The sequence below is a fragment of the Pseudomonas guariconensis genome (assembly GCF_900102675.1).
Classification (GTDB): domain Bacteria; phylum Pseudomonadota; class Gammaproteobacteria; order Pseudomonadales; family Pseudomonadaceae; genus Aquipseudomonas; species Aquipseudomonas guariconensis.
Genome location: NZ_FMYX01000001.1, coordinates 550001 through 604223 on the forward strand (window position 1 = coordinate 550001; position 54223 = coordinate 604223).

The window sequence follows — 54223 nt, forward strand, 5'->3', positions numbered from 1 at the left end:
GAACAGACAGTCTTCGAGCAGTTGCTCGGCCAAAGCCTGGCCTTCGAGCGGGCTGTCGGCATCGGCCAGTCGCGTGAGGGTGGCGCTCAGCCAACTGCCGAACAGCGCGTTCTGGCCGCTGCCCAGCGGCACCATGAACAGCCCGTCGAGGCGTTTCACATCCAGGCCGTGACGGGCCATGAACGCCTGGTCGAACACAACGGCCACCTCTTGGTAGTTCTCGGGGGTGATCCAGATGTTGCGGCTGTCCTCGTTGAGCAGGTACAGGCTGTTCTCGCTGCGGTCGAAGCAGAACGCCAGCGACCCGCTCGGAGCGCGGAAGAACTGCTCCACTCGAGTATTGAGGCGTTCTTCGTAGACCTCCACGCCATCGAGCCCCAGGCAGCGCAACTGGCCGTTGAAATGCCCTGGGGACATTTGCCGGTATTGCTGCTGCCAGCCAGGGGTCGCGCGCACCTGTTCGGTCACATCGTTGGTGTGGAAAGCCTGGACCTGCAAGGCATTGGGCGTTGTCACGCGCGTGTCCCTTATGCACTCTTTTGGTGCATTTGTTGCCGAAGAAAATGGATAGATCACCCCTGGGGGCTGCGACCAAGATAGTCCTCAGCGCGTCGCCTGGGAAGATTCCAACGCGGACTCGCCCATAAAACCCAACCAAGAGGTCTGTATGAACGCCCCCTTCGATCAGCTGTCCACCTGGCTGAAAGAACACCGGATCACCGAAGTCGAATGTGTGATCAGCGACCTGACCGGCATCGCCCGCGGCAAGATCGCGCCGACTGCCAAGTTCCTCCACGAGCGCGGTATGCGCCTGCCGGAGAGCGTGCTGCTGCAGACGGTCACTGGCGACTACGTCGATGACGACATCTACTACGACCTGCTCGATGCGGCCGACATCGACATGGTTTGCCGCCCCGACCCTTCGGCGGTGTACCAGATTCCGTGGGCCATCGAGCCGACTGCTATCGTCATTCACGACACCTTCGACAAGCACGGCAACCCGATCGAGCTGTCGCCGCGCAACGTGCTCAAAAAGGTCCTGAAGCTGTACGCCGACAAGGGCTGGCAGCCGATCGTGGCACCTGAAATGGAGTTCTACCTGACTCAGCGCTGCGAAGACCCGGACCTGCCGCTGCAAGTCCCACTGGGGCGTTCGGGGCGTGCCGAAAGCGGCCGCCAGTCGTTCTCCATCGACGCGGCCAACGAATTCGATCCGCTGTTCGAAGACGTCTACGACTGGTGCGAAATCCAGGGCCTGGACCTGGACACGTTGATCCACGAAGACGGCCCGGCGCAGATGGAAATCAACTTCCGTCACGGCGACGCACTGGATCTGGCCGACCAGATCACCGTGTTCAAGCGCACCATGCGTGAGGCCGCGCTCAAGCACAACGTCACTGCCACGTTCATGGCCAAGCCGATCACCGACGAGCCGGGTAGCGCCATGCACCTGCACCAGAGCGTGGTCGACATCGCCACCGGCAAGCCGATCTTCGCCAATGAAGACGGCAGCATGAGCGAGCTGTTCTTGCACCACATCGGCGGCCTGCAGAAGTACATTCCCAAGGTGCTGCCGATGTTCGCACCGAACGTCAACTCGTTCCGCCGCTTCCTGCCGGACACCTCGGCGCCGGTGAACGTCGAGTGGGGTGAGGAAAACCGCACCGCAGGCCTGCGCGTTCCGACCTCCAGCCCCGAGGCCATGCGTGTGGAAAACCGCCTGCCGGGTGCCGATGCCAACCCGTACCTGGCAATCGCCGCGAGCCTGCTGTGCGGCTACCTGGGCATGGTCGAGAAGATCGAGCCGAGCGCGCCGGTGCAAGGCCGCGCCTACGAGCGGCGCAACCTACGCCTGCCGATCACCATCGAAGATGCCCTGCAGCACATGGAAGACTGTCAGACCCTGCACGAATACCTGGGACGTCAGTTCGTCCAGGGCTATGTGGCGGTCAAGCGCGCCGAGCACGAGAACTTCAAGCGTGTGATCAGCTCCTGGGAGCGTGAGTTCCTGCTGCTGAGCGTCTGATTCCTGTCACGTCCGTGGGCACGGGGTCACCTGCGAAGGCACCGGTGTGTGTGCCATCGCATTCACGGGTGCCCCCGCGCCCACGGGACTACGTGCTGCCCTTGGGCAGTGAAACCTTTGTTACACCGCATTCAAAGAACAAGACCAACGAGGTGTCGACATGCGTCATTTGCAAACCCTGATTCCCGCTGCATTCGCCCTGGTGTTCGGCGCCGCCGCCCAGGCCCAGCCGAGCGTCAGCGTATACAACTGGACCGACTACATCGGTGACACCACCCTGGCCGACTTCCAGGCCAGCAGTGGCATCAAAGTGGTCTATGACGTGTTCGATTCCAACGAAACCCTCGAAGGCAAGCTGCTGGCCGGACGCACCGGCTACGATGTGGTCGTGCCTTCCAACCATTTCTTGGCGCGCCAGGCCCAGGCCGGCGCCTTCATGCCGCTGGAGCGCGACAAACTGCCGAACTGGAAACACCTGGATCCCGTGCTGCTCAAGCAACTGGAGCAGAACGATCCGGGCAACCGTTACGCGGTGCCCTACCTGTGGGGTACCAACGGCATCGGCTACAACGTCGAGAAGGTCAAGGCAGTGCTGGGCATCGATAAGGTCGATTCCTGGGCGGTGCTGTTCGAGCCGGAGAACCTCAAGAAGCTCAAGCAGTGCGGCGTGGCCTTCATGGACTCGCCTGACGAACTCTTTCCAGCCGTGCTCAACTACCTGGGCATGGACCCCCGTAGCGAAAGCGCCGCCGACTATGCCAAGGCCGAAGCGCGCCTGATGCAGCTGCGCCCTTATGTCACCTATTTCCATTCCTCCAAGTACGTCTCGGACCTGGCCAACGGCGATGTCTGCGTGGCCTTCGGCTACTCGGGCGACGTGTTCCAGGCCGCCAGCCGCGCGGTGGAGGCCAACAATGGCGTGAAGATCGCCTACAGCATTCCCAAAGAAGGCAGCAACTTGTGGTTCGACCTGCTGGCCATCCCCAAGGACAGCAGCAACCCCGAGCAGGCCCTGGCCTTCATCAACTACCTGCTCGACCCGCAAGTGATCGCCAAGGTCAGCGTCACCGTCGGCTACGCCAACGCCAACCCGGACGCCAAGGCCTACATGGACGCCTCCCTGGTCCACAACCCCGAGATCTATCCGTCCCAGGACGTGCTGGACAAGCTGTATGTCTCCAGCACCCCGAGCCCCAAGATCATGCGCGTCATGACCCGCTCCTGGAGCAAGATCAAGTCCAACCGCTGAGCCGAGCACGAGCCATGCCTACTACCCAACACACCGCGTCCTACTACGCTGCCACCGCACGCAGCTCGACGCCCTACCCCACGCTCGAAGGCGAGCTGAGCGCAGATGTCTGCGTGGTCGGCGGCGGCCTGACGGGGGTCAACACTGCGCTGGAGCTCGCCGAGCGTGGCCTTTCGGTGATCCTGCTCGAAGCCCGGCGCATCGGCTGGGGCGCCAGCGGGCGCAACGGCGGGCAATTGATCCGCGGCATTGGCCATGACGTCAGCGGCTTCGCCCGCTTCGTCGGTCAGGATGGCGTGCGCTACCTCAAGCAGGCCGGCATCGATTCGGTGGAGCTGGTGGCCGATCGCATTGCCCGCTACGGCATCGAGTGCGACCTACGCTGGGGCTTCTGCGAACTGGCCAACACCGCCGCGCAGTTCGCCGCCTTCAAGGACGAGCAAGACGATCTGGCCGCGCTGGGCTACCGCCACGAAACCCGCCTGGTCGGCCCCGAGCGAATCCGCGAGGTGGTCGCCAGCGACCAGTACGCCGGCGGCCTGGTGGACATGGGCTCGGGTCACCTGCATCCGCTTGACCTGGTCCAAGGCGAAGCCCGCGCGGCCGAGCAACTGGGCGTGCGCATTTTCGAGCAGAGCCCAGTGCAGCACATCGAGCACGGCCCCACCGTGACCCTGCACTGCGCGCGCGGCAAGGTACGCGCCAACAGCCTGGTGCTCGGCTGTAATGCGCACCTGGACGAGCTGGAACCGCGCCTGAGCGGCAAGGTGCTGCCGGCCGGCAGTTACGTGGTCGCCACCGAACCCCTGCCCGAGCACGTCGCCAAGGCGCTGATCCCGCAGAACATGGCGCTGTGCGACCAGAAGGTCGGCCTGGACTACTACCGTCTTACCGCCGACCGCCGCCTGCTGTTCGGCGGCGCCTGCCACTACTCCGGCCGCGATCCCAAGGACATCGCGGCCTACATGCGGCCCAAGGTGCTCAAGGTGTTCCCGCAACTGGGCGAGGTGCGCATCGATTACCAGTGGGGCGGCATGATCGGCATCACCGCCAACCGCTTTCCTCAGGTCGGCAGGTTGAACCAGCATCCCAACGTTTACTACGCCCAGGGATATTCCGGCCATGGCCTGAACGTCACCCACTGGACCGCCAAACTGCTAGCCGAATCCATCGCCGTGGGCCACAGCCAGGGCCTTGATGTGTTCAGCGCCGTGCCCCACCTGACCTTCCCCGGCGGCAAGGCCCTGCGCTCGCCGCTGCTGGCCCTGGGGATGCTGTGGTACCGGTTGCGGGAAGTGCTGGGTTGACCGCCCTCTAGAGCCCCGCAGATCAGGTGCAGCCCTGGGCGACTTGCACCCGATTTGTGGGCTTGCCCATGACGTGGGGGGTTGGCATTGAACATTGGCATGACACCGGCCAGTTCCGGAACAAGCGAAACGGCAAAACTCGGCTTTACTGGCCGGTAACACCGTGAGAACCCAGGATGGATCCATGCCCCTGCTTGACCCCACCTCCAACGAAAGCAAATACCCCAAACTTTCCAGCGCCGCCCTGATCGGCGCCACCACACCCAGCAGTACCCGCCTGTGGGTACGCCTGTACCGGCCAGGCACTTGGTACCTGGCGGTCACCACCGAGCCGATGCGCGGCGACATGGTCCGCCTGGGCGAGTTGCCCGTCCCTCGGTATTTCAAAGACCAAGGCGTCACGCCTGTTTATCTGCAGGCCAAGACGCTGAACTTCGACACCGATGTCACCGGCGTCTTCGATGTCACTGGCCTCAAGCCCGGCACTACCTATTACTACGCGCTGATCAGCGACGAAACCGACGCCGGCAAGATCGGTCGGCGCACCGAGATCGGCGGCGATCGGCCGCGCTTCTTCGTGACCCCTCCGAAGGCGTCCGACACCCTCACCTTCGGGTTCTATAGCTGCCACGACCCGATCAGTGCCGACGGCAGTGCCGGTGCCTGGCCGCTGATGCATCAGCAACTGGCCGACCAGCGCGCCAGCTTCGTCATCGGCGGTGGCGACCAGGTGTACGTGGACACCAACAAGAAGAACGGCTTCCTGGATATCTGGGAATGGCTCAAGGACAACAAGGACGAACTGCTGCAGGCGTACAGCAAGGGCAAAGGCAAGGGTTACGACAAGGCGGGCATCGAGCGCTACCTATGCAACCTTTACCGCTGGTTCTACCGGGTCTACTGGAACGTGCCGGCCCAGCGGGAGATCTATGAACGCCTGCCCCAGTACATGATCTGGGACGATCACGAAATCATGGACGGCTGGGGCTCGCTGACCAAAGTCGAACGGCGCAAGCGCATCTCGCTGCTGTTCGAGCGCAGCAACAACACTACGACCAACCAAATGCTGGTGGATCTCATGTGGCGCGCCGCTTGTCGGGTGTACTACGAGTACGAGCACAGCCACAACCCACCCACGCCGATCGACTTGGACAATCCCGACGCCTGCCAGTGGGACTATGCCTTCGAGCAAGGCAAGTCGGCGTTCTATGTGCTGGACATGCGCGGCCATCACGACATCGAGGCCAAAGACCCCTGCAAGTTGCTTGGCAGCGAGCAGATGGCGCGCTTTGCCACCTGGCTCAAGAGCGCACCGGTGCAAAAAGCAGACGCAGTGTTCGTGGTGTCACCGGTGCCGGTCATGCACTGGCGCAACGCCGTGACTAACTACGCCGACATCGGATCGTTCAAGGACGATTGCATGGACGAATGGGACCATGAAAGCAACCAGGGCGAACGCAAACGCTTGCTGGATGCGGTGTTCGAGGCATTGGGCAACAGCGCAAAGCCGGTGGTGTTCCTTAGCGGCGATGTACATTGCGCGGCGGTGTTCCGCTTGCTGCACAAGCGCTATCCGGCTGCCAAGGTGTTCCAGGTCACCTCCAGTGCCATCTCTCGCATGCCGGCCCCTGGCGTGCTGAAGCTCGCGATCAGCGCAGGCGGCAGCATGCCCGGCGTCAAGGACATCGTCTGCGAGCGCTGGTACGCCATGGCCGGCTCGAAGAACTTCGCCATGCTTCAGGTGCGGCCCTCGTTGGACGGTAGCCAGACCGAGGTGTTGGTGGAGCTGCACTGGCCGGGCGGGGACGACGGGGAGCTGACCAAGCGCCGGGTATTGCTCAAGTAAGCCCGTATCTGGGAGAGCGAACAGTCGCAGGTAAAGCTAGGCTCACCGGGATTGCGCCGCTTTCTAGACTTGCGCAATCCCTGTGGCGGCGGGTTTACCCGCGAACAAAGCTGGATGCAGGGTCTGCCTCAGCACTCGACAAACGCCACGGCCAGCCCGCCGCGGGAGGTTTCCTTGTAGTTGGCATGCATGTCAGCGCCGGTGTCACGCAGTGTGCGGATCACCCGGTCCAGGGAGATGAAGTGCTCGCCGTCGCCACGCAGGGCCATCTGTACCGCGTTGATCGCCTTGACTGCGGCAATGGCGTTGCGCTCGATGCACGGTACCTGGACCAGGCCACCGACCGGGTCGCAGGTCAGCCCCAGGTTGTGCTCCAGTGCGATTTCGGCGGCGTTCTCCAGTTGCGCGGGCGTAGCGCCCAGCACTTCGGCCAGGCCCGCTGCCGCCATGGAGCAGGCTGATCCGACCTCGCCCTGGCAGCCGACTTCCGCGCCGGAAATCGACGCGTTCTTCTTGCACAGGATGCCCACCGCCGCGGCCGCCAGCAGGAACGCGACCACATCGTCATCGCAGGCGCCTGGGTTGAATTTCATGTAGTAGTGCAGAACCGCCGGAATGATCCCCGCCGCGCCGTTGGTGGGCGCGGTGACCATGCGCCCGCCTGCGGCGTTTTCTTCATTGACCGCCAGGGCATATAGGTTGACCCACTCCATGGCGCTCAAGGTCGAGCCGATGACATTGGGCTTGCCCAGCTCCTGCAGGCTGCGGTGCAGTTTGGCTGCCCGGCGCTTGACCTGCAGCCCGCCTGGCAGGATGCCTTCGTTGCGCAGGCCGTTGTTCACGCATTCGCCCATCGCTGCCCAGATCTTCAGCAGCCCCTCCCGGACTTCGGCCTCAGGCCGCCAGGCACACTCGTTGGCCATCATCAGCTGGCCAACGCTGAGTTGGTGGGCCTTGCACAGGGCCAGCAGCTCAGCCGCGCTGTTGAATTCATAGGGCAATTTGACCAGGTCGGTATCGCCTTGGGGCGCATCGATTTCGGCCTGTTCGACGATGAAGCCACCGCCGACGGAGTAATAGGTCTGGGAGAACAGGCTGCCCTGTTCGGTGAACGCCTCCAGACTCATGGCATTAGGGTGGTAAGGCAGGCTCTCGTCGAGCAGCAGCAGGTCCCGGGCATACTCGAACGCTACGGGATGGCTGCCATCGAGTATCAGACACTGCTCCTGCAACACCTGTGCGATGCGCGGCTCGATGCTCTGCGGATCGATGCGATCTGGCCATTGGCCCATCAGTCCGAGCAAGCAGGCGCGGTCGGTGGCATGGCCGACGCCCGTCGCCGACAGCGAGCCATACAGCCGCACCTCGACCCGCGTCACCTGCGTCAGCACACCCCGTTCGCGAAGCGCCTGGGCGAAAGTCGCCGCCGCGCGCATCGGGCCCACGGTGTGGGAACTGGACGGGCCAATGCCGATTTTGAAGAGGTCGAAAACACTGATAGCCATGCTAATACCTGGGCGTGACGGGCCGTTTAGCCGTCGACCGCCCCTCCGAGAAAATTGAACGAGACTGCGATATTGCGTGATACTGAATCGTCCGTCGGGTAATGACCAACGAAAGTTCCTAAGCAAGGCTTTAGCAAGGCTAAACGATGAAGCGACAACTCAATGGCCAGATGTTCGTCTGGCTGCATGTGTTCTCCTGCGCGGCACGGCATCTGTCGTTCACCCGCTGCGCGCAGGAGTTGCACATCACCCCCGGTGCGGTGAGCCAGCAGATGCGCCAACTGGAAGAGCGCCTGGGCTATCGGTTGTTCCTGCGTCGGGCTCGGGGCGTGGAGCTGAGCGCTGAAGGCCAGCGCCTGGCGCAGACCGTGGCCGAGGCCTATGGCAACATCGAGGCCGAACTGCTGCGCCTGGACGCCGGCGAAATCCGCGGCACCCTACGCCTGCGTTCGATCCCCTCGTTCCTGGCCAAATGGCTCACCCCTCGCCTGCCCCGCTTCCAGCAGCGCTACCCGGACATCGAATTGCGCCTGGTGGCCGAGGACAGCAACCAAGCCCTGAACCCAGAGGATTTCGACCTGGCCATCGACCTCAACGATGGCAGCTACCCCGGCATGCTCTCGACACCCCTGCTCGACGAGCAGATCTTTCCGGTCTGCTCCCCCGCCCTGCTGCGTGGCCGCCCGCCGCTGCATGGCCCGGCAGACCTTGTGCACTACCCGTTACTGCACGACATCACCGCCTGGCGTGGCAGCTCGGAATATGCCGAATGGGAGTTCTACCTCGAAGGCATCGGCGCCGGCAGCCTGGATGTGCGCCGTGGACACACCTTCAATCGCAACCACTTGACCATCGAGGCCGCCATCGCCGGCGTCGGTGTGGCCATTGCCCGGCGCACCCTGCTCAACGACGAGCTGGAGCGGGGCGCACTGATCGTGCCCTTCGGCGTGCCGATCGCCAACCACAAGCGCTACATGCTCCATTACCCGCCTGGCGGGCTGAGCCAGCCAGGCGCACGCGCCGTGCATGACTGGCTGGTCGAAGAAGCCGAAGGATTCCGCGCCCTGCACCCTTTGCTGAGCTAGCGTGCGCCACTCGTCAAACATCCTGAACCCTCGCCAGGGCTTGCCGGTCGCACATCAAGAGTGATGCGGCACACGTCGCGCAAAACCACCCTGAGCGAAGGAAGGCACCGTGAGCGATATCCGTATCGGTATTTCCGGCTGGCGCTATGGCCCATGGCGCAAGGACTTCTACCCCAAAGGCCTACGTCAGGACGACGAACTGGCGTTCGCCTCGCGTGCGGTCAACAGCATCGAGATCAATGGCTCGTTCTATGCCCTGCAAACGCCCGAGCGCTATTGCAACTGGCGCGACGAGACACCTGATGACTTCGTCTTTTCGGTCAAGGCGCCGCGCTACATCACCCATGTACGCAGGCTCAAGGAGATCGAAGAGCCGCTGGCCAACTTCTTCGCATCAGGCCCATTGTTGCTGGGCGACAAGCTCGGCCCGGTGCTTTGGCAGTTCCCTGCGAGCATGAAGTACGACGAAGCACGTTTTGCCGAATTTTTCCAACAGTTGCCCCACGATCGCGCCGCAGCCCGTGCCTGTGCCAAACACTGCGCCGAACGCCTGCGCGACAACGGCGGCACCGATATCGACGGCAATGCACCGCTGCGCCACGCGGTGGAGATCCGTCACCCGAGTTTTCTCTGCGAAGGTTTCGTCGAATTGCTGCGCGCCCACAACGTGGCGCTGGTGGTGGCCGACAGCGCCGGCAAGTGGCCCTATGCCGAGGATGTCACCGCCGATTTCGTCTACATGCGCCTGCACGGGGACGTGGAGCTCTACAGCAGCGGCTATACCGCCCGAGCCTTGCGGCGCTGGAAGACACGCATCCTGGCTTGGAGCCAGGGTGGCCAGCCCGATGACGCCGAGTTGATCGTCCAGCGCGCGCCGCACAAGCGAGCCTCGCGGGACATCTACTGCTATTTCGACAATGACCAGAAAGTCCATGCCCCCTACGACGCCCGGCGGCTGCTGGAAAAGCTCGGCCTTGCCGGCGAGCTGGTGACCGAGCCCGGGGTGGAACCGGAGGTCGAACTGTGAACAAGACCATGCCTGCTCCCCGCTGCATCATCGACAAGGTCACTGCCGTGCGCCAGCTGAACGTGCTGACGATCAACGTGCACAAAGGCTTTACCCTGTTCAACCGGCGCTTCATCCTGCCCGAACTGCGCGAGGCGGTGCGCGCCACCGGTGCCGACCTGGTGTTTCTCCAGGAAGTCCACGGCAGTCATCAGCACCACGCCGAGCGACACCCCGCCTGGCCGGTGACACCGCAATATGAATTCCTCGCCGACAGCATGTGGCCGCAGTTCGCCTATGGTCGCAACGCGGTTTACCCCCACGGCGACCACGGCAACGCGTTGTTGTCCAAATTCCCCATTACCCGCTACCACAACCTCGACGTCTCCATTGCCGGCAACGAACAACGCGGCCTGCTGCATTGCCAGCTGGAAGTGCCCGGACACGAAGAGGTGCATGCGGTGTGCGTGCACCTGGGGCTGCGCGAGGCCCATCGGCAGAACCAGGTACGCCTGCTGCTCGAGCTGCTCGACAGCCTGCCGCCTGACGCCCCGGTGATCGTTGCCGGGGATTTCAACGACTGGCGGCGCAAGGCCGATGCGCTGCTCTCGCAGCGCCTGGTGGAGGCGTTCGGTACACCCGCCCGCAGCTTCCCGGCGCGCCTGCCATTGCTGCGCCTGGACCGCATCTACTTGCGCAACGCCACCTCGAGCAAAGCCCAGGTGTTGTCCAAATACCCGTGGTCGCATCTCTCCGACCACGCCCCACTCGCCGCGCAGATCAGCCTATGAAGCGGCCTTGGGTGGATGGCAACCAGGTCGAGCTGCTGATCAACGGCGAGGCCTACTACGAACGCGTGTTCCAGGCCATGACCCAGGCCCGGGAAGAGATCCTGCTGGAGACCTTCATCATCTATGACGACAAGGTCGGCCAACGGCTTCAGCAAGTGCTGATCGATGCCGCCCGGCGCGATGTTCGCGTGGAAATCGCCGCCGATGGCTACGGCACGGCCGACCTGCCGGACGCCTTCATCTCGGCGATGACCGAAGCCGGTGTCCGCTTTCATGCCTTTGACCCGCAGCCGCGCCTGGCGGGCATGCGCACCAACCTGTTCCGCCGCCTGCACCGCAAGATCGTCGTGATCGACGGTGAGCGGGCGTTCATCGGCGGCATCAACTACAGCGCCGATCACCTGGGCGACTTCGGCCCCATGGCCAAGCAGGATTACGCCGTGGAGGTCACAGGCCCGGTGGTCGCCCAGGTGCATGCGTCGAGTCGTCGTTTGTTGTCCCCGGTGCTGGAACCACCGAGCCAGGTACGGCCTGTCACCGACCCTTGCGGTCCGGCCAGCGCCGTGCTGGTGGAACGCGACAATGGCCGCCACCGCAACGACATCGAGGCCTACTACCTCGAAGGCTTTCGTCTGGCGCGTCAGCGTATCGTGGTGGCCAATGCCTATTTCTTCCCCGGTTACCGCTTGATGCGCGAGCTGCGCAATGCCGCCCGGCGTGGCGTCGAGGTCAGGCTGATCCTGCAGGGTCAGCCTGACATGCGTTGGGTCCGGGCCTTGTCGCGCCTGCTGTACAACTACCTGCTGCGCGACGGCGTTAAGATCCACGAGTACTGCCAGCGCCCGCTGCATGGCAAGGTCGCGCTGGTCGACGACCAGTGGGCCACGGTGGGTTCGAGCAACCTCGATCCGCTGAGCCTGTCGTTCAACTTGGAAGCGAACCTGCTGATCCGCGACCGCACCTTCAACCAGCGGCTTTACCAGCACCTTGACGAACTGGCCCATCAGCACTGCAAGGCGGTGACGTTGGAGCGCATGGTGCGAGGCTATTGGTGGCGGGCACCGCTGATCTTCCTGTGCTTCCACGTGATCCGGCGTTTCCCGAAGATTGCCGGCTGGTTCCCTGCCCACCGCCAGAAACTGCAATCGGTGACACCGGGCGCGCAGGCTTCAGGCACCTATCACGAGGGCAACACCTGATGGAACGCAAAGCCTGGCACACCTGGGGCAAGCGCCTGCTGACCCTGTTGTTCGTCGTCCTGATACCCGTGCTGCTCTACAGCCTTGCGCGCAACCTGGACTGGAACGAAGTGCGTCAGTCGCTGTTGGCCTACAAACCCGGCACTTTGGCCGTGGGCCTGGTGCTGGCGTTCACCAGCTACCTGGCGTTCGCCAGCTATGACCTGCTGGGCCGCGCCTACACCGGGCACCACCTGCCGGCGCGCCAGGTGTTGCCGGTGGCGTTCGTGTGCTACGCCTTCAACCTCAATTTCACTACCTGGGTCGGCGGCGTGGCGCTGCGCTATCGGCTGTACAGCCGGCTGGGCCTGGACACACCGACCATTACCCGAATCCTCACCTTGGGCCTGCTGACCAACTGGGTCGGCTACATGCTGCTGGCCGGCAGCGTGTTCGCCCTGCGCCTAGTCAAGCTCCCGGAAAACTGGGCGGTAGGCGCCACCGGGCTACAACTGATCGGCATCGCCTTGCTGGCTCTGGCGCTGGGCTACTTGCTGGCCTGCGGCTTCGCCAAACGCCGCACTTGGAGCCTGCGTGGCCACGAGCTGACCCTGCCCTCCCTGCGCCTGGCGCTGTGCCAGGTGGCCTTGGGCATGAGCAACTGGGCGTTGATGGCGGCACTGATTTACTGGCTGCTACCCCATGACCTGTTCTACCCATCGATCCTTGGCATTCTGCTGATCAGTTGCGTGGCTGGGGTGGTCGCGCACATTCCCGCCGGGCTCGGTGTGCTGGAGGCGGTGTTCCTCGCGCTGCTGCATGGCCAGCTCGGCCAAGGCAGCCTGGTGGCCGCACTGCTGGGCTATCGCACCCTTTACTACCTGATTCCCTTGTTGGTGGCGTTGGTCATCTACCTGGTGCTGGAAAAACGCGCCAAGACCCTGCGCCAACGTGGCAAGGCCGCCTTGCGCAAGACCTGACGAAGGCCCCCGGGCCGGGAGGTGTCCGATGCGTTTTCCCTTTGTGCTGTTGATGCTCGCCAGCCTGGCGAGCACCCAGGCGCTGGCCGAGGCCTGCGACGTGCTCACCCGCTCCTCCAGCGACGCGGTAAAGCCTGTGGAGCGGCACACCTGCTACAGCTACAGCAACATGCCCGCCGAAGCTATCGCCTGGTCGTGCAGCAACGAGAGCAAGGACATGCTCAGTACCCAGAAGCGCTCCGTCGCCCGCTGCGCCGATGGCAGCGTCGGTAGTTGCATCGCGCCGCTGACTCAAGAGTCGTTGGCCAACCCCAACGCTGCCGGGCGCGACCAACCTTCGACACGCCCGGCCCTGCCCAAGGACGCCCGAGTGATCACCTACTACTACGACACACCGAGCCTGGGCCAGGCACGCGCCGACTGCGAACGCAATGACGGGATCTGGCAAACCCATTGACCGTCGGTCGAAACCGAGGAACGACGGGGCTTGGCGAGCGTTCAGCCGTAGTAGTCGACAGCGATTTCCAACACCAGGGAGATAACCGCCATGCCACGTGGAGACAAAGACAAATACACCGACAAACAGAAACGCAAGGCCGAGCACATCGAGGAAAGCTACGAAGCCAAGGGCGTGTCCAAGGACGAAGCCGAGTCCCGCGCCTGGGCCACGGTCAACAAACAGTCGGGCGGTGGGGAGCGCAAGGGCGGCTCCGGCCAGAAGAAAAGCCCTCAGGCCAAGCAAAAGTCCCGTGAATCGTCGGCCAAACGCGCTGCGGCAACGCGCCGTGGCGTGCCTCGGCCTGGGCAGCAGTTGGAAGACATGACCAAGACCGAACTGATGGACCGAGCGCGCAAGCAGCACATCCCGGGGCGCTCGACCATGCGCAAGGCTGAGCTGATCGACGCGTTGCGGCGGGCGGCCTGAGCAAGGGGGCCGCCTGGCGGCCCCCACGACGGTCAAGGCGAGATCGGATCGCTGGCCGGGAAGGTTTCGTCCAGCGCGTTATCCACGTTGGTTTCCTTGGGCTGGACCATCTCGGCACAGTTGCAATCGGCCATGCGGCATGGCTCGCCATTGCGGTGACCGGTGGCGCAGGCTTCACAGCAGTAGGCTTTGTCATCCTGCAGGATCGCATTGGCATCCACGGTGCAGGAACAATGATTACAGGCACAACGTTGCTCGGTCATGGTCAGCTCCTTTCATCGTCTTCATCGGTCGGCGAAACCTCGTCGGTCCACGGCTCGCCATCCAGGGGTGCAGAGCGGGCCAGTTCGGCCTCGTCCAGGCCAATGCCACCACCGATCTCGTGCTCTTGCACCCTGCGCAGGGTCTTGTCTGCCGGGCCGCCGGCACCGGGTTCGTGCGGGTCACGGGCGCCGGTCTGGTCGTAGAGCGTGTCCGGGCTCAGGTCGTCGAGGGTGACGTTGTCTTCATGGAGGCTGTCGCTCAGGGCTTCGCCGCCGGTCATGCCGCTTTCGGCCACGCGTTCTGGTGGGTATTCCTGGGCGACTTCTTGGGCCGGGCGCTCGTCCCCCGCGCGGCCTTCGCGCTCGTCTTGGCGGTCGCTGAAATCCAGCTCACGCACACTGCCCATCCGGTCCTCGGTATCGTCGATTTCAACCGGGGTCCTGGTTTTCGGATCGTCTGGCTGGGGCATCTGGGCTCTCCGTCAGGTGGGTTCATGCGGTCGACTGCCGGGGCTGGACAATGATTCAGACTTTCTGCCCGGCGGCGCAGCCGCGGTAAAAAATCTGAACTCTCAAGCGTAACGCTCCCTCCCACATCTAGAGACCCGCGAACCTCCCGGAGCCCGCCATGGCCAAGCCCCTGCAGGAGTACCAGCGCAAGCGCGACTTCAACGCCACGCCCGAGCCGGCCGGCACCCGACGCCGAGGCAGGCCGGCGCATGCCTTGCAGTACTGCATCCAGAAACACGACGCCAGCCATCTGCACTATGACTTTCGCCTGGAGCTGGACGGCACCCTCAAGAGCTGGGCCATTCCCAAGGGCCCCTCGCTGGACCCAAAGGTTCGGCGCCTGGCCATCCATGTGGAGGACCACCCGCTCGACTACGCCGATTTCGAAGGTCATATCCCCGAAGGGCACTACGGGGCCGGCGATGTGATCGTCTGGGACCGGGGTGTCTGGGAGCCGGAGGGTGATCCTCGCAGTGCCTATGCCAAGGGCAAGCTGCGTTTCCGCCTGCAAGGCGAGAAGCTCGCCGGGGTCTGGAACCTGTTCCGCACCCACCTGGCCGGCAAGAAGGAACAGTGGATGCTGGTCAAGTCCGACGACGACCAAGCCCGCAGCGAAAGCGACTACAGCATCGTCGAAGCCCAGCCCGACAGCGTGCTCAGCGAGCGCACATTGCTGCCGCGTCGGGCCAAGGCCCAGGCAACGCCAGCCAAGCGCGCGGCCAGCCCCCGAACACGGGTAGCCAACGCCAAGAAAGCCGAGTTGCCCGAGCATCTGCAACCGCAACTGGCGACGCTGGTGGATGCTCCGCCGTCTGGCGACTGGCGCTACGAGGTCAAGTTCGACGGCTACCGCATCCTCGCCCGTATCGAGGGGTCGGACGTGCGCCTGTTCACCCGCAATGGCCACGATTGGAGCGCGAAGATGCCGCACCAGGTGCAGGCCCTGCGCGATCTAAAGCTCAAGTCCGCCTGGCTCGATGGCGAGGTGGTGGTCGCCGGGGAAAACGGCCTGGCCGACTTCCAGGCCCTTCAGAACGCCTTCGATACCGAGCATGACGAGCGCATCACCTATTACGTGTTCGACCTGCCCTTTCTCGGCGGCCAGGACCTGCGCCAAGTGCCGTTGCAGGATCGACGCGAGACCTTGCGGCAATTGCTGGAGGGCCGTGAGTCGGAGCAGGTGAAATATTCGGCCGACTTCGACCAGCCCGTCGACTCGCTGCTCGACAGCGCCTGTCGCCTGGAGCTCGAAGGCCTGATCGGCAAGCGCGCCGACAGCCCCTATAGCGGCCGGCGCAGCAGCGACTGGATCAAGCTCAAGTGCAAGCAACGCCAGGAGTTCGTGATTGTCGGCTATACCGAGCCCAAGGGCAGTCGCAACGGCTTTGGCGCGCTGCTGCTTGCCCTGCACGACAACGACAGCGGCCAGCTGCGTTACGCCGGCAAGGTCGGCACCGGCTTTAGCACCACCACACTGGACAGCATCCACGCCCGACTCAAGCCGCTGGAGGTGGACAAGCCCGCCCTGGCCAAGCCGCTGACCGGTGCCGATGCCCGCGGGGTGCACTGGCTCAAACCCCAGCTGCTGGCCGAGGTCGCCTATGCCCAGATGACCCGTGACGGCGTGGTGCGCCACTCGGTGTTCCATGGCCTGCGCGATGACAAACCCGCCACCGCCATCGACCTGGAGCGCGCCATGCCCAAGACCCGCGTCGCCAAGCCCTCACCCGAGACCACGCTCGGTGACCTGCGCCTGACCCATCCGGACCGGGTGATCGATGCCAGCAGCGGCGTGACCAAGCGCCAGGTCGCCGAATACTACGCCCAGGTCGCGCCGTGGATCCTGCCGCAGCTCAAGGATCGCCCCGTGGCCCTGGTGCGTGCCCCTGAGGGCCTGGGCGGCGAGCTGTTCTTCCAGAAAAACGCCGGGCAACTGCACATTCCAGACGTGGTGAGCTACAGCAAGGCCCAGGCTGGCCAGGCGGCGATGATCCTCAACAGTGCCGGAAGCCTTCTGGGGGCGGTGCAGATGAACATGCTCGAACTGCACACCTGGAACGGCACCGACAAGGACTTCGACAAACCCGATCGCTTCGTCCTCGACCTGGACCCGGACCCGGCGCTGCCTTGGAAGGCCATGCTGGAAGCCACGCAACTGACCCTCACCCTGCTCGACGAACTGGGGCTGAAAGTGTTTCTCAAGACCAGCGGTGGCAAAGGCATGCACCTGGTGGTGCCGCTGACGCGCCGCGCAGGCTGGGATGAGGTGAAAGACTTCAGCCACGCCATCGTCCAATACCTGGCCCGGCTCTTCCCCGAGCGCCTGAGCGCAGTGTCCGGCCCCAAGAACCGGGTCGGGCGCATCTTCATCGACTACCTGCGCAACGGCAAAGGCGCGACCACGGTCAGCGCTTATTCCCTGCGCGCCCGCGAGGGCCTGCCGGTGTCTGTACCGATCTGGCGCGAGGAGTTACCCCAGCTCAAGGGCGCCAACCAATGGCACATCGGCAACCTGGCCGAGCGTCTGGCGGAAGTCGACGACCCTTGGGCGGATCTTGCCAAGACACGCCAGTCGATCACCGCTCGCATGCGCAAGCAGATGGGGCTGAACTGATGGCGGTACTGCTCGACCTTCTGCAATGGCCCGCCATGCTGCTGACCGTGCTGGCCGCCTGGTGCATCGGTTCCCGTCAGCCACGTCGACGCCGGGCGGGCTTCTGCTGCTTCATCAGCAGCAACGTGCTGTGGGTGATCTGGGGTTGGCAAGTACAGGCCTGGGCCTTGATCGTGCTGCAGTTCTGCCTGTGCGCCATGAACCTGCGCGGCTGGAAGAAGAACACCACGGGGGAGCCCAGTACATGAGCATCGTCCAGGATTTCGACCTGACCAACCTCGACCGCCTGCTGCGCACGTTCACCGAACGCCCCCAGGCGTTGAACCTCGATACCCAGTTGCCTGTACTGATGCAGGCCTTGCAGGCCGATCATCTCGACCTGCTGCCACTGCCCGGTCAAGGACACACGCTACAGCGCTGGCAGACACTCGCCCGCATTGCCGGCTGCGACCTGGCCCTGGCCAAGCTCTACGAAGGGCACACCGATGCCCTGGCGATCCTCGCCGAATGTGGTGCGCCGCACCTGGTCGGCGACGGCGTCTGGGGCGTGTGGGCCGCAGAGCCGCCGGATGCCCGGGCCCGCATCCTCGCCCGTCATGACGATCAGGTACGACTGGGTGGATGTAAAGCCTGGTGTTCCGGTGCGTTGCAGATCGACCGGGCACTGATCACGGCCTGGGGTGATGACGGCCAACCGCAGCTGGTAGCGATCGAACTGGCCCATCCCAACCAGCGTATCCAGGTGGAACAATGGCAAGCCGTGGGCATGGCCACCACGACCAGCGTGGAGATCAGGTTCGACGATGCACCGGGGATTGCCGTGGGCCGCCCCGGGCAATACCTCCAGCGTCCTGGGTTCTGGCACGGCGGCGCGGGGATCGCCGCCTGCTGGTACGGCGCAGCCGAGGCCTTGGCGGATTACCTGCGCGAGCATTGCCGCAAGCCGACACCGGACGCCCACGCCCAGGCACACCTGGGTGCGGTGGATGCCGCGCTATACGGTGCTCGCGCTGCGCTGCGCGAATGCGCCGGATGGATCGACCGGCAGCCGACCGCCGACGCCAGCTTCGAGGTGCGCCGCACCCGCGCCCAGGTCGAGCACGCGGTCGAGCAGGTCATCCACCATGTAGGCCGAGCATTGGGTGCCACACCCTTTTGCCGCAGCAGCCACTTCGCCCGGTTGAGCGCCGACCTGCCGGTGTACCTGCGCCAGAGCCATGCCGAACGGGACCTGGCAGCGCTCGGGCAACAACTGGCCCAGGTGCCGGCCGGAGCATGGCAGCTATGACCGACGACCCGATCAGTAACAGCAGCGGCACACCCTGGCGTCAGTGGCAACAGGCCGCGCATCTGGCCCGGGCCACGTGGATCGCGCCCGATCAACTGTGCCCACCCGGGCGACGCCTGGTACTGGTGGCCCCTCACCCGGACGACGAAATCCTAATGGCCGGTGGCCTGCTCGCAGGTTTCGCCGGGCGCGAGCACGACTTGCTGTTGATCTCCGTCACCGACGGCGAGGCCAGTCACCCCGGCTCCAGCCAGTGGACCGAGCACCGCCTGCGCCGGCATCGGCCGCTGGAAAGCCGTCAGGCTCTGCAGCTGCTGGGCCTTGATCTTGCACAGCTGGACTGGCAGCGCCTGCACCTGAAGGACGGTGCAGTGCCCCGCGACGAAGCCTTTCTGGTCAATCACCTTAGCCAGCTGCTCAAGGCCGACGACCTGCTGTTGACGACTTGGCGCGGTGACGGGCATGCCGATCACGAAGCGGTCGGTCGCGCTGCCGCCCAGGCCTGCCAAGCCCGCAAGGTACAACTGGCCGAGGTGCCTATCTGGGCGTGGCATTGGGCCCGCGCAGACGATCCTAGCCTGCCTTGGCCGCGTGCTCACCGCATCGCACTGGATGAAACCCGCCTGGCCCGCAAGCGCCAAGCGCTGTCCGCGCACCTGAGCCAACTGCAGCCTGACGGCGAACGAGCGCCAGTATTGAAGCCCACCTTGCTGGAGTGCCTGTTGCAGCCTTTTGAACTGGTTCTGCTTTGAATGGAAACGGAGTCGCCATGAGCCTCGATGCGCAGTATTTCGCCGACCTGTACGCCACCAGCGACGACCCTTGGGCCTTCCGCACCCGCTGGTACGAGCGGCGCAAGCGCGAGCTGGTGCTCGCCAGCCTGCCGCAACAGTGTTATCGGCGCATCTTCGAGCCCGCCTGCGCAAACGGCGAGCTGAGCATTCTGCTGGCTGAGCGTTGCGCCACGCTCCTGTGCCAGGACATCGACGCCACGGCCGTGAGCCTTGCACGCGAACGCCTGGCGACTGCCACCCACGTTCAGGTCGAACAAGGCCGCCTGCCGGGCGATTGGCCCGGCGGCCAGTTCGACCTGATCGTCCTGAGCGAGATCGGCTATTACCTGGACCCGACCGACTGGCTGCAGGTAATCGAACAATCGGTGGCCAGCCTCAGCCATGACGGCGGCTTGCTCGCCTGCCATTGGCGCCACCCGATCGTCGGCTGCCCGCAGGATGGTCGCGAAGTGCACGAACTGATCGCCCGTCACCTGCCGCTGTACCCAGTGTTGCGTCATGAAGAGGCGGATTTTCTGCTCGAATATTGGTCGTGCCAGCCCAGCGTGGTGGACCTGGACGAGACCTGCCCATGATCGGCGTAGTCATCCCCGCCCACAACGAGGCGCGGCGCCTGGGGCATTGCCTGCGCGCGGTGAAACGCGCCGCCCTCGAGGCCGAACGCACTGGCCGCACGGTGCAGATACTGGTGGTGCTCGACCGTTGCAACGACGCCAGTGCCGCGATTGCGTTCCGCCATGGTGTGGCAACCCTGGCGGTGGATGCGGGCAACGTCGGCATCGCCCGCCGCACGGGCGCGGCATGGATGCTCGAACGTGGCGCGCAATGGCTAGCCTTCACCGATGCCGACAGCCGGGTACCGGCGCACTGGCTACTGTCTCAACTGCAATTCTCAGCCGATGCAGTGTGCGGCACCGTGCACGTCGAGCGCTGGCAGCCATGGCAAAGCGCAGCCTTGCGTCAGCACTACCGCAGCCGCTACGAAGCCAGGGAGGACCACCGGCATGTCCATGGCGCCAACCTGGGTGTATGTGCCCAAGCATATGAGCGCGCAGGCGGGTTCGCGCCGTTGCCCGCCCATGAGGATGTACAACTGGTGCGGGCGCTGGAGGCCAGCGGCGCGCAGATCGTCTGGACGGCCCGACATAGCGTGGCCACCAGCAGCCGGCGCGATAGCAGGGCCCGAGAAGGGTTTGGGGATTACCTGGCGAGCCTGGAGGGTTCGGTCCCAGGATGACGAGGGCCACTTCGCGCACCATCTCAGGCCTCGCCACGAAGGTGCGCGAACTCAGCTGTCGCGGGCGCTGGCGTAGCCTGCGATGGACCGCGATGCGGCCCTCGTTCAGGAAGCCTTGCGCGAACGCTTGGCCGGTTTTTTCTCCGGTGCGGCTTTCTTGCCACCACCGAGGCTGCGCTTGAGCAGTTCGGTAAGGTCGACGATATCGGCCCCCTTCTGCACCGCCGCGCCTTCGCCCTTCTCCACCACGCTGATCTTGCCCTTGGCGGCTTTTTCCTCGACCAGGTCCAGGATGGTCTGGCGAAACGCATCGTGATAGTTCTCAGGCGTCCACGGCCCGCTCATGTCTTCGACCAGGCGCTTGGCCATGTCCAGCTCGCGCTTGTCGACCTTGGCATCGGTGACGCTTTTGTCCAGTTCCAAGGTCTCCAGGCCACGGACCTCTTCAGGCCAGCGCAAGGTAATCATCACCAGTGCCTCGTCCAGCGGCCGCAGCAGTGCCAGGTGCTGACGGGTATGCAGCACCACGGTGGCCAAGGCCACTTTGCCGGTGCTCTCCAGGGTCTCGCGCAACAGGGCGTAGACCTTACCGCCGCGCCGGTCGGGGCTCAGGTAGTACGGGGTGTCGAAGTGTTGCAACGGGATGTCGGAGGCATCGACGAACGAGAAGATGTCGATCGTCTGGGTCGCCTCGGGACGGGCGTTACGGATTTCCTCCTCGCTGATGATCACATAACGGCCTTTTTCGTATTCCACGCCCTTGACGATGTGTTCCTTGTCGATTTCCTTGCCGGTGACCTTGTTCACGCGCTTGTAGCCCACCGGCTCCATGCTGCGTTTGTCCAGCCAGTCGAAGTCGACGCGCTCGGTGCGCACCGCCGTGTTGAGGCTGACCGGGATGTGCACCAGACCGAAACTGATCGCGCCTTTCCAGATTGCCCGGGCCATGGCTTAGCTCCTAGGTTCCAGGTTCAAACGGTTGACCGGGCCGGCAGTAGCGCAACGCGCCACAACGCTCGCAGCATTGGCACTGCAGCCCGGGGAATTCACAGGTCAGGACGGCGCCCCACTGGCAGCCGCGCAACAGGCAGATGAAGCTCATCAGCCACCTCCTTGGCCCTGAGCACCTACAGGGCCCTTACTTTCAGGGACTGCACGGCGCCGGGAAGGTTTACTCGCGCTGGCTCATGGAAGCGGGTTGCCGCCAGTGACACCGAACACCTCACCTGTGATGTAGCTCGACTCCTGGGAAGCCAGCAGCACATACAGCGGCGCGCACTCCGCTGGCTGGCCGGGGCGCTTCATCGGGGTCTGCGAGCCGAACTCTGGGATTTTCTCCGGGGGCTGGCCACCGCTGGGTTGCAACACGGTCCAGATCGGCCCAGGGGCGACGGCATTGACCCGGATGCCACGCTCGATGACCTGCTTGGCCAAAGCCTTGGTGAAGGCCACGATGGCGGCCTTGGTGGTGGCGTAGTCCAGCAAGGTGGCCGACGGCTGGTAGGACTGGATCGAGGCGGTGTTGATGATGGTCGCGCCGGCCGGCATCAACGGCACCGCTGCCTGGCACAGCCAGAACAACGCATAGACATTAGTCTTGAGCGTGTGATCGAACTGCTCGTGGCTGATCTGGCTGATGTCCTTGCGGGCCTCCTGCTTGCCGGCGACGTTGACCAGGATGTCCAGGCCGCCCAACTGCTCGTGGGCCTGATCGACCAGTTCGCTGCAGAAACGCTGGTCTTTCAGATCGCCCGGCAGAGCGATGGCCTTGCGCCCTTCGGCCTCGATCAGCTTGATCACTTCGCGTGCGTCGGCCTGCTCGATGGGCATGTAATTGAGTGCGATATCAGCTCCCTCGCGGGCAAAGGCGATCGCCACGGCGCGGCCGATCCCAGAGTCGGCACCGGTGATCAGCGCCTTGCGTCCGGCCAGGCGGCCGAAGCCTTTGTAGGTGTCCTCGCCGTGGTCGGGCTTGGGCTGCATGTTCGCATCCAGCCCCGGTGGGGCCTGGGTCTGGTCGGGGAATGGCGGGTGCGGATACTGAGTCAGCGGGTTCTGCATGCTGAACTGGTCGCGGGGTTTGTTGGGCATGGTGCGCCTCCTCACTTGGCCAATCGATGGGTCACTAAAGCTTTCGAGGCGGCGTCAGGATCGAAGGTTTGTTCGGCCCGTCATACGCACCGACGGGTGGTAAGGCGCAACGGTCTGAACCATTTGCCCGAGGCCGGCGTCCATCGCAAAAGGCTCCAACGAGGCAACCCCGATGCGCGAAGACCCTGTGCAGCACGTATTGGATTACCTGAAACGACACGCCCTGGTGCTGACCACCGCCGAATCCTGCACCGCCGGGCGCATGGTCGCGTTGCTAGCGGAACATCCCGGCGTGGGCGAATCGCTGGAAAGCGGCTACGTGGTCTATTCACCCAAGGCCAAGCAACGGCTGCTTGGGGTGAGCCCGGTGACCATCGAACGCTACGGCCTGACCAGCGAGGCCGTGGCCTGGGAAATGGCCCTCGGCGCGCTCAAGGACAGCACTGCCAACGTGGCCATCGCCACCACCGGCGTGGCCGGCCCGGACGGCACCGACGGTATCGCACCAGGCACCTTGTGCTTTGCCTGGGCGTTTCAGGATGAATCGATTGCCGTGTTCACCCGCAGCCAGCGCTTTTTCGGCGATCGCACCGAAGTGTTGCGCCAGGGCGCGCTGTATGGCCTGACGCGGCTACTGCACTATCACGAACGCTGGTTGCGCGGCGAACGCGCCTGAGCGGAGTCTTGACCATGACCGAGGATGAACAGCGCTCACGGCACCAGCCGGTCAAGGAAAACATGGCCATGCAGCAGCGGGTCTGGCGCTTCGAGCGGGTCGGCTGGTACGTGTTGTCCTTGGTGATGCTGCTGGCCCTGGCGGGGCTGTTTGGCCGTGGCCCGTTGAGCCAGGGCCAAGCCAGCAGCGCCGACGGACGTGTGCAGGTGCAATACGCGCGCTTGAGCCGCAGCGGCGTGACGGAACACCTGAAGATCACGGTACGTGGCCCGCACAACGGGCAGGTACAGGTCCTGCTGGATGGAGAGCTGTTTCGCGAAGCGAGCCTCGAGACCCTGCAGCCCCAACCGTTGCGCTCCCGGTCCGAGGGCCAGGGGCTTGCGCTGCAGCTGGAGACCGGCACCGATGGCACCGCGACGTTGTATCTGACCCTGCGCGCCGACACGCCTGGGAGCCTGGAAGGCCGTGTGAGCCTGGGGCCGGACAGCGTGGTGCACTTTTCCAGTTTCATCTATCCCTAGGGGGCAGCCATGGACTCGATTCTGCGCGCCGCCGGCATGTACCTTGCCTTGATGCTGCTGTTTCGCATCGCCGGTCGCCGCTCCCTGAGCGACCTGACCACCTTCGATTTCGTCTTGTTGATGATCATCGGCGAAGCGACCCAGCAGGCCTTGTTGGGCGAAGACTTTTCCTTCATCAATGCCATGCTGGTGATCGCCACCTTGATCGTGCTGGACGTCGGGCTGTCACTGGCCAAGCTCAATTCCAGGCGCCTGGCCCGGGTGCTGGATGGCCATGCCACGCTGGTGGTCGAGCACGGGCGTTTTTTGCATGGGCGAATGCGCAAGGCCCGCCTGACCGAGGATGATGTCCTCGAATCGGCGCGCGACAGCCAGGGTATCGAGACGGTAGAGCAGATCCGCTACGCCATTGTCGAACGCAACGGCAAGATCTCGATCATCAAAGAGCAATAAGCCAGATCTCTGGCGTTTGCTTAGACATCCAGCGTCTTCTTCGCAGGTTTACCCGCCAACGGGGTTCGAAGCGCTCTGCTGGGCGCCTTCTGCCAACACCTGATCGACCACCGCATGCAGGGCCTGGCGCACATCGCGCCCGCCACTTCGGGCCTGCTCCAGGCAATGGAGCTGGCGGTCGGCGCTGGTGCCTTCGCGCAGGATGCGCTGGGCCTCAAGCGCTGCACGCTGGGCATCCAGCGTGTCCGCCGGGAACTGCGCCAGCAGCTGGGCCAGCCAGCCCTCGGCAGTCACCTGCGCCTGATCGTGGACGCCAATGAACTGCCCGTGCCGACCATGGCGCTTGGCCCGCCAATAGTTTTCCTGGGTGATCCAGCGCACTTCACGGTTGACCGGCGTGGCGTCGTAGTGGTCCACCGCCAGGCCTTGTACCAGGTGACGGAACAGGCCAGCGATACACAGCACATCCTCCAGCCGTGGACAGGCGTCGCAGATGCGCAACTCCACCGTGGGAAACCGCCGCGACGGGCGAATCGCCCACCAGAAGTCCCCTTCCTTTGCCAAAGCACCGGTACGCTCCAGCAAAGCCCGGTAGCGCTGGTACGCCTCCCAATCCGCCAATGGCTCCGGCAGCTCCATGTGCGGCCACTCGGCGCAGATCACCCGTCGATAGCTCATGAAGCCGGTATCCTGGCCGCCCCACAAGGGCGATGAAGTGCTCAGCACCAGAAACAGCGGCAGCCAGTACAGCAAGCGATTGATCAACTGAATCCGATCGCACCCGGGGGGCACGCCCACATGAACATGCAGCCCGGACAACAGGCTGCGCCGGGCCACGTGCTGGTAGTCATCGAACACTTGGCGATAGTGCGGTGTGGTCCGGGCGCGCTGGCGCAACCACTGGGCGCTGGGATGGCTGGCGGCGCAGTAAAGGCCAACACCTTCCTGGGCCAATGCCTTGCCAAGGCGCTGCCGGCTGTCGAGCAGAAAGCCCTGCGCCTCGTGCAGGTGGGTGAACACCGGCGAGGCGACTTCGATCTGGCTGCGAAACATCTCCTCGGCAAAATACTTGCCCATGACTTCTCGGCAGCGCCTGGCCACCGCTAGCGAAGGGGTGGCCAGCACCCGCGCGCTGCGCAGGTCCACCAGCAGGTATTCCTCCTCGATGCCAAAACTCAAAGGCTGCTGCACGCCCTCACCCATTGCGTGTCACGGTCAGGGCCACCGCGGCGATGCGCTCGACCCGTTCGTAGCCCGGTTCCAGCAATTGTTCGCCGAACACGTCCGGATCCACTTCCCGGTATACCCAGCTCCATTGCGGCCCTGCCAGGCGCAGGCGGATGGCTTCGAGCAAGGCATCGCGTCCCTCGACGATGGCCACCCCCGTATAGAGCAGCAAAGTGCCTGCTGGACTGAGGCGCTCACATGCCTGTTCGACGATGCGCAAGGACAACTGCGCGCCTAGCGCCCCGCCACCATGGCGATACACGCGTTCGCTGGCATCGAGCATATAAGGCGGGTTGGCCACGATCAGGTCGAATGTGCCGCTGATACCGTCGAGTAGGTCGCTCGGCTCCACCGAGAGATTGCCCACACCGGCCAGCGCCGCGTTGATGGCGGTGTAGCGCAAGGCCAGCGGGTTGATGTCCACCGCGCTGACCTGCGCATGCTGCGCGGCACGGGCGATGAGCAAGGCGCCGACGCCGGTGCCGCAGCCGATGTCCACGGCATGTTGCACGGGTTTCGGGGTGCGCTGCAGGTGGTCATGAATGACCTGGGCGAAGCGGTAGCTGTCCGGGCCGAAGAACACCGCATCACTGGCGTCGGTGGGAAACGCCGAATGCACCAGCAGCAAGTCGTCCAGGCTCGACCAGCGCACGGTGCTGCGCAGCAGATCACCCTCGCCCGTCAACACTTGGGCCGCCTGCAACTGCTGCAACTCATCGGCCGAGATCAACCCAGGCGCAAATGGCCGGCTCCAACCGAAGACGTCGCGCAGCGTGCGGGCCCGCTCGCTGCCTTCACGGGCGTTGTTGCGGGCATGGGTTGCAGGGGTCACGCAGGTGAAGCGATAACCGTCCGCGCGCAGGCGCCGCCCCAGTTGCAGCAGGGCTTGATCGGCCTGGACCTGTTCCGGGTTCAGTTGCATCAGTAGGGCTCCTCCTGGGCAAGGCCAGTGGCCTGGATGTAGGCGCGGGTGGCGCGCAGCCCCTCGGGCGAGGCGTGGCCATTGCCGGCCATGCGCGCGATCAGGTCTTGCACCGGCGCCTGGTCGAGCGACGCATCATCCGGAGCGAAGTCGAGCTGCCAACTGCCTGGCAGTACGCGACGCACAGCGTTGCCTTCCCAGTGCTGGGCGATCCAGTCGTGCCACAGTTGCTTCTCGTAGGCGCTGAACACGCCGAACATGGCCGCGTCAGGCCCCTCGATCAATTTCCACAAGCGGCTGTTGGCTGGATCTTCGCCGCGGCGCACCCAACCGTGCTGCTCGAACGCTTTGAGCAAGCCCGGCATGGCGCCCGGAGCGCTCAGCCACTGATTGAGGGTGCGCCCCTGCAACCGGCAATGGTCTGAATGCATGCGCTGACCGAACAGGCGCTTGCGCTCCAAGGCAGCGAGCAATTCGCCCTCCAGGTCGAAGCTGGCGATCAGGCTGGGCGTGTCGGTGTCCAGGTCGTTCAGGCGATAGCCACGCCGGACGCGTCGGTAGAACGCCTCACCCTCTTGCCACGGCCAGAGTTGGCGTAGCGCATGGATCGCCTTGCGGGCATGACCGCTGGCGGCATTGTCGATGGTCACATGCAGCTGAAAATAGTGGCCATCGATGCCCAGTTCCGCCAGTTCATGGGTGGTGATCAACAGGTGCAACGGGGGTTGCTCGTAGCCCAGGTTGTAGCCGATCACCTCAGGCAGGAAGGCATCGAAGTGCTGTCCCAAAGCCAATTGCAAAGCGCCCTGCAGATAACGCGCCGAGGGCAAGGGCAACAGCTCCTGACACCCCACACGACTGAGCAGCCGCTGGTAGATCAGCACGTGATTGCAACGCGGGTCGCCCTCGCCGAGTTCTTCGAGGTAGGTACGAATGAGGCCGTGGTAGCGCGGGTCATGCCAATGATGCAGGACACCCTGCAGCCAAGCACCGTCGACAGCCTTGGTTGGCGCAACCTGTTGCAAAAACCACAAAGCCTGGGATCGATTGGCAAAGTATCGGCGCGGCCCCCCTTGACGCCGTGCCTGAAGATACAGCGCATACTGCTCGGCCACGCTGGCGGCACGGCAGGCGGACCAGTGGTCCAGCTGCGCAGGAGAAGCAGGCAGATCATCCGACAGCGCGTCGGCGCGATCGAGTTGGTCTTCCAGCCACTGCTGGCCATCCGTGCATCGCCCCGCCAACAAGGCCTGGTAGCGCCGCTCCAGGCTCTGGCTCGGGGCCGGCATCACCGGGACGGTGGTCTCGCAGGTCATCACCCTCATGCCTTACTCCTCGCGATCAATTGTCTGGATCCTGGGATGGCATCGGTTGCGATTGGGGAGCAGGCTCGGTGGCCGATTTGTCAGGTTGTTGCATTTGCAACGAAGGCTTGCTGGGGTCAGCATCCTTCGCCGGGTGGTCGTCGTCGCGATCGAAACAGCCGCCGAGCAGCGTCAGGCCGCCCAACAGGCAAAGCATTGGAGCTATTCGCATGGCGTGTCCTCCTGGCCAGTTGATCGCAGTGCCAGGCAGGCCCGGCACTGCGTTGCCTTGCTTACGAGCGGCCGCCCTTGCGGCTGGAGTCGCTCGACCGGCCACCGCCGGATTGCTGCCCGCCTTTGCGGCCGGCTTCGGAGGCTTTCTCCCGGTCGTTAGCGAAGTTGCCTGGGTTTTTCGATCCGCCCTGGCTGCCGCTTTTGCTGGTCTCTTTGTTAGCCATGGTCTTTCACCTTTTGTGGCTGAAGGGATGCACGGCGCCGGGCCGTACATAACGTGGGAGTACGGCCACTTAAGGGGATTCGCTTTATTAGGACACTTGCCAGACCGGTGGCATTAAATAAGCGGCGAGCGCTTATTTGGCGCGCCAAGCTTGTTTCTGTGCAGGGGGAAGCCGCTAGAGAGTGCGAAGAGGCGCAATTCACCGATGGAGGATGCGCGTAACGAAAGGCCGCCGGGCTTCGCCGGCGGCCATTGCCGTCAGGCCTGCAGCAACAGGCTCAGATCCAGCCCCGACTCGCCCATCGGCGGGCACCAGTAGTAGCCACCGGTCAGCGGACGGCTGAAGCGGTACAGACCATCGATGATGCCATCCTCCAGTCCGCTCATGCGTCGCAGTTGCACTTCGAAAGCATCCAGCGAATGGCCCAGGGCCACGAAGGCAAGGCCGGCACCACGCTCGTCCGCCCAGGCCACCGAGCGACGCACGACGAACGCTTCGGGGGCGAAGCTTTCCTGGGCGGTGCGCTTGACGTGGGCCGATGCGGGGGCGTCATCCAGCTCTTCGTTGTCGCTCATGCGACGGCCAATGATGTTGTCCTGCTCTTGCTGGGGCAGCGACTTGAAGTGGTTCAGGTCGTGCTTCCACAGCTGGAACGCAGCAAAGCTGGAGCCGGCAAGACCCGGCTGCTCGCTGGCGACGATGGCAGCCTCGACGGCGTCGTCATCCACCGGGTTCTCGGTGCCGTCTTCATAGCCGCTCAGGTCATGGCCACCGCGGTGCAGGAAACCGTCGACGCTATCGACCAGGCGCAGCGCCGGGGCCAACGTCTGCTCCAACGCCTGGGCCTGCAGGAACAGCTCGCCTCGCTCCGCGCCGCGCAACCACAACCACAGGGCGTGCTGGGTGCTGGGGTTCTCGACCACGGCATCCAACTGCGGGAAGGCACGCAGGCCCGGTACGTCGCGGCCCAGCGCCTTGACCAAGGGGGTACCCACACCAAGGATCAAGCTCTGGCCATCGACTTGCGGCAGCAAGGCGTCCAGCACGGCGGGCAGCGCCTCGACCGAGTGCAGGGAGAAGAACAGGTGACGGGCGTGGGCCGGCACGGGTTTGGCGAGCAGACCTTGCTGGAACGGCATAGGGGGCTAATCCTCGGTAAAAACGGGCATGCTAGAGGGGCGGCAGGCAAGCTTCAAGCGGCAAATCGCCTCGGTGATCGCCGTTTGGCCTGCAATCGGGCTGTCGCCAACTTGCGGCTAGACTCCTTTGAACTTGCCAAAGGAATGCCGCCATGACCGCCTCGCCGTTGCTCACCGCTATCCTGCCCATCGCCCTGGGGATCATCATGCTGGGTCTGGGGTTGTCGTTGACCCTGGCCGATTTCACCCGGGTGGTGAAATACCCAAGACCTGTGATCATCGGCCTGGCCTGCCAGATCGTGCTGCTGCCGCTGGTGTGTTTTCTGATCGCCAATGGTTTTGGCCTCGAGTCGGCCCTGGCGGTAGGCCTGATGCTCCTGGCCGCCTCCCCGGGCGGGACCACGGCCAACCTGTTCAGTCATCTGGCCCACGGCGATGTGGCATTGAACATCACCCTCACGGCGGTCAACTCGCTGATCGCCATCCTGACCATGCCGCTGCTGGTGAATCTGTCGCTGGCCTGGTTCATGGCCTCGGACCAGGCCATTCCCCTGCAATTTGCCAAAGTTATGCAAGTGTTCGCCATTGTCCTGCTGCCGGTCGCCTTGGGCATGCTGATCCGCCGCGCCGCGCCCACATTCGCCGCCCGGATGGAAAAACCCATGAAACTGGTGGCGGCGCTGTTTCTGGCCTTCACCATCGCGCTGGCCTTGGCCAAGGACTGGCAGACCGTCGTCCAGTACGCGCCGGTGGTCGGTGGCGCGGCGCTGCTGTTCAACCTGCTGAGCCTCGGCGTGGGCTACTGGGTCCCGCGTCTGCTGAACATTCCACGGCGTCAGGCGATCGCGATCGGCATGGAAATCGGCATCCATAACGGTACCCTGGCCATCGCGCTGGCCTTGAGCCCGTCGCTGCTCAACAACCCGACCATGGCCGTGCCTGCAGCACTCTATAGCCTGATCATGTTCTTCACCGCCGCCGTGTTCGGCTGGTGGGTCAGCCGCACACGGCCGCAAACCGAGGTTGCAGGCAACACCCCGAAGCAAGCGACCGGCGACTGAGACGGCCCTACTTGCTGTGGAGAAACGCCTCTGGAAGCAGCGCATCAGGTAAAAATGCAGAAACCCACTGCAGATTTACCAATTGTGCATGGCATATTCGCATGACAGGATCCTGCGATCCTCCAGCGCAACTTCCAGACTTCACTTGGAAAATCAATAACAAAGCAGGGAGACCGCGATCATGACCGCGCACGCTCATTCCGAGGCCCATGTCCTGGCCGAAATCCGCAATCACATCGGCCATCTGACGCTCAACCGCCCTGCCGGCCTCAACGCCCTCACCCTCGACATGGTGCGCAGCCTGCAGCATCACCTGGACCAATGGGCGGCCGATCCCCAGGTCCATGCCGTGGTGCTGCGCGGCGAAGGGCCCAAGGGCTTCTGCGCCGGCGGCGACATCCGCTCGCTGCACGACAGCTACAAGGCCGGCAGCAGCCTGTATCAAGACTTCTTCGTCGAGGAATATGCCCTCGACCTGAGCATCCACCACTACCGCAAGCCGGTGCTGGTTTTGATGGACGGCTTCACCCTCGGCGGAGGCATGGGCCTGGCCCAAGGCGCCGACATGCGCGTCGTCACCGAGCGCAGCCGCCTGGGCATGCCGGAAGTGGCCATCGGTTATTTCCCCGATGTCGGCGGCAGTTACTTCCTTTCGCGCGTACCCGGCGAGCTGGGCACCTACCTGGGCGTGAGCGGCGCACAGATCCAGGCCGCCGACGCGCTGTACTGTGGCCTGGCCGACTGGTTCCTGGAGAGCGACAAGATCGCCGCCCTGGACGCTGGCCTGGACAAACTGACATTCGGCGACCACCCCCTCAAGGACCTCCAGGGCCTGCTGGCCAAGCTCGGTACCCAGACACTCGACGATGCCCCGCTGGCCCGTTTGCGCCCTGTGATCGACCATTTCTTCGCCCTGCCCGACGTGCCCAGCATGCTCGAGCAACTGCGCACCGTGAGCATCGGCGACAGCCACCAATGGGCCTTGGCCACCGCCGATCAGCTGGAAAGCCGCTCGCCCCTGGCCATGGCCGTTACATTGGAGATGCTGCGTCGCGGCCGCCACCTGAGCCTGGAGGAATGCTTTGCAATGGAGCTGCACCTAGACCGTCAGTGGTTCGAGTACGGCGACATCATCGAGGGCGTGCGCGCCCTGATCATCGACAAGGACAAGCAGCCACGCTGGAACCCGCCGACCCTCACCGGGCTCGATCCCAAGCGGGTGAACCAATTCTTCGAAGGCCTGTGAGCCGGGGAGTACACAGATGCAAGACCTGGAACTGAGCGAAGAGCAGATCATGATCCGCGACATGGCCCGGGATTTTGCCCGTGGCGAAATCGCGCCCAATGCCCAGGCCTGGGAAAAGGCCGCCTGGATCGACGATGCCGTGGTGCGCAAGATGGGCGAGCTGGGCCTGCTCGGCATGGTCGTGCCGGAAGACTTCGGTGGTAGCTATACCGACTACGTGGCCTATGCCCTGGCCGTGGAAGAGATCGCCGCTGGTGACGGCGCCACCGGCGCGATGATGAGCATCCACAACTCGGTTGGCTGTGGCCCGCTGCTGGCCTATGGCACGCCCGAACAGCAACAGGCCTGGCTGCCGCGCCTGGCCAGCGGCGAGGTGATCGGCTGCTTCTGCCTCACCGAGCCCCAGGCCGGTTCCGAAGCCCACAACCTGCGCACCCGCGCGGAGCTGGTCGACGGCCATTGGGTCATCAACGGCGCCAAGCAGTTCGTCAGCAATGCCCGCCGCGCAGGGCTGGCCATCGTCTTTGCCGTGACCGACCCTGAGGCTGGCAAGAAAGGCCTGTCGGCCTTCCTGGTGCCGACCGACAACCCGGGTTTCAAGGTGGACCGCAGCGAGCACAAGATGGGGATCCGCGCCTCCGATACCTGCGCGGTGACCCTCGACAATTGCCGTATCCCCGCCGCCAACATCCTGGGCGAACGGGGCAAGGGCCTGGCCATCGCATTGTCCAATCTCGAGGGCGGACGCATCGGCATCGCAGCGCAGGCGCTAGGTATCGCCCGGGCGGCATTCGAAGCGGCCCTGGTCTATTCGCGCGACCGCATTCAGTTCGGCAAGCCGATCAACGAACACCAGAGCATCGCCAACCTGCTGGCGGACATGCAGGTGCAGATCAACGCTACGCGCCTGTTGATCCTGCATGCCGCACGCCTGCGCAGTGCCGGCAAGCCGTGTCTGTCCGAAGCCTCCCAGGCCAAGCTGTTCGCCTCGGAAATGGCCGAGCGCGTGTGCTCCATGGCCATCCAGGTGCATGGCGGCTACGGCTATCTGGAGGACTATCCGGTTGAGCGTTACTACCGTGATGCGCGGATCACGCAGATCTACGAGGGGTCGAGCGAGATCCAGAGAATGCTGATTGCGCGGGAACTCAAGCATTACGCCCTTTGAGTTTCATCGAGGGATGCGGCCCATCGCAGGCTTCGCCAGCTCCGCTTGCTGACCGAGCCTTGGATGGGCTGCAAAAATGATCGGAGCCATAGCATTTAGTCATTGAACATCCTGTTTGAGGTGCAGTAAGCTCGGGCTCATTCATTGGAGAGCAACATGACCCACAGCACCCGCAACCACGCCAACCACACCGGTCGCACCGCGCGCCCAGTGCTGGCCGTTGCTGGCTGCCAGGCCGTTGCCAGCTTTTATTTTGGGTATTGGTTTAGCCACTAGGCGCCGCTGATACCCACACGGCGCCCACCTTCGAGGGGCCGCCGAACACGAGAATACTCAAACCCCCGGTCGGCCCCCCGACCGGGGGTTTTGCGTTTCAGGCTTCTAGAAAACACCGATTCACATTGAGGAAACAGACATGAACACCATCGCTTATTACTACGCCGACACCTACGCCTGGCGATTTAGCCAATCCCGTTCGGGCCAGCCTGCCGCCTCCGTTCGGTCGTCCACTGGTGGCAATGCTGCACGCAGTCATAAACCGAATATCTGTCGAACACCTCGATAGGGCCGACCACGCGGGCCTGAATCCGCCGTCCGCCCAGGGAAAAACGCCATGCAATCGTCGAACCTCGCCCTGCCCCTGACCCAACCCCAGGCTGCCAACACCGCCGTCAGCCAACGTCTGCCCTCACCGCACCTGCTCAAGCAGCAAATGCCGCTGAGCACTGCCCTGACCCAGCAAGTCCAGCAACATCGCCAAGCCGTGCGCGCCATCCTCGACGGCCTCGACCCGCGCCTGCTGGTGATCGTCGGCCCATGCTCGATCCATGATCCACGTTCGGCCCTGGAATACGCCGACCGCCTGGCCGCCCTGAGCCGCGAAGTCGATGACAAACTGCTGCTGGTGATGCGCGCCTACGTCGAAAAACCCCGTACCACGGTCGGCTGGAAAGGCCTGGCCTACGATCCGCACCTGGACGGCAGCGATGACATGCATGGCGGCCTCGCGCTGTCTCGCGGGCTGATGCTGAACATGATCGAGCGCGGCCTGCCGATCGCCACCGAGTTGCTGCAACCGATGGCCGCCGGCTACTTCGACGACCTGCTCAGCTGGGCCGCCATCGGCGCGCGTACCACCGAATCGCAGATCCACCGCGAAATGGTCAGCGGCCTGGCACTGCCCGTGGGCTTCAAGAATGGCACCGACGGGGGCGTCGGCATCGCCTGCGACGCCATGCGCAGCGCCGCCCACCCGCACCGCCATTTCGGCATGGATGCCCAAGGCTACCCGGCGATCATCGAAACCTTGGGCAACCCTGACACCCACCTGGTGCTGCGCGGCGGCCACCAGGGCCCGAACTACGATGCCTCGAGCATTGCCCAGGCACGCCAGGGCCTGTCCAAGGCCGGCCTGACCGGGCGTGTCCTGGTCGATTGCAGCCACGCCAACAGCGGCAAGGACCCGGCCCGCCAGCCCGCGGTATTCGAGGAGGTGCTGGAGCAGCGCCTGCAAGGTGACCGGGCGATCATCGGCATGATGCTCGAAGGCCACCTGTTCGATGGCTGCCAGACGCTGGGCAAGGGCCCGCTCAAGTACGGCGTGTCGATCACCGATGGCTGCCTGGGCTGGGACGCCACCGAGGCGCTGCTGCGCCGGGCGGCCGAGCGTTTGTGACCGGTACACCAAGCCTGGCGAGACATTTGCCGAACAAGTGCGCTAGGCTTGTTTTTTTCACCCAAGGAGTAGTACCCCATGGCCCGTGCCACCGCCCGCCACATCCTGGTCAGCAGCCTCGAGAAGTGCAACGAACTCAAAGCACAGATCGAAGCTGGTGCCGACTTCGCCGAAGTCGCCAAGGCCAACTCCACTTGCCCATCCAGCCGCCAAGGCGGCGACCTGGGCTCCTTCGGCCCAGGCCAGATGGTCAAGGAATTCGACACCGTCGTCTTCAGCGCCCCGGTCAACACCGTGCAAGGCCCGGTCAAGACCCAGTTCGGCTACCACCTGCTCGAAGTGACCAGCCGTCAGGACTGAGCCTGCGGTCCCGGTGATGTCCTCTGTGGGCGCGGGCTTGCCCGCGAACGTCGTCCCGTCGGCAACCGGGTTGCCAGCACGGACGCCTTCGCGGGCAAGCCTGCTCCCACAGTGCATGTGGGGTCTGCTCTTGCTGTGCACGGCCCTCGCAGCCCACGCCGCCCCCACCCACGCGCTCACCGCCTACGGTGAGGCCCCGCGTTATCCCGAATCCTTCCGCCACTTCGACTACGTCAACCCCGATGCCCCCAAGGGTGGCAGCCTGCGGCGTTCAGCCCTGGAGATCGGGCAGTTCGACCATGTCCTGCCGTACATCGATAAAGGCATCGGTGTCAGCGAAGTCGATGGCTGGCTGTATGCGCCTCTGGCGCAGCGCTCATTCGATGAGCCCTACACCGTCTATGGTTTGATTGCTCGGCGCATGGAGCGTGGTCCAGAGGACGCCTGGCTGCGCGTTGAGATCGACCCGCGCGCGACGTTCGCCGATGGCAAGCCGGTGCGCGCCGAGGACGTGCGCTTTACCTTCGACCTGCTGATGAACAAAGGCAGCCTGCGCTATCGCACCCAGTTCGCCGAGGTCACCCAGGTCACGATCGAGGGTCCGCGGCAGGTGCGTTTCGATTTCAAACAACCCCATGGCCGCACCTTGGCCCTGGACCTCGCCACCCTGCCGGTGCTGCCCGAGCACGACTGGCAGCACCGCGATTTCGCCAACGGCGCCGGCTTCGACAGACCCGTCGGCAGCGGGCCCTACCGCATCGGCCGGATCGACAATGGCCGCAGCATCACGTTCGAGCGCGACCCCACCTGGTGGGCCGCCAGCCTGCCGGCCAGTCGAGGCCGCTACAATTTCCAAAGCATCCGCATCGAGTATTTCGGCGACACAGAAGTCGCCCGCCAGGTGTTGCGCGGCGGCGGGTTCGACTACAACCGCGAGTTCTCCGCCACGGCCTTCACCTTGGGCTACAAGGGTGACGCGCTGGACGATGGGCGCCTGCAACGCGCCCACCTCGGCCCGTCCAAGCCTCAGACGGCCCAGGGCTTCGTGTTCAACCTGAAGCAGCCGATGTTCCAGGATCGGCGCGTGCGCCAGGCACTGGCCATGCTCTGGGACTTCGAATGGAGCAACCGGCAGATGATGCGCAACCTGTACATCCGTCAGCAAAGCGTGTTCTCCAATACCCCGCTGGCCGCCCGCGCCTTGCCCGACGCCCAGGAACTGAAACTGCTCGAACCGTTGCGCGGCCAAATCCCCGATGAAGTCTTCAGCCAGGTCTATAGCGCGCCGGTGACCGACGGTTCGGGCATCATCCGCCCCCAACAGCTGCAGGCCCTGGCCCTGCTCGAGGCCGCCGGCTGGCGCCCCGACGGTGATCGGTTGGTGAACGCCAACGGTGAGCCGCTGAGCTTCACCTTTCTCAATGGCCAGTCGGGGCTCGAACGCCTGCTGCTGCCCTGGAAACGCAACCTGGCGCAGATCGGCATCACCCTGAACATCCGCAATGTCGACTCCGCCCAGTACGTCAACCGCCTGATGGCCCGCGACTACGACATGATCGTCACCGGCTATCCGGTCACGCTCTCCCCGGGTAGCGAGTTGTACAACTACTTCGGCTCGGCCTCGGCCGAAGACCCCGGGTCGAACAATTTCATGGTGCTGCGCGACCCGGCCGTCGATACCCTGCTCGACGGCCTCGTGCGGGCCGACACCCAGCCCGACATGCTGCGCCACGCCCATGCTCTGGACCGGGTGCTGCAATGGAACTACTACTGGATTCCCAACTACTACCCACCGGGCAGTTCGACCGTCTGGTGGAACCGCTTCGGCCTGCCCAAGGTCCAGCCGGCCTACGATGAAGGCCTGGATACTTGGTGGGAGATCAGCCCGACGCCGCTGACCAACGCACAGATGGCCGAGCGCCAGAAGGCCAGCCCATGACAGCCTATATCCTGCGTCGCCTGTTGCTGATCATCCCGACTTTGCTGGCGATCCTGCTGGTCAACTTCGTGATCGTCCAGGCCGCCCCCGGCGGGCCGGTGGAACAGGCCGTGGCGCGTCTGCAAGGTATCGGTGGCGGCACGCCGGGGGCGCGGGTCGAGACTGTGCATGGCGAGTCCCGCGCAAGCCGCGGCCTGGACCCCAAACTCATCGAAGAGATCAAGCGCCAGTATGGCTTCGACAAGTCGGCCCCCGAACGCCTGTGGCTGATGCTGGGCCAATACGCTCGACTGGACTTCGGCCAAAGCTTCTTCCGCGGCGCCAAGGTCACCGACCTGATTCTCGACAAACTGCCAGTGACGGTCTCGCTCGGCCTGTGGGCCACCTTGATCACTTACCTGGTGTCGATACCGCTGGGTATCCGCAAGGCCGTGCGCCACGGTAGCCGCTTCGATGCCTGGAGCAGCGCGCTGATCGTCATCGGTTATGCCCTGCCCTCGTTCCTGTTCGCCTTGCTGTTGATCGTGCTGTTCGCCGGGGGCACCTCGCTGAACTGGTTCCCGGTGCGCGGGCTGGTCTCGGAGAACTTCGACCAGCTCAGCCTGCTGGGCAAGGTCGCCGACTATTTCTGGCACTTGGTGCTGCCGGTCGGGGCGTTGGTGATCGGCGGCTTCGCCACCCTCACTTTGCTGACCAAGAATGCCTTTCTCGACGAGATCTCCCGCCAGTACGTGATCACCGCGCGGGCCAAGGGCCTGAGCGAGCGCCGGGTGCTGTACGGGCATGTACTGCGCAACGCCATGCTGCTGGTGCTGGCCGGGCTGCCCCAGGCGTTGATCACGGTGTTCTTCGCCGGCTCCTTGCTGATCGAGGTGATCTTCTCCCTCGATGGCCTGGGCCGACTGAGCTATGAGGCCGCGGTCTCGCGGGATTATCCGGTGGTGTTCGGCACCCTGTTCATCTTCACCCTGGCAGGGCTGTTGATTCGCTTGATCGGTGACCTGAGCTATACCGTGCTCGACCCGCGCATCGATTTCGATGCAAGGGGCCGCTGATGTTTTCGCCCGTCGCGCTTCGTCGTTGGCGCTGTTTCCGGCGCAATCGCCTGGGTTGGTGCTCGCTGTGGCTGTTCGCCGCTATCCTGGTGCTCAGCCTGGGCGCGGAACTGGTGGCCAACGACAAACCGCTGCTGCTCGTCTACAAAGGCGAGCTGTACACGCCGGCACTCAAGCGTTACACCGAGCAACAGTTCGGTGGCCAGTTGCCGTTCCAGCCCGATTACCGCAGCGCTTACGTACGCCAGTTGATCGCAGGACAGGGCGGCTGGATGCTGTTCGCGCCGATCCCTTTCAGTGCCGACACGCCCAACTACGACCTGCAGGTGCCTACCCCAAGCCCGCCCAGCACCAGCAACTGGCTCGGCACCGACGATCAAGGGCGCGATGTGCTCGCCAGGGTGCTGTACGGCACACGGGTATCGCTGTTGTTCGCCTTCGCCTTGACCGTGCTCAGCGTACTGATCGGCATTGCCGCTGGGGCCGTGCAGGGGTACTACGGTGGCTGGGTGGATTTGTTGGGCCAGCGTTTGCTGGAGGTCTGGTCGGGTTTGCCGGTGCTGTACCTGTTGATCATCCTCAGTGGCTTTGTCGAGCCGGACTTCTGGTGGCTCCTGGGGATCATGGCGCTGTTTTCCTGGCTGACCTTGGTGGATGTGGTACGCGCCGAATTCCTGCGCGGGCGCAACCTGGAGTACGTCAAGGCCGCGCGTGCCCTGGGGCTGTCGGACGGGCAAGTGATGCTCAGGCATATTCTGCCCAACGCGATGACGGCCACGCTCACCTACGTGCCGTTCATGCTCACCGGGGCTATCACCACCCTCACCGCCCTGGATTTTCTTGGCTTCGGCATGCCGGCGGGCAGCGCTTCGCTGGGGGAGCTGGTGACCCAGGGCAAGCAGCATCTGGAGGCGCCATGGCTGGGCTTTACCGCATTCTTTGCCCTGGCGTTGATCTTGTCGTTGCTGGTGTTCATTGGCGATGCGCTGCGTGAGGCGTTCGATCCACGGGCCTAGCGGTCGATGGGTCTTCGCCAGTCTGGCCGACAGTCGTCATAATCACCGCCACTGCATTTCAAAGGCCCAGCCCATGCAAGAAAGCGACAGCCTCAAGGACTATCCCCAGGTTCGGCAACTGGCGATCCGCTCGCTGTTCGAGATCATCGAGCAGTCCAGCGAAGGCACGGTGATCGTCGATCGCCAGGCACGGATCGTCTGGATGAATGAGCGCTACGCCCGGCGTTTCGGCCTGCCCGATGCGGCCAGCGCCATTGGCCAGCCCTGCGAGGCGGTGATCCCGGGCAGCCTGATGCGCGATGTGGTAAGCAATGGCCGGCCGATCCTGCTGGACATGCTCGACACACCCAACGAGCCGCTGGTGGTGATGCGCCTGCCCATCCATGACGATCGCGACGAGCTGATCGGCGCCATCGGCTTTGCCCTGTTCGATGAACTGCGCAGCCTCTCCCCGCTGCTCAAGCGCTACGCGAGCATGCAGCAGGAACTGGCCTCGACCCGCTCGCAACTGCGCGCACGCCAGGCCAAGTACAGCTTCGCCCAGTTCGTCGGCACCAGCGCCGCGAGCCTGGAGGCCAAGCGCAGGGCGCGCCGTGGTGCAGGCAGCGATTCCCCGGTATTGCTACTGGGCGAAACCGGCACCGGCAAGGAGCTGCTGGCCCATGCCATCCATGCTGCCTCGGCCCGGGCGCACAAGGCGTTCGTCAGCGTCAACAGCGCGGCCATTCCCGAAACGCTGCTGGAGGCCGAATTCTTCGGCACCGCTCCTGGCGCCTTCACCGGGGCCGACCGCAAGGGGCGCAGCGGCAAGCTGCAATTGGCCGAGGGCGGTACGCTGTTTCTCGACGAGATCGGCGATATGCCATTGGCCCTGCAAAGCAAGCTGCTGCGGGTATTGCAGGAGAAGGAATACGAACCGGTCGGCTCAAACCAGATGCTGCGCAGCGACGTACGCATCATTGCCGCCACCTCCATCGATCTGCAGGCGGCCATGGCCAGCGGCGCGTTTCGCGCCGACCTGTACTACCGGCTCAACGTGCTGCCCATCGAGGTACCGCCCCTGCGCGAACGCCTGGGCGATCTGCCGGCGCTTTGCGAGGCAATCCTGGCCGAGCTTGGCACTCAGTACGAGCTCGAGCCCGACGCCCAGGCATTGCTGGCACGCCACGCCTGGCCTGGCAATATCCGTGAACTGCGCAATGTGCTGGAGCGTGCGACGCTGCTGGCGGATCAGCCGCGCCTGGGGGTGGACGATGTGCGCTCGGCGCTGGGGCCGTTGAGCCCCGTCGCGCCGGCGGGTGCAGTACCTCAGGGGTATCGGGAGGCGTGCGAGGCATTCGAGCGCAAATTGATCGCCGATGCCCTGGCCAGTTGCGCCGGGAATGTACCGCAGGCCGCGAAGGCGCTGGGGTTGGGGCGGTCTACGCTGTACAAGAAGATGATCGCCTTGGGGGTTCAGTCTCTGTAAAGAGACCTAGGTCTCTAGCTAGAGACATTGTTGTAAGACCGTTTTTGCGGTCCATTGCAGGCCTCGCCAGCGCCTGCAGAGAGAGACGAAGCGCCACCTGTTGTGGGCGTTGGCAACGCCTGCGACAGGCTGTGCAGCAGCTCCAACCGTCTCGATTGTGAGACAACTGCAGGCAATAATTCGATAAAACCCTTACAAATCAATACGTTACAAATCTGGCACGAATCCCGCTATCTCCTCGGTCAACCATAAAAACAACGACTTGGAGACACCCTCGATGACTGTGCTCATCGCCCTCGCTGCCCTGGCCCTGTTGATGTTGGCTGCCTATCGCGGCTACAGCGTCATTCTCTTCGCCCCCATTGCCGCCCTCGGCGCTGTCCTGCTCACCGACCCTGCGGCTGTGGCCCCGACCTTCACGGGCGTGTTCATGGAAAAAATGGTCGGCTTCATCAAGTTGTACTTCCCGGTGTTCTTGCTCGGTGCTGTGTTCGGCAAGCTGATCGAACTCTCCGGCTTCTCGCGCTCGATCGTCGCCGCCGCCATTGGCTTGCTGGGCACACGCCAGGCCATGCTGGTGATCGTTCTGGTGTGCGCGCTGCTCACCTACGGCGGCGTATCGTTGTTCGTGGTGGTGTTCGCGGTGTACCCGTTCGCGGCCGAGATGTTCCGCCAGAGCAACATTCCCAAACGCCTGATCCCGGCGACCATCGCCTTGGGCGCGTTCTCTTTCACCATGGACGCCCTGCCCGGCACCCCGCAGATCCAGAACATCATCCCCAGCACCTTTTTCAACACCACGGCCTGGGCCGCGCCCTGGCTGGGGCTGATCGGCACACTGTTCGTGTTCAGCGTCGGCATGCTTTACCTGCGCCGCCAGCGCAACAAGGCACAGCGCGCCGGCGAAGGCTATGGCAATGACCTGCGCAACGAACCGGAAACCGCCGACGACCTGGCCCTGCCCAACCCTTGGCTGGCGTTGTCGCCTTTGGTGATGGTGGGCGTGATGAACCTAGTGTTCACCCACTGGATTCCTCACTGGTATGGCGCCACGCATACGTTGCAGCTGCCAGGCATGAGTGCGCCGGTGCAAAGCGATGTGGCCAAGCTCACCGCGATCTGGGCAGTGCAGGCGGCCTTGCTGGTGGGCATCCTGATGGTGCTGATATGCGCCTTCGGCGCCATCCGCCAACGCTTGGCCGAGGGCACCAAGAGCGCCGTCAGCGGTGCGCTGTTGGCGGCCATGAATACCGCCTCGGAGTATGGCTTCGGCGCGGTGATCGCCTCGCTACCGGGCTTTCTGGTATTGGCCGATGCCCTGCGCGCCATCCCAAATCCCCTGGTCAATGAGGCTGTGACCGTCACCTTGCTCGCCGGCATCACCGGCTCCGCCTCCGGAGGCATGAGCATCGCCCTGGCGGCCATGAGCGAAAGTTTCATCGCCGCAGCCCACGCCGCGAACATCCCGCTGGAGGTCCTGCACCGTGTGGCCGCCATGGCCAGCGGCGGCATGGATACCTTGCCGCACAACGGCGCGGTGATCACCTTGCTGGCGGTCACCGGGCTGACCCACCGCGAGGCCTACAAGGACATTTTCGGTATTACCCTGATCAAGACCCTGGCGGTTTTCGTGGTCATCGCCACCTTCTACGCCACCGGCATCGTCTAAGGAGATCTGCATGACGCTCAAAGGCAAGACAGCACTGGTCACCGGCTCCACCAGCGGCATTGGCCTGGGTATCGCCCAGGTGCTGGCCGGCGCAGGGGCGAATATCCTGCTCAATGGCTTCGGCGACCCGGCCCCGGCACTCGCCGAAATCGCCCGCCACGGGGTCAAGGTGATCCACCACCCCGCGGACCTGTCTGACGTGGCCCAGATCGAGGCGCTGTTCGCCCTGGCCGAGCGCGAGTTCGGCGGCGTGGACATCCTGGTCAACAACGCGGGCATCCAGCACGTGGCGCCGGTGGAGCAGTTCCCTGTGCAGACCTGGGACAAGATCATCGCGCTGAACCTTTCGGCTGTCTTCCACGGCATCCGGCTTGCCTTGCCGGGCATGCGGGCACGTGGCTGGGGGCGGATCGTCAACATCGCCTCGGTGCACGGCCTGGTGGGGTCCACCGGCAAGGCCGCCTACGTGGCTGCCAAGCACGCAGTGGTTGGCCTGACCAAAGTCGTAGGCCTGGAAACGGCCACCAGCAACGTCACGTGCAACGCCATCTGCCCCGGCTGGGTACTGACCCCTCTGGTGCAGAAACAGATCGACGACCGCGCCGCAGCCGGTGTCGACCCTCAGCAAGCGCAGCACGATCTTTTGGCCGAAAAGCAGCCTTCCGTGGCCTTTGTAACGCCCCAGCACTTGGGAGAGCTGGTATTGTTCCTGTGCAGCGAGGCCGGTAGCCAGGTCCGTGGCGCCGCCTGGAACGTCGATGGCGGTTGGCTGGCCCAGTGAGGGGCAGCCGGGATCTGGCGCGGTCTTGCATTCGTTTTCAATTGCAAGGAGGCCCTATGCGCCCATTCCCACTGACCGCGATTCTTTCCCTGACCTTGGCCGCCGCCGCGCCTGTGATGGCCGCCGGGCTCAAAGACGTCGCGCCCTACCCTGAGGCGGAAAAAGGCTTCACCCGGCAGGTCATCCACCTGCCGGCCCAAACCGACGAGTCGGCCTACCAACTGGAAATCCTCGCCGGCAAGACCCTCACCGTCGATTGCAACCGCCAGCGTCTGGCCGGCAGCCTCGAGGAACACAACCTCGAAGGCTGGGGCTACAGCTACTACCGCCTGGAAAAAGTCGGTGGCCCCGCCAGCACACTGATGGCCTGCCCGGACGGCAAGAAGACCGAGGCCTTCGTGCCGGTGGTCGGTGAAGGCTTCATGCTGCGTTACAACAGCAAGCTGCCGGTCGTGCTGTACGTGCCCAAGGACATCGAAGTGCGTTATCGCATCTGGTCGGCATCGCCGGACGTACAAAAGGCTAAAGTGGAGTAAAAGCCAAAGCCATTTGGCTGCGCATCGGCACTTTAGGCGCAGCCCCTGCAGGAGCGGATTCGCCCGCTCCTACAGGCTCTGGATTCCATCGAAAGTGGGAGGTTTCGGCATGAACGATGTGCTCTGGCGCCCCTCCACGGCGCAGATCCAGGCCAGCCGGATGGACGTCTTCCGCCGCCAAGTTAACCTGCGCTACAACCTCCAGCTCAATGACTACGCCGCGCTGCACCGCTGGAGCATCGAGCAACGCCCGGCTTTCTGGCAGACCCTTTCCGACTATTTCCACGTCCAGTGGCACACCCCGCCCGCCCAGGCCCTCAGCGAAGGTCCACAGATGCCGGATGCGCACTGGTTCCCCGGTGCCACCTTGAACTACGCCGAACACCTGCTGATGCGGCGCGATGACCGCCCCGCCGTGGTCGCCGTACGCGAGGACGGCCAGCGCCAGGTGCTGAGCCACGCACAATTGGCGGCCCATGTGGCCGGCATGCAGAAAGCCCTGCAGGCCCTGGGCATCCAGGCCGGCGACCGAATCGCTTCGGTGATGCCCAACACCTGGGAAACCTTGGTCGCCATGCTCGCCTGCACCAGCCTCGGCGCGATCTGGTCCAGTTCGTCACCGGAGTTCGGCCTTCACGGCATCATCGACCGCTTCGGTCAGATCGCCCCAAAGCTTCTGATCGCCTGCGCCGGCTACCAGTACGCCGGCAAGACCATCGACCAAGTCGAAAAGATCAACCAGGTCACCGCCCAACTGCCCCAGCTCGAACACTTGTTGGTAGTGCCCTACACCCGCTCACACACCCACTGCGAAGAATTCACTGCCCCGCGCGTCAGCCTGTGGGGCGACTTCTACCAACCCGGTGGTGAACCGCGCTTTACCGCCCTGCCGTTCGACCACCCGCTGTACATCCTCTACTCCAGCGGCACCACCGGCGTGCCCAAGTGCATCGTCCACCGCGCCGGCGGCGTACTGCTGCAACACCTGAAGGAGCACGGCCTGCACAACGACATCAAGGCCGACGACGTCTTGTTCTACTACACCACTTGCGGGTGGATGATGTGGAACTGGCTAGCCAGCGGCCTGGCGGTCGGCGCCACCCTGGTGCTGTACGATGGCTCGCCCTTCCACCCAGGCCCACAGCGTCTGCTCGACCTGATCGACGCCGAACGCATCCACGCTTTCGGCACCAGCGCCAAATACCTGGCCGCCCTGGAGCAGGAAGGCCTCGAGCCTGCCAAAAGCCATCGCCTGAACAGCCTGCGCCTGATCATGTCCACCGGCTCACCGCTCTCGCCCCACAGCTACGACTACGTTTACCGCAAGATCAAACCCGACCTGTGCCTGGCTTCGATGTCTGGCGGCACCGACATCGTCTCGTGCTTCGTGCTCGGCAACCCCGTGCTGCCGGTACGCCGTGGCGAGATCCAGTGCAAAGGCCTGGGCATGGCTGTGGAGGTGTGGAACGAGCACGGCCAGCCCGTGATCGGCGAGAAAGGCGAGCTGGTCTGCACCCGCAACTTCCCGTCCATGCCAGTGGGCTTCTGGGGTGACAACGACGGCAGCCGCTACCACGATGCCTACTTTAGTCAGTACCCCGGCGTCTGGGCCCAGGGCGATTACGCCGAGCAGAACGCTGAGGGCGGCATGATCATCCATGGCCGTTCGGACGCGGTGCTCAACCCCGGCGGTGTGCGCATCGGCACGGCGGAAATCTACCGCCAGGTGGAAAAGGTCGAGGAAGTGGTCGAAAGCGTCGCCATCGGCCAGGACTGGCACAACGACGTGCGCGTAGTCCTGTTCGTGCGCCTGCGCGAGGGGCTGCAACTGGACGATGCCCTACGCCAGCACATTCGCCAGGTGATCCGTCAATACACCACGCCCCGTCATGTTCCGGCCGTGATCGTTCAGGTCACCGACATCCCGCGCACCATCAGCGGCAAGCTGGTGGAGCTGGCGATCCGCAACGTGGTCCATGGCCTGCCGGTGAAGAACACCGACGCCCTGGCCAACCCCGAAGCCCTGGCGCAATTCCGAGACCGCGCAGAGCTGCGCGATCAGGCATAATGGCGCCCTTTTTTGCCCGAAGCACAGGTGTCCCATGAAAGCCCAAGCCCGCCACATCCTGGTCAAGACCGCTGCCGAAGCCGAACAGCTCAAGCAACGGATCGCCAAGGGCGAAGCCTTCGATGTGCTGGCCAAGAAATTCTCCACCTGCCCCTCGGGCAAACGCGGGGGCGACCTGGGCGAAGTCCGCCCAGGCCAGTTGGTAGGCGCCATCGACCAGGTGATCTTCAAGAAGGCCCTGCGCGTGGTGCATGGGCCGATCAAGACCAAGTTTGGGTATCACCTGGTGCAGACGTTCTATCGCGATTGACCTCAGCGCCGCGCCGCCAAAAGCCCCAACCCCGCACACCCCAACAACGACGCACTGACCCGGTTGAACACCCGGCGCGGCCCTGGGCGCTCGAACCAGCGCTGCATGTACGCCCCAAGGCCCGCATAGATCGCGATGGCCGCCCATTCCAGCAGCAGGAACATAACGCCCAGCCAGAGGAATTGCTCGGCGACCGGCATGGCACTGCCCACCGAGACGAACTGCGGCAGGAATGCGGTGAAGATCAGGATGGCTTTCGGGTTGCCCGCTGCCACCCAGAACTCCTGACGGGCCAGGCGCCAGGTACCCCGTGGATGGTCACTCGCCACGACCGCCTCACCCACCGGCGCCCGCCACAGCTGCCAGGCGATGTAGAACAGGTACGCTGCGCCCAGCACCTTGATGATCAGGAACAGGTATTCGCTGGTGTGCAACACCACCGCCAAGCCCATGGCAGCCAGGGCGATCATGCCGCTGAAGGCGAGCAACCGGCCGATGCCGGCCATGCAGGCGGTGCGCAGGCCATAGCGGCTGGCGTTGTGCAGCGACAACAGGTTGTTGGGGCCAGGCGCCATGTTCAGGGCGAAACAGGCGGGGATGAACAGCAGCAAGCTCGACAGGTCCATTTTTCTTCTCCTTCGGGACCTCGGCAGCCTCGCGCCGGGTGTGCATTGCGTCAAGTACAGTGGCGCAGTGAATGGCCGGAACAGTGGCCAGCAGTTTAGACTGCGTGCTCCGGCACTCGGCGAAGCAGGCCCTGCATGACCCTATGGAACAGCGAAATCTGGCGCGACCCGGCCCTGCCCTTCGTGGAAAGCCGGCGCGCCTGCCATAGCCGCGCCTGCTACAAGGCCCATAGCCATCCGACGTTCTCCATCGGTGCGGTAGATGCCGGCCTCAGCTGGTTCACCGGCGCGGGCGACGGCCAGGCGCGCCTGACGCCCGGCACCTTGGTACTGGTCCCGGCGCAGCGGGTGCATGCCTGCAACCCCGAGTCAGGCCAGGCCTGGAGCTATCAGATGGTGCATGTGGATGCGCAGTGGCTGGGACGCCTGCGACTGGAGTCAGGCGTTAGCGCTGCCGAGCCTGGAGCGCCTGCGCGAATCACGCGTTCGGCTGAAGTGTATCGGCAGTTCTGCCAGCTCAATGCATTGTTGTTTTCCGACGCGGCACCCTCGCAGAAGGAAGCCGCGTTGGTGGCCTTCATCGGTGACCACGACTTTGCAGCGCATGCGACGCTGGATGCTGCCCCGCCCCCTGCCTTGAGCGCCCCAGCCCTGCGCGAGCTGATTGCCATGCTGCAGACGTGCGAGCTGGCCGAAATCAGCCTGGAGCATCTGGCCGGGCACGCCGGGTTGGGGCGATACCAGTTGATCCGGGCGTTCCGCGCCGCGACGGGGCTCACACCACACGCCTACCTGCTTAATGAGCGGGTCAACCGGGCGCGGGGGTTGCTCGGCCAAGGCCAGGACCTTGCGCAGGTGGCTTATCGCCTGGGCTTTGCCGACCAGAGCCACTTCCAGCGGGTGTTCAAGGCGCACGCGGGCATGACCCCCGGGCAGTATCGACATGGCGTCGGGGCACGCGGGTAAACCTACCCACCCGCTCCGCGCGCTGGAGCACACGCCGTGCAATTATCTTCAATACCGCCCAAGGCTTGGGACGACAGACTGCGGCTTTCCTTGCCACAGAAGCCTACCCATGGAGCAATTTCTCGTCGTCGCCGCAGCCCATTTCCTGGCCCTGCTCTCCCCTGGTCCCGATTTCTTCCTCGTCGCTCGCGCCTCGGCCACCGCCGGCTGGCGCACCGCGAGCGGTGCTTGCCTGGGGATCGCCCTGGCCAACGGCGTATTCATCGCCATAGCCTTTACCGGCGTCTCCATTCTGCAGGAGGGCAGCGCGCCGTTCATCGCGTTGCAACTGGCCGGCTGTGCCTACTTGCTGTTTATCGGCGGGCTGTTCCTACGCCATGCCGGGCGCAGCGACCTGCAATCGGCCGAGGTCGGTATTGGTCACGGCTGGGTACAGAACCTGGGAATGGGCTTCACCTCGGGCATCCTCAACCCGAAGAACGCTCTGTTCTATGCAAGCCTGGCAAGCATGCTCGCAGCCAGCAGCGCGGGCTGGAAGCTCGTCTATGGTGTGTGGATGTTCACAATCGTGCTGGGCTGGGACCTGCTGGTGGCGGTGGCCATCGGCAATCGCCGGGTGCTGCGGCGCTTCGCCCAAGTCTTGCCGTGGCTGGAGCGTGCTTCCGGTGTGCTGTTGATTCTGCTGGCCAGCGCGGTGCTCATGCGCCTGGCCTGGGGTTGATCACGCTCAGCGTCCTGAGGTCCACCACACTGAAAAAGCCGCTGGCCCAGCCGCCGGTGTCCAGGTGCCAGACGTTGCCCAACTGCTTGACCCGCAGCACTGGGGTATGGCCGACCAGCAAGGCGCGCAAGCCACCGACCGGCTCGGTGTCGCCCTCACGCAGGCGTCGACGCGACCATTGGCAGACTTCTCGGACTTCAGGATCGTCCATAGCCTCTAGAAAAGCCTTGAGCGTCGACCATTCGGGAAATGGGCTATCGGCATGCAAGAGGCCGATCAGCCCAAGCGACGTCTGCACCTCGATCGCCAATGGCATCTGCGCGAAGCCTTCGACGTAGCGTTGTTGTTCGGCACGAGGAAGGTCGAGAAACCAGCCCCCGCCTGCAGAGCGGTACATCTCCAGATCGACTCTGCCACCGCGCAGGTGGGCGATGGCGAGCGCCTCATGGTTGCCCTGTACCGCGTGGAACCAGGGTTGCGCCAACCAGTCCAGCGCCTGCTCGCTGGCCGGCCCCCGGTCCACCAGATCGCCCACGCTGAACAGCCGATCCACCTCAGGATCGAATCCCACCTCGTCCAGGCATCGCTGCAACCGCTCGAAATGACCATGGATGTCGCCCACGGCCAGATCGCGGCCACGGTTATTGGCACTCACCCGCCGAAAACGGCTCATTGCTTCCACCCTCTGCTGCTGTCCCAGCGGCAGGCGTAAAATGGAGGGGCGATCCGTCCGTGCCCGTGGAGGTGCATCATGCGTACCACCCTCTCCTATGTCTTGATGCTGCTGGCCTCCAACAGCATGGCACAAGGCGCACCAACCGCGCAGGTGGACGTGCATTTCGATCATCCCGAGCAGTTCCGCGATGCCAGCCTCGATAGCCATGGCTACGAACGGGGCGCTGATGCGTACGTCATCAAGACCCTCAGCGAGCATCTGCACAAGCTCGGCCAGCGCTATCTGCAACCTGGGCAGCAACTGCGCATCGATGTGCGCGACATCGACCTGGCCGGGCGCTTCGAGCCGTGGCACAGCCGGGCCTACGATGTGCGCTTCATGCGCGAGATCACCTGGCCCAGCATCGACCTGAGCTACACCCTCGTCCAGCCCGGGCAACCGGAAAAACACGCCCAGGAGCGCGTCAGCGACAAGATGTACCTCAGCCGCCCCGGCCGCCAGGCCAGCAGCAGCGATCGCCTGTATGCGGAAAAAGCCATGCTCACCGACTGGTTCCGTCAGCGCTTCGCCCCGCACCCGGCCTCCTGAATCACTTCAGCGCGGGGTGGCCTGGGCGGGCTGGCCGATAGTATTCTCAGCCTTCCCGCTTTCTCCATGGATGGAATCGCCATGAAACTGTGTGCTGTGCAACTGGCCTCCGGCAAGGGCGACCTGCCGGGCAATCTGGAGCGTCACCGCTACTGCGTCGAACAGGCAGTCGCACGCGGGGCGGAGCTGGTGGTATTCCCCGAGCTGTCCTTGAGCGGCTATGAACCCACCCTGGCCCAACAATTGGCGCAACCATCGGACACTTCCCTGCTCGATCCGCTGCAAGCGCTCTGTGACCGCCATGGCATCGCGGTGGCCGTCGGTCTACCGTTGCTGGCCCCCACCGGGATTTGCATTGGCATGCCCATCCTGCGCCCTGGCGCCCCGCCCCACTTCTATGCCAAACAGCGCCTGCACGATGATGAGCTGCCATTCTTCATCGCTGGCGAGTATCCGTTGGTGTTCACCGTGGGCAACCAGCGCATCGCACCGGCCATCTGCTACGAATCGATGTTCATCGAGCATGCCGAGCAGGCTCGTTCGGCAGGGGCAGACATCTATATGGTCAGCGTGGCCAAGACAACCAAGGGCATAGACGAAGGCTTTCGGCATTACCCGGACGTTGCCCGGCGTCTGGGCATGCCGGTGTTGCTCGCCAACTGTGTAGGGCCGGCCGATACCTTCGTCGGCGCCGGCCATTCCGCCGCCTGGGACCCCCAAGGGAATCTCTTGGCAGCATTGGATGAACACGCCCAGGGGCTGGTGCTGCTGGACACCACGTCGATGACTGCCCAAGCCATAACCTTGGGCGCGCTGGCGCCATGAAGTACTTAGCCACGGCGCTGGCCTGCTATGCCTGCACTCATTACCTGGTCGGTCTGTTGATTCATGGCCGAGTGGCCGAGATGGCCGAAGGACTACGCCACCGACCGGACGCTCCTACACCTGGCGAGTTCCTGCGAGAAACACAACCCTACGCGCGGCGTGCTCATCGGCAGTACAGCCTGGTGGTCGGGACGGCGGCGGCGGTGATTGGTTGCCTGATCGTGCTCTGGATGAGTTGAACGGGCTCAAAGATCTAACGCGAGGCTCTCTCGTCCTTCAAGGGCCAACAGGTACTGTTTGGCCTGCAGCCCACCGGCGAAGCCGGTCAGACCACCAGATGCGCCGATCACCCGGTGGCACGGAGCGATGATCGAAATCGGGTTGCGTCCGTTGGCCGCTCCCACTGCCCGCACGGCGCTTGGGTTGCCGATCTGCCGGGCAATATCGCTGTAGCTGCGGGTCTGCCCGAAGGGGATGGTCAGCAGCGCGGCCCAGACCTGGCGCTGGAAGTCCGTGCCGACAAAATCAAGCGGCAGCTCGAAACCCTGGCGGCTGCCGGCAAAGTACTCGCCTAACTGCCGAGCTGTCTCCCGTAGCGTCGGATGTCCATCGTCCCGGTGCAGTGCGCCCAGACGCACACGGTTTTCCCGCTCCTGCTCCCACAACACCGCAGCCAGGCAATCGCCTCGGGCAACCAGCGTGAGGGTCCCAACGGGAGACTGAATGAAGGTAAAGGCGCAGGACATCGGAGCTGCTCGCTTGAAAAAACTGGTGCAAGGCACTCTACCCTTCGAGGTTGCTTGGTGCATCCGCTTTCTTGCCCTGGGAATTACCGCTGAACTGGTTAATTGGATATCTGTAACGACATCAGTCAATTACAGTCCCCGATTGGCCACTGTCTGAAAACTAGCACATACCAAAGTAATAGCTATTCTGGGTTAAACATCGCGTTTGTTGTTGCAGGGTCATCGGCAGAAAGGCGCCCTGACCCAAGGCAAACCGAAACCCACCGTATGCCGACAAACGTGGCCGCCATGGCTGAGTTTCTGCGTCAATGCTGGTTTCTGCTGCTAAGCCTCTACCAGACCATCCAAAGCCATGGCCTGATCGGTTGCGTGGTCGCGTTCATCCTGGCGTTGCTGATGAGCAAGATCGGCAGCAGGCTTACCGGACGCACCGAGCGTCTAAGTACCCTGCCAAGCGGTGAAGCGCACGTGCCGCCTGCTCCGGCCATTGAAGGCACCCTCAGGGCCTGGCTCGGTCGCGTGGTCGGGACGCTGCTACAAATAGCGGCGGGCGTGCTGTTTCTGGTCACCGTGATCGCCACGGTGAATGTGCTGTTGTACTGACCTGCGTGACGGGACGTCACCGTCTGCCCAAAGACGGTGACGCTCCCCATGCGCGTGGACCACTCAACGCCCCCCGCAGACTGCTACGACTGCAGGCTTGCTGGCGCGCCCACCGGACTGCAATGCCGGGTCGCTTGCCACCCTCCTGGCGCGTCCGACACCCCAGGCCAGCGCCCGGGTCATCGATTCGCCTGGACGCGAGTCGAACGCCTCCTCATGCAAGGCCATGCCGGACGGTGCGTAAAGGCCGATGAACATCTGCGTCGCACCGGTTCGTGACAATCGAACCTGCACGTCAATACACGAGCCGCTGTCGAGCGTTTCGTCATGCGTTCGATGATGAAGAGTGGGGTCTGCCCAGGACCAGAACACGTCACCGCGAATTTTCATGCCGCCTCCTACGACTTTAGTCTTATATGTGTTGGTAGTGGCACCATAGCGGATGGTTGCCAGCACGCAACCACGTACGACTGGTCAAGGGGGAGAATCGGACAACCGGTGCTGCACCTGCCGTGAAGGTCAGGAAGAGTCCGGGGTTGTGTCGCTGCCCGGTTCGAGCAACGATTCGGCGAACGTCATCCAATCCTCGAAGGCTTTGCGGTGCGCCTGGCACATCCCTTTCCACTCGGCGCCGCCCACACGACCGTAGGCGATCTGGTTCATGGTCGAGGAGGTCAAGGAATCGAGTTCTCTCAAAAGGTGGTAGGCACGGTAGCGCTTTTCTCTTTCAGGCATGGCTTTGTCTTCCAGCGGTGCACGACAGGGCAATACGAAGCCTTATGTAATGGATTTGACGGCTTCCTGGGTCTGGACCTCCAACGGCTCGAAAAGGTTCGCGCCGTGTTGTGAGCCTCCCGTCAAAAAGCCAGTATCGCACTTGTCACGGCTCACGTCCGGGTGCGAATCACGCCACTGATGGCCCAGCCGGCGAACACGAAAAAGGCATCGAGATAGAACAGCCCTGCATAGTTAGGTAGCAATGCTCCGCCAGTGGTTTGCAAAGGAGGAGCAGCGACGGCATGAATGCCGTTGGGGACCACTGCCAGCAGCACCAGGGCTGCATAGGTGGCGAGCCGAAGCGCATTCGTTCGCTTGCTGGAAGCCTCGGCCATTTTCAATCCGAAATAGGCGATAACAGCCGCCACTGGCAGAACCCAGATATGCGTGGGCAGGCTGAAGAACACTTCGGCCATCAAGCTTTTCGTTTCCACGGATACAACACCTTGTCGTTGAACGGCCGGATTATCCATGGCCTGGCTGGGTTGTGGCTAGACAGGTAAAACCAAAGTGTTCCAGGGATAGGAAAAATGTGAAAGAAATGTGAAAATCGAAAATTGATAGCCTATTTACACCATCAAGGAAGAAGCGTGTTACGCAATGCTCAGTTTTGTTTCAACGAGTTCTGCCACAGCGTGAAACATCAGCGCACGACGCTGTATTTTCGCTCACCCGTCCCGTCACCCACTCGACAAGCGCTGATACGCCTGATTGAGCAACCCTCTGGCGCCAAACGGATGAGCGCCCCGCTCGAGTGCACCGATAGCGCGTTGTTCTTCAAGCGCGAGCCGCTTGATTCGTTCAAGAAAAAGTGGCGCATGCAACGTTTCACGGCCAAGCGCAATGGCATGTACGACTGGCCCATGGAAGAGCTGATCAACACCCGCGAGGCAACCCGTCGCGGCGCCCGGGTTCCGCCTCTGGTTGGCTACGGCTACAGTCGTTGCAAGCTCGGCCTGATGAAGGACTTTTTCATCATCAGCCGATCCCTGGCCGACCATATCGATGGCATGGCGCTCATCCGGGCCAACCCACAAGCCGTTCGCACCGTCATCGAGGCCACCGCCGAGCTGTTGCATGAACTACACAACCACGGCATCTCCCACATGGACCTATGGGCGGCTAACGTCATGCTGCCCTTGCACGGCTCTGGACCTGCCCAGGCGATCGATCTGGAAAACGGCTTCTTCACACCGACTGCATACTTCAGTGAAACCCTGGGCTTTCAGTTTGGCTTCCTGTATCTGCGCCATATCTACCGCTACATCACAGAATCGGCTTTTGACGACCTCGTAGCGCACTGCCTTGCGAAGTACTTTCCACACGTGGACCGCAAGGCATTTGACCAGACCTATGAAGTTGCCAAGCATCAGGTGATTGATCGACTCGAACGTCGGGCGATTTTCACCAAAGGTAGAGTGACGCGGTAAGTTGCTGCCAGGCCTGTGTGATGACCGCTCCACCTTTTGACGGCCGATGGTTTGGATCTTTCCCCGGACCTGGGTAATGGGATACCCAGGTTCATTGAACGAACAGCCCCTACGGTCTGCGCTTGAAATAGACGTACAGAGCCATCAGGTCGATGGCCAGTACGATCGAGACCACCACGACAGTGAAATAGATCTCCTCCCGAAGCATCGCGCAGCCCCCACGGCAAGGTGTGTTCGAGAAGGAGCAATTCGCATTCCAGGTCCGCCGGACACTCGCTCGAAAAATCAGGAACCGCTTAGGCTGGCTTCGGATGCTCACTGGACACCGCATTGTTAGCGTCCACATCCTTCATCTCCTGCTCTACCGGAGCATCGTCATCCGCCGCCAGCGGTACTGAATCGCTGCTACGCGGCGCGGGGCCGCCCTGCTTTTCGTCGACTTTCGCCGTGTCGTCATCCTGCGAAGCCCCAACACCTTGGCCAGCCCCAGGGTCGCCAGGGGGAGGATTCCAATCTTC

The 54223-nt window shown here is 63.8% G+C and carries 60 protein-coding genes and 1 pseudogene (2 of these 61 cut by a window edge); 41 read left to right on the forward strand and 20 right to left on the reverse strand.

What is annotated here, in order from left to right:
• Positions 1 to 516, reverse strand: partial view of a helix-turn-helix domain-containing protein gene (locus tag BLS27_RS02395; RefSeq protein WP_043210571.1) — the 5' portion only. 390 nt of this gene lie to the left of the window's left edge; only the first 516 of its 906 coding nucleotides appear in the window; the start codon lies at positions 514 to 516; its stop codon lies off the left edge, out of view.
• A 151-nt stretch (positions 517 to 667) separates the two neighbouring features.
• Here BLS27_RS02395 and BLS27_RS02400 point away from each other — a divergent pair, with 151 nt between their 5' ends.
• From BLS27_RS02400 to BLS27_RS02415, 4 genes are all read left to right on the forward strand, one after another.
• The gene (locus tag BLS27_RS02400; protein WP_043210572.1) at positions 668 to 2026 is read left to right on the forward strand and encodes a glutamine synthetase family protein; all 1359 of its coding nucleotides are present in this window, start codon (positions 668 to 670) and stop codon (positions 2024 to 2026) included.
• Between the two features lie 160 nt (positions 2027 to 2186).
• Positions 2187 to 3275, forward strand: a complete 1089-nt coding sequence (locus BLS27_RS02405; protein ID WP_090342890.1) for a polyamine ABC transporter substrate-binding protein — start codon at positions 2187 to 2189, stop codon at positions 3273 to 3275.
• A gap of 14 nt (positions 3276 to 3289) precedes the next feature.
• Positions 3290 to 4582 (forward strand): NAD(P)/FAD-dependent oxidoreductase, encoded by a 1293-nt coding sequence (locus tag BLS27_RS02410; RefSeq protein WP_090342893.1) that lies wholly within the window; start codon positions 3290 to 3292, stop codon positions 4580 to 4582.
• A gap of 184 nt (positions 4583 to 4766) precedes the next feature.
• Complete coding sequence (locus BLS27_RS02415) at positions 4767 to 6428, forward strand: alkaline phosphatase D family protein (RefSeq protein ID WP_090342896.1); 1662 nt, start codon at positions 4767 to 4769, stop codon at positions 6426 to 6428.
• A gap of 128 nt (positions 6429 to 6556) precedes the next feature.
• Here BLS27_RS02415 and BLS27_RS02420 read toward each other — a convergent pair whose 3' ends face one another.
• Positions 6557 to 7933, reverse strand: a complete 1377-nt coding sequence (locus BLS27_RS02420; RefSeq protein ID WP_043210579.1) for an L-serine ammonia-lyase — start codon at positions 7931 to 7933, stop codon at positions 6557 to 6559.
• Between the two features lie 146 nt (positions 7934 to 8079).
• On the opposite strand from BLS27_RS02420, the gene BLS27_RS02425 reads away from it, so the two are divergent.
• The 7 genes from BLS27_RS02425 to BLS27_RS02455 all read left to right on the forward strand — a co-directional run bounded on the left by BLS27_RS02425 (position 8080) and on the right by BLS27_RS02455 (position 13898).
• A complete protein-coding gene (locus BLS27_RS02425; protein WP_043210581.1) occupies positions 8080 to 9018 on the forward strand; it encodes a LysR substrate-binding domain-containing protein in 939 nt (312 codons plus the stop codon).
• A 109-nt stretch (positions 9019 to 9127) separates the two neighbouring features.
• Positions 9128 to 10045, forward strand: a complete 918-nt coding sequence (locus BLS27_RS02430) for a DUF72 domain-containing protein (RefSeq protein WP_043210583.1) — start codon at positions 9128 to 9130, stop codon at positions 10043 to 10045.
• Positions 10042 to 10815 carry an endonuclease/exonuclease/phosphatase family protein gene (locus BLS27_RS02435; RefSeq protein ID WP_043210585.1) on the forward strand — a complete coding sequence of 258 codons (774 nt, stop codon included), beginning with the start codon at positions 10042 to 10044 and terminating at the stop codon, positions 10813 to 10815. The genes BLS27_RS02430 and BLS27_RS02435 overlap by 4 nt, the downstream gene beginning before the upstream one ends.
• Positions 10812 to 12014 carry a cardiolipin synthase ClsB gene (gene clsB, locus BLS27_RS02440; RefSeq protein ID WP_090342899.1) on the forward strand — a complete coding sequence of 401 codons (1203 nt, stop codon included), beginning with the start codon at positions 10812 to 10814 and terminating at the stop codon, positions 12012 to 12014. Before BLS27_RS02435 ends, clsB begins: the two co-directional genes overlap by 4 nt.
• Positions 12014 to 12973, forward strand: coding sequence for a lysylphosphatidylglycerol synthase domain-containing protein (locus BLS27_RS02445; protein ID WP_090342902.1), 960 nt, complete (start codon positions 12014 to 12016; stop codon positions 12971 to 12973). Before clsB ends, BLS27_RS02445 begins: the two co-directional genes overlap by 1 nt.
• A 28-nt stretch (positions 12974 to 13001) precedes the next feature.
• Entirely contained in the window at positions 13002 to 13430 is a 429-nt protein-coding gene (locus BLS27_RS02450; RefSeq protein WP_043210590.1) for a hypothetical protein, read from the forward strand.
• Positions 13431 to 13520: 90 nt separating this feature from the next.
• Entirely contained in the window at positions 13521 to 13898 is a 378-nt protein-coding gene (locus BLS27_RS02455; RefSeq protein WP_043210592.1) for a Rho termination factor N-terminal domain-containing protein, read from the forward strand.
• A gap of 32 nt (positions 13899 to 13930) precedes the next feature.
• On the opposite strand, the gene BLS27_RS02460 is transcribed toward BLS27_RS02455, so the two are convergent.
• A complete protein-coding gene (locus BLS27_RS02460) occupies positions 13931 to 14161 on the reverse strand; it encodes a metallothionein (protein WP_043210595.1) in 231 nt (76 codons plus the stop codon).
• Positions 14162 to 14163: 2 nt separating this feature from the next.
• A complete protein-coding gene (locus tag BLS27_RS02465; RefSeq protein WP_043210599.1) occupies positions 14164 to 14631 on the reverse strand; it encodes a hypothetical protein in 468 nt (155 codons plus the stop codon).
• 158 nt (positions 14632 to 14789) lie between these two features.
• Here BLS27_RS02465 and ligD point away from each other — a divergent pair, with 158 nt between their 5' ends.
• The 6 genes from ligD to BLS27_RS02495 are packed head-to-tail and all read left to right on the forward strand — an operon-like array spanning position 14790 to position 20604.
• Positions 14790 to 17285 carry a DNA ligase D gene (gene ligD / locus BLS27_RS02470; RefSeq protein ID WP_090342905.1) on the forward strand — a complete coding sequence of 832 codons (2496 nt, stop codon included), beginning with the start codon at positions 14790 to 14792 and terminating at the stop codon, positions 17283 to 17285.
• On the forward strand, positions 17285 to 17533 hold the full coding sequence (locus BLS27_RS02475) for a hypothetical protein (RefSeq protein WP_043214486.1): 249 nt from the start codon (positions 17285 to 17287) through the stop codon (positions 17531 to 17533). Before ligD ends, BLS27_RS02475 begins: the two co-directional genes overlap by 1 nt.
• On the forward strand, positions 17530 to 18573 hold the full coding sequence (locus tag BLS27_RS02480; RefSeq protein WP_043214489.1) for an acyl-CoA dehydrogenase family protein: 1044 nt from the start codon (positions 17530 to 17532) through the stop codon (positions 18571 to 18573). The genes BLS27_RS02475 and BLS27_RS02480 overlap by 4 nt, the downstream gene beginning before the upstream one ends.
• Positions 18570 to 19325 carry a PIG-L deacetylase family protein gene (locus tag BLS27_RS02485; RefSeq protein ID WP_043214491.1) on the forward strand — a complete coding sequence of 252 codons (756 nt, stop codon included), beginning with the start codon at positions 18570 to 18572 and terminating at the stop codon, positions 19323 to 19325. Before BLS27_RS02480 ends, BLS27_RS02485 begins: the two co-directional genes overlap by 4 nt.
• A 17-nt stretch (positions 19326 to 19342) precedes the next feature.
• Complete coding sequence (locus BLS27_RS02490) at positions 19343 to 19942, forward strand: class I SAM-dependent methyltransferase (protein ID WP_043214493.1); 600 nt, start codon at positions 19343 to 19345, stop codon at positions 19940 to 19942.
• Complete coding sequence (locus BLS27_RS02495; protein ID WP_090342908.1) at positions 19939 to 20604, forward strand: glycosyltransferase family 2 protein; 666 nt, start codon at positions 19939 to 19941, stop codon at positions 20602 to 20604. Before BLS27_RS02490 ends, BLS27_RS02495 begins: the two co-directional genes overlap by 4 nt.
• A 105-nt stretch (positions 20605 to 20709) precedes the next feature.
• On the opposite strand, the gene ku is transcribed toward BLS27_RS02495, so the two are convergent.
• From ku to BLS27_RS02505, 3 genes are all read right to left on the reverse strand, one after another.
• Positions 20710 to 21552 carry a non-homologous end joining protein Ku gene (ku, locus tag BLS27_RS02500; RefSeq protein WP_043214494.1) on the reverse strand — a complete coding sequence of 281 codons (843 nt, stop codon included), beginning with the start codon at positions 21550 to 21552 and terminating at the stop codon, positions 20710 to 20712.
• Positions 21553 to 21562: 10 nt separating this feature from the next.
• Positions 21563 to 21706 (reverse strand): PSPA7_2676 family Cys-rich small protein, encoded by a 144-nt coding sequence (locus tag BLS27_RS24040; RefSeq protein ID WP_279614947.1) that lies wholly within the window; start codon positions 21704 to 21706, stop codon positions 21563 to 21565.
• A gap of 83 nt (positions 21707 to 21789) precedes the next feature.
• Positions 21790 to 22695: an SDR family oxidoreductase gene (locus BLS27_RS02505; protein ID WP_043214496.1), complete on the reverse strand. Its 906-nt coding sequence runs from the start codon at positions 22693 to 22695 to the stop codon at positions 21790 to 21792.
• Positions 22696 to 22867: 172 nt separating this feature from the next.
• Between BLS27_RS02505 and BLS27_RS02510 the strand changes: the two genes are divergently transcribed.
• Genes BLS27_RS02510 through BLS27_RS02520 form a run of 3 tightly spaced genes read left to right on the forward strand, consistent with a single transcriptional unit; the run spans position 22868 to position 24345 of the window.
• Positions 22868 to 23371, forward strand: coding sequence for a CinA family protein (locus tag BLS27_RS02510; RefSeq protein WP_043214498.1), 504 nt, complete (start codon positions 22868 to 22870; stop codon positions 23369 to 23371).
• A 14-nt stretch (positions 23372 to 23385) separates the two neighbouring features.
• Positions 23386 to 23892, forward strand: a complete 507-nt coding sequence (locus BLS27_RS02515; RefSeq protein WP_090342911.1) for a hypothetical protein — start codon at positions 23386 to 23388, stop codon at positions 23890 to 23892.
• A 9-nt stretch (positions 23893 to 23901) separates the two neighbouring features.
• On the forward strand, positions 23902 to 24345 hold the full coding sequence (locus BLS27_RS02520; RefSeq protein WP_043214504.1) for a DUF421 domain-containing protein: 444 nt from the start codon (positions 23902 to 23904) through the stop codon (positions 24343 to 24345).
• A gap of 48 nt (positions 24346 to 24393) precedes the next feature.
• Here BLS27_RS02520 and BLS27_RS02525 read toward each other — a convergent pair whose 3' ends face one another.
• The 6 genes and pseudogenes from BLS27_RS02525 to BLS27_RS02550 all read right to left on the reverse strand — a co-directional run bounded on the left by BLS27_RS02525 (position 24394) and on the right by BLS27_RS02550 (position 29395).
• Positions 24394 to 25536, reverse strand: a complete 1143-nt coding sequence (locus BLS27_RS02525) for a carboxylate-amine ligase (protein ID WP_090343061.1) — start codon at positions 25534 to 25536, stop codon at positions 24394 to 24396.
• A gap of 4 nt (positions 25537 to 25540) precedes the next feature.
• A complete protein-coding gene (locus tag BLS27_RS02530; protein ID WP_043214506.1) occupies positions 25541 to 26494 on the reverse strand; it encodes a methyltransferase in 954 nt (317 codons plus the stop codon).
• The gene (locus BLS27_RS02535; protein ID WP_090342913.1) at positions 26494 to 27819 is read right to left on the reverse strand and encodes an iron-containing redox enzyme family protein; all 1326 of its coding nucleotides are present in this window, start codon (positions 27817 to 27819) and stop codon (positions 26494 to 26496) included. The genes BLS27_RS02530 and BLS27_RS02535 overlap by 1 nt, the downstream gene beginning before the upstream one ends.
• A 16-nt stretch (positions 27820 to 27835) precedes the next feature.
• On the reverse strand, positions 27836 to 28030 hold the full coding sequence (locus tag BLS27_RS23940; RefSeq protein ID WP_043214511.1) for a hypothetical protein: 195 nt from the start codon (positions 28028 to 28030) through the stop codon (positions 27836 to 27838).
• A gap of 61 nt (positions 28031 to 28091) precedes the next feature.
• Positions 28092 to 28211 (reverse strand): annotated as a pseudogene (locus tag BLS27_RS02545) (KGG domain-containing protein); the annotation flags it as partial.
• Positions 28212 to 28513: 302 nt separating this feature from the next.
• A complete protein-coding gene (locus BLS27_RS02550; protein WP_090342917.1) occupies positions 28514 to 29395 on the reverse strand; it encodes a Dyp-type peroxidase in 882 nt (293 codons plus the stop codon).
• Positions 29396 to 29547: 152 nt separating this feature from the next.
• On the opposite strand from BLS27_RS02550, the gene BLS27_RS02555 reads away from it, so the two are divergent.
• The 14 genes from BLS27_RS02555 (at position 29548) to BLS27_RS02620 (ending at position 45747) form a co-directional block, all read left to right on the forward strand.
• The gene (locus BLS27_RS02555; protein ID WP_090342920.1) at positions 29548 to 30456 is read left to right on the forward strand and encodes a bile acid:sodium symporter family protein; all 909 of its coding nucleotides are present in this window, start codon (positions 29548 to 29550) and stop codon (positions 30454 to 30456) included.
• A 181-nt stretch (positions 30457 to 30637) separates the two neighbouring features.
• Positions 30638 to 31702, forward strand: coding sequence for an enoyl-CoA hydratase/isomerase family protein (locus tag BLS27_RS02560; protein ID WP_090342922.1), 1065 nt, complete (start codon positions 30638 to 30640; stop codon positions 31700 to 31702).
• Between the two features lie 16 nt (positions 31703 to 31718).
• Positions 31719 to 32870 (forward strand): acyl-CoA dehydrogenase family protein, encoded by a 1152-nt coding sequence (locus BLS27_RS02565; RefSeq protein ID WP_043214520.1) that lies wholly within the window; start codon positions 31719 to 31721, stop codon positions 32868 to 32870.
• Positions 32871 to 33483: 613 nt separating this feature from the next.
• Positions 33484 to 34545, forward strand: coding sequence for a 3-deoxy-7-phosphoheptulonate synthase (locus BLS27_RS02570; protein WP_043214521.1), 1062 nt, complete (start codon positions 33484 to 33486; stop codon positions 34543 to 34545).
• A 78-nt stretch (positions 34546 to 34623) separates the two neighbouring features.
• Positions 34624 to 34905, forward strand: coding sequence for a peptidylprolyl isomerase (locus tag BLS27_RS02575; RefSeq protein ID WP_043214523.1), 282 nt, complete (start codon positions 34624 to 34626; stop codon positions 34903 to 34905).
• A gap of 16 nt (positions 34906 to 34921) precedes the next feature.
• On the forward strand, positions 34922 to 36844 hold the full coding sequence (locus BLS27_RS02580) for an extracellular solute-binding protein (RefSeq protein WP_090342925.1): 1923 nt from the start codon (positions 34922 to 34924) through the stop codon (positions 36842 to 36844).
• Positions 36841 to 37899, forward strand: a complete 1059-nt coding sequence (locus BLS27_RS02585; RefSeq protein ID WP_090342928.1) for a microcin C ABC transporter permease YejB — start codon at positions 36841 to 36843, stop codon at positions 37897 to 37899. The genes BLS27_RS02580 and BLS27_RS02585 overlap by 4 nt, the downstream gene beginning before the upstream one ends.
• A complete protein-coding gene (locus tag BLS27_RS02590) occupies positions 37899 to 38915 on the forward strand; it encodes an ABC transporter permease (protein ID WP_043214529.1) in 1017 nt (338 codons plus the stop codon). Before BLS27_RS02585 ends, BLS27_RS02590 begins: the two co-directional genes overlap by 1 nt.
• A gap of 73 nt (positions 38916 to 38988) precedes the next feature.
• Positions 38989 to 40383, forward strand: a complete 1395-nt coding sequence (locus tag BLS27_RS02595; protein ID WP_043214532.1) for a sigma-54 interaction domain-containing protein — start codon at positions 38989 to 38991, stop codon at positions 40381 to 40383.
• 277 nt (positions 40384 to 40660) lie between these two features.
• Positions 40661 to 42052, forward strand: a complete 1392-nt coding sequence (locus BLS27_RS02600) for a GntP family permease (protein ID WP_090342930.1) — start codon at positions 40661 to 40663, stop codon at positions 42050 to 42052.
• A gap of 10 nt (positions 42053 to 42062) precedes the next feature.
• Positions 42063 to 42833, forward strand: coding sequence for a 3-hydroxybutyrate dehydrogenase (gene hbdH / locus BLS27_RS02605; RefSeq protein ID WP_090342933.1), 771 nt, complete (start codon positions 42063 to 42065; stop codon positions 42831 to 42833).
• Positions 42834 to 42889: 56 nt separating this feature from the next.
• Positions 42890 to 43369, forward strand: coding sequence for a serine protease inhibitor ecotin (gene eco / locus BLS27_RS02610; RefSeq protein ID WP_043211906.1), 480 nt, complete (start codon positions 42890 to 42892; stop codon positions 43367 to 43369).
• 109 nt (positions 43370 to 43478) lie between these two features.
• The gene (locus BLS27_RS02615) at positions 43479 to 45437 is read left to right on the forward strand and encodes an acetoacetate--CoA ligase (RefSeq protein ID WP_090342936.1); all 1959 of its coding nucleotides are present in this window, start codon (positions 43479 to 43481) and stop codon (positions 45435 to 45437) included.
• Positions 45438 to 45471: 34 nt separating this feature from the next.
• Positions 45472 to 45747: a peptidylprolyl isomerase gene (locus BLS27_RS02620; RefSeq protein ID WP_043211902.1), complete on the forward strand. Its 276-nt coding sequence runs from the start codon at positions 45472 to 45474 to the stop codon at positions 45745 to 45747.
• Positions 45748 to 45749: 2 nt separating this feature from the next.
• Here BLS27_RS02620 and BLS27_RS02625 read toward each other — a convergent pair whose 3' ends face one another.
• Positions 45750 to 46373, reverse strand: a complete 624-nt coding sequence (locus BLS27_RS02625) for a LysE family translocator (RefSeq protein WP_043211899.1) — start codon at positions 46371 to 46373, stop codon at positions 45750 to 45752.
• 135 nt (positions 46374 to 46508) lie between these two features.
• On the opposite strand from BLS27_RS02625, the gene BLS27_RS02630 reads away from it, so the two are divergent.
• Together BLS27_RS02630 and BLS27_RS02635 are read left to right on the forward strand one after the other, a co-directional pair.
• Complete coding sequence (locus BLS27_RS02630) at positions 46509 to 47339, forward strand: AraC family transcriptional regulator (protein ID WP_090342938.1); 831 nt, start codon at positions 46509 to 46511, stop codon at positions 47337 to 47339.
• A 109-nt stretch (positions 47340 to 47448) separates the two neighbouring features.
• Entirely contained in the window at positions 47449 to 48060 is a 612-nt protein-coding gene (locus tag BLS27_RS02635) for a LysE family translocator (protein WP_090342941.1), read from the forward strand.
• Here BLS27_RS02635 and BLS27_RS02640 read toward each other — a convergent pair.
• Positions 48038 to 48733: a metallophosphoesterase gene (locus BLS27_RS02640; protein ID WP_043211895.1), complete on the reverse strand. Its 696-nt coding sequence runs from the start codon at positions 48731 to 48733 to the stop codon at positions 48038 to 48040. The two genes, BLS27_RS02635 and BLS27_RS02640, sit on opposite strands and share 23 nt — an antisense overlap.
• A gap of 78 nt (positions 48734 to 48811) precedes the next feature.
• Here BLS27_RS02640 and BLS27_RS02645 point away from each other — a divergent pair, with 78 nt between their 5' ends.
• The 3 genes from BLS27_RS02645 to BLS27_RS02655 all read left to right on the forward strand — a co-directional run bounded on the left by BLS27_RS02645 (position 48812) and on the right by BLS27_RS02655 (position 50388).
• Complete coding sequence (locus BLS27_RS02645; protein ID WP_090342943.1) at positions 48812 to 49324, forward strand: DUF3016 domain-containing protein; 513 nt, start codon at positions 48812 to 48814, stop codon at positions 49322 to 49324.
• A gap of 81 nt (positions 49325 to 49405) precedes the next feature.
• Positions 49406 to 50149: a carbon-nitrogen hydrolase family protein gene (locus BLS27_RS02650; protein WP_090342946.1), complete on the forward strand. Its 744-nt coding sequence runs from the start codon at positions 49406 to 49408 to the stop codon at positions 50147 to 50149.
• Positions 50146 to 50388 carry a hypothetical protein gene (locus BLS27_RS02655; RefSeq protein WP_080642107.1) on the forward strand — a complete coding sequence of 81 codons (243 nt, stop codon included), beginning with the start codon at positions 50146 to 50148 and terminating at the stop codon, positions 50386 to 50388. The genes BLS27_RS02650 and BLS27_RS02655 overlap by 4 nt, the downstream gene beginning before the upstream one ends.
• A 6-nt stretch (positions 50389 to 50394) precedes the next feature.
• On the opposite strand, the gene BLS27_RS02660 is transcribed toward BLS27_RS02655, so the two are convergent.
• A complete protein-coding gene (locus BLS27_RS02660; RefSeq protein ID WP_043211889.1) occupies positions 50395 to 50895 on the reverse strand; it encodes a methylated-DNA--[protein]-cysteine S-methyltransferase in 501 nt (166 codons plus the stop codon).
• 288 nt (positions 50896 to 51183) lie between these two features.
• Here BLS27_RS02660 and BLS27_RS02665 point away from each other — a divergent pair, with 288 nt between their 5' ends.
• Positions 51184 to 51498: a hypothetical protein gene (locus BLS27_RS02665; RefSeq protein ID WP_139205732.1), complete on the forward strand. Its 315-nt coding sequence runs from the start codon at positions 51184 to 51186 to the stop codon at positions 51496 to 51498.
• A gap of 63 nt (positions 51499 to 51561) precedes the next feature.
• Here the strand turns inward: BLS27_RS02665 and BLS27_RS02670 are convergent, their stop codons facing one another.
• The 3 genes from BLS27_RS02670 to BLS27_RS02680 form a co-directional block, all read right to left on the reverse strand.
• On the reverse strand, positions 51562 to 51888 hold the full coding sequence (locus BLS27_RS02670; RefSeq protein WP_244155187.1) for a hypothetical protein: 327 nt from the start codon (positions 51886 to 51888) through the stop codon (positions 51562 to 51564).
• A gap of 129 nt (positions 51889 to 52017) precedes the next feature.
• On the reverse strand, positions 52018 to 52233 hold the full coding sequence (locus BLS27_RS02675; RefSeq protein WP_090342952.1) for a hypothetical protein: 216 nt from the start codon (positions 52231 to 52233) through the stop codon (positions 52018 to 52020).
• Between the two features lie 152 nt (positions 52234 to 52385).
• Positions 52386 to 52682 carry a hypothetical protein gene (locus BLS27_RS02680; RefSeq protein ID WP_090343064.1) on the reverse strand — a complete coding sequence of 99 codons (297 nt, stop codon included), beginning with the start codon at positions 52680 to 52682 and terminating at the stop codon, positions 52386 to 52388.
• A 183-nt stretch (positions 52683 to 52865) separates the two neighbouring features.
• Here BLS27_RS02680 and BLS27_RS02685 point away from each other — a divergent pair, with 183 nt between their 5' ends.
• Complete coding sequence (locus BLS27_RS02685; RefSeq protein WP_090342955.1) at positions 52866 to 53705, forward strand: lipopolysaccharide kinase InaA family protein; 840 nt, start codon at positions 52866 to 52868, stop codon at positions 53703 to 53705.
• A gap of 296 nt (positions 53706 to 54001) precedes the next feature.
• Here BLS27_RS02685 and BLS27_RS02690 read toward each other — a convergent pair whose 3' ends face one another.
• Positions 54002 to 54223 carry the 3' portion of a hypothetical protein gene (locus tag BLS27_RS02690; RefSeq protein WP_090342957.1) on the reverse strand. 150 nt of this gene lie beyond the right edge of the window, so 222 of the gene's 372 nt are visible here — the last part of the coding sequence; its start codon lies beyond the right edge, outside the window; it ends in the stop codon at positions 54002 to 54004.

What these genes read in the sequence shown, in the direction of transcription:
- BLS27_RS02455 (WP_043210592.1), top strand. Translation starts at nt 13,521, where the DNA reads ATGCCACGTGGAGACAAAGACAAATACACCGACAAACAGAAACGCAAG.
- BLS27_RS02460 (WP_043210595.1), bottom strand. Translation starts at nt 14,161, where the DNA reads ATGACCGAGCAACGTTGTGCCTGTAATCATTGTTCCTGCACCGTGGAT.
- BLS27_RS02575 (WP_043214523.1), top strand. Translation starts at nt 34,624, where the DNA reads ATGGCCCGTGCCACCGCCCGCCACATCCTGGTCAGCAGCCTCGAGAAG.
- BLS27_RS02630 (WP_090342938.1), top strand. Translation starts at nt 46,509, where the DNA reads ATGACCCTATGGAACAGCGAAATCTGGCGCGACCCGGCCCTGCCCTTC.
- BLS27_RS02465 (WP_043210599.1), bottom strand. Translation starts at nt 14,631, where the DNA reads ATGCCCCAGCCAGACGATCCGAAAACCAGGACCCCGGTTGAAATCGAC.
- BLS27_RS02625 (WP_043211899.1), bottom strand. Translation starts at nt 46,373, where the DNA reads ATGGACCTGTCGAGCTTGCTGCTGTTCATCCCCGCCTGTTTCGCCCTG.
- eco (WP_043211906.1), top strand. Translation starts at nt 42,890, where the DNA reads ATGCGCCCATTCCCACTGACCGCGATTCTTTCCCTGACCTTGGCCGCC.
- BLS27_RS02645 (WP_090342943.1), top strand. Translation starts at nt 48,812, where the DNA reads ATGCGTACCACCCTCTCCTATGTCTTGATGCTGCTGGCCTCCAACAGC.
- BLS27_RS02670 (WP_244155187.1), bottom strand. Translation starts at nt 51,888, where the DNA reads ATGAAAATTCGCGGTGACGTGTTCTGGTCCTGGGCAGACCCCACTCTT.
- BLS27_RS02520 (WP_043214504.1), top strand. Translation starts at nt 23,902, where the DNA reads ATGGACTCGATTCTGCGCGCCGCCGGCATGTACCTTGCCTTGATGCTG.
- BLS27_RS02420 (WP_043210579.1), bottom strand. Translation starts at nt 7,933, where the DNA reads ATGGCTATCAGTGTTTTCGACCTCTTCAAAATCGGCATTGGCCCGTCC.
- BLS27_RS02635 (WP_090342941.1), top strand. Translation starts at nt 47,449, where the DNA reads ATGGAGCAATTTCTCGTCGTCGCCGCAGCCCATTTCCTGGCCCTGCTC.
- BLS27_RS02675 (WP_090342952.1), bottom strand. Translation starts at nt 52,233, where the DNA reads ATGCCTGAAAGAGAAAAGCGCTACCGTGCCTACCACCTTTTGAGAGAA.
- BLS27_RS02615 (WP_090342936.1), top strand. Translation starts at nt 43,479, where the DNA reads ATGAACGATGTGCTCTGGCGCCCCTCCACGGCGCAGATCCAGGCCAGC.
- hbdH (WP_090342933.1), top strand. Translation starts at nt 42,063, where the DNA reads ATGACGCTCAAAGGCAAGACAGCACTGGTCACCGGCTCCACCAGCGGC.
- BLS27_RS02560 (WP_090342922.1), top strand. Translation starts at nt 30,638, where the DNA reads ATGACCGCGCACGCTCATTCCGAGGCCCATGTCCTGGCCGAAATCCGC.
- BLS27_RS02565 (WP_043214520.1), top strand. Translation starts at nt 31,719, where the DNA reads ATGCAAGACCTGGAACTGAGCGAAGAGCAGATCATGATCCGCGACATG.
- BLS27_RS02660 (WP_043211889.1), bottom strand. Translation starts at nt 50,895, where the DNA reads ATGTCCTGCGCCTTTACCTTCATTCAGTCTCCCGTTGGGACCCTCACG.
- BLS27_RS02415 (WP_090342896.1), top strand. Translation starts at nt 4,767, where the DNA reads ATGCCCCTGCTTGACCCCACCTCCAACGAAAGCAAATACCCCAAACTT.
- clsB (WP_090342899.1), top strand. Translation starts at nt 10,812, where the DNA reads ATGAAGCGGCCTTGGGTGGATGGCAACCAGGTCGAGCTGCTGATCAAC.
- BLS27_RS02400 (WP_043210572.1), top strand. Translation starts at nt 668, where the DNA reads ATGAACGCCCCCTTCGATCAGCTGTCCACCTGGCTGAAAGAACACCGG.
- BLS27_RS02405 (WP_090342890.1), top strand. Translation starts at nt 2,187, where the DNA reads ATGCGTCATTTGCAAACCCTGATTCCCGCTGCATTCGCCCTGGTGTTC.
- BLS27_RS02495 (WP_090342908.1), top strand. Translation starts at nt 19,939, where the DNA reads ATGATCGGCGTAGTCATCCCCGCCCACAACGAGGCGCGGCGCCTGGGG.
- BLS27_RS24040 (WP_279614947.1), bottom strand. Translation starts at nt 21,706, where the DNA reads ATGAGCTTCATCTGCCTGTTGCGCGGCTGCCAGTGGGGCGCCGTCCTG.
- BLS27_RS02530 (WP_043214506.1), bottom strand. Translation starts at nt 26,494, where the DNA reads ATGCAACTGAACCCGGAACAGGTCCAGGCCGATCAAGCCCTGCTGCAA.
- BLS27_RS02480 (WP_043214489.1), top strand. Translation starts at nt 17,530, where the DNA reads ATGAGCATCGTCCAGGATTTCGACCTGACCAACCTCGACCGCCTGCTG.
- BLS27_RS02410 (WP_090342893.1), top strand. Translation starts at nt 3,290, where the DNA reads ATGCCTACTACCCAACACACCGCGTCCTACTACGCTGCCACCGCACGC.
- BLS27_RS02505 (WP_043214496.1), bottom strand. Translation starts at nt 22,695, where the DNA reads ATGCCCAACAAACCCCGCGACCAGTTCAGCATGCAGAACCCGCTGACT.
- BLS27_RS02640 (WP_043211895.1), bottom strand. Translation starts at nt 48,733, where the DNA reads ATGAGCCGTTTTCGGCGGGTGAGTGCCAATAACCGTGGCCGCGATCTG.
- BLS27_RS02510 (WP_043214498.1), top strand. Translation starts at nt 22,868, where the DNA reads ATGCGCGAAGACCCTGTGCAGCACGTATTGGATTACCTGAAACGACAC.
- BLS27_RS02555 (WP_090342920.1), top strand. Translation starts at nt 29,548, where the DNA reads ATGACCGCCTCGCCGTTGCTCACCGCTATCCTGCCCATCGCCCTGGGG.
- BLS27_RS02595 (WP_043214532.1), top strand. Translation starts at nt 38,989, where the DNA reads ATGCAAGAAAGCGACAGCCTCAAGGACTATCCCCAGGTTCGGCAACTG.
- BLS27_RS02590 (WP_043214529.1), top strand. Translation starts at nt 37,899, where the DNA reads ATGTTTTCGCCCGTCGCGCTTCGTCGTTGGCGCTGTTTCCGGCGCAAT.
- BLS27_RS02550 (WP_090342917.1), bottom strand. Translation starts at nt 29,395, where the DNA reads ATGCCGTTCCAGCAAGGTCTGCTCGCCAAACCCGTGCCGGCCCACGCC.
- BLS27_RS02665 (WP_139205732.1), top strand. Translation starts at nt 51,184, where the DNA reads ATGGCTGAGTTTCTGCGTCAATGCTGGTTTCTGCTGCTAAGCCTCTAC.
- BLS27_RS02580 (WP_090342925.1), top strand. Translation starts at nt 34,922, where the DNA reads ATGTCCTCTGTGGGCGCGGGCTTGCCCGCGAACGTCGTCCCGTCGGCA.
- ligD (WP_090342905.1), top strand. Translation starts at nt 14,790, where the DNA reads ATGGCCAAGCCCCTGCAGGAGTACCAGCGCAAGCGCGACTTCAACGCC.
- BLS27_RS02515 (WP_090342911.1), top strand. Translation starts at nt 23,386, where the DNA reads ATGACCGAGGATGAACAGCGCTCACGGCACCAGCCGGTCAAGGAAAAC.
- BLS27_RS02445 (WP_090342902.1), top strand. Translation starts at nt 12,014, where the DNA reads ATGGAACGCAAAGCCTGGCACACCTGGGGCAAGCGCCTGCTGACCCTG.
- BLS27_RS02535 (WP_090342913.1), bottom strand. Translation starts at nt 27,819, where the DNA reads ATGAGGGTGATGACCTGCGAGACCACCGTCCCGGTGATGCCGGCCCCG.
- BLS27_RS23940 (WP_043214511.1), bottom strand. Translation starts at nt 28,030, where the DNA reads ATGCGAATAGCTCCAATGCTTTGCCTGTTGGGCGGCCTGACGCTGCTC.
- BLS27_RS02585 (WP_090342928.1), top strand. Translation starts at nt 36,841, where the DNA reads ATGACAGCCTATATCCTGCGTCGCCTGTTGCTGATCATCCCGACTTTG.
- ku (WP_043214494.1), bottom strand. Translation starts at nt 21,552, where the DNA reads ATGGCCCGGGCAATCTGGAAAGGCGCGATCAGTTTCGGTCTGGTGCAC.
- BLS27_RS02600 (WP_090342930.1), top strand. Translation starts at nt 40,661, where the DNA reads ATGACTGTGCTCATCGCCCTCGCTGCCCTGGCCCTGTTGATGTTGGCT.
- BLS27_RS02450 (WP_043210590.1), top strand. Translation starts at nt 13,002, where the DNA reads ATGCGTTTTCCCTTTGTGCTGTTGATGCTCGCCAGCCTGGCGAGCACC.
- BLS27_RS02570 (WP_043214521.1), top strand. Translation starts at nt 33,484, where the DNA reads ATGCAATCGTCGAACCTCGCCCTGCCCCTGACCCAACCCCAGGCTGCC.
- BLS27_RS02485 (WP_043214491.1), top strand. Translation starts at nt 18,570, where the DNA reads ATGACCGACGACCCGATCAGTAACAGCAGCGGCACACCCTGGCGTCAG.
- BLS27_RS02490 (WP_043214493.1), top strand. Translation starts at nt 19,343, where the DNA reads ATGAGCCTCGATGCGCAGTATTTCGCCGACCTGTACGCCACCAGCGAC.
- BLS27_RS02620 (WP_043211902.1), top strand. Translation starts at nt 45,472, where the DNA reads ATGAAAGCCCAAGCCCGCCACATCCTGGTCAAGACCGCTGCCGAAGCC.
- BLS27_RS02650 (WP_090342946.1), top strand. Translation starts at nt 49,406, where the DNA reads ATGAAACTGTGTGCTGTGCAACTGGCCTCCGGCAAGGGCGACCTGCCG.
- BLS27_RS02475 (WP_043214486.1), top strand. Translation starts at nt 17,285, where the DNA reads ATGGCGGTACTGCTCGACCTTCTGCAATGGCCCGCCATGCTGCTGACC.
- BLS27_RS02655 (WP_080642107.1), top strand. Translation starts at nt 50,146, where the DNA reads ATGAAGTACTTAGCCACGGCGCTGGCCTGCTATGCCTGCACTCATTAC.
- BLS27_RS02425 (WP_043210581.1), top strand. Translation starts at nt 8,080, where the DNA reads ATGAAGCGACAACTCAATGGCCAGATGTTCGTCTGGCTGCATGTGTTC.